53 protein-coding genes (2 of these 53 cut by a window edge) are annotated in these 55,272 nt (G+C 74.1%); 21 read left to right on the top strand and 32 right to left on the bottom strand.

From position 1 onward, the window contains the following. The 4 genes from efeU to J4557_RS02070 all read right to left on the bottom strand — a co-directional run. A protein-coding gene (gene efeU / locus J4557_RS02085) for an iron uptake transporter permease EfeU (protein WP_208264559.1) crosses the window boundary here: on the bottom strand, positions 1–800 show its 5' portion. It extends 70 nt beyond the left edge of the window; 800 of the gene's 870 nt are visible here — the first part of the coding sequence; the start codon lies at positions 798–800; its stop codon lies off the left edge, out of view. A gap of 173 nt (positions 801–973) precedes the next feature. After that, on the bottom strand, positions 974–2,221 hold the full coding sequence (locus tag J4557_RS02080; RefSeq protein WP_208264643.1) for a ribonuclease D: 1,248 nt from the start codon (positions 2,219–2,221) through the stop codon (positions 974–976). A gap of 389 nt (positions 2,222–2,610) precedes the next feature. After that, positions 2,611–3,177 carry a DUF3000 domain-containing protein gene (locus tag J4557_RS02075; protein WP_190857417.1) on the bottom strand — a complete coding sequence of 189 codons (567 nt, stop codon included), beginning with the start codon at positions 3,175–3,177 and terminating at the stop codon, positions 2,611–2,613. 133 nt (positions 3,178–3,310) lie between these two features. After that, on the bottom strand, positions 3,311–3,592 hold the full coding sequence (locus J4557_RS02070; protein ID WP_208264558.1) for a hypothetical protein: 282 nt from the start codon (positions 3,590–3,592) through the stop codon (positions 3,311–3,313). A gap of 236 nt (positions 3,593–3,828) precedes the next feature. Between J4557_RS02070 and hemE the strand changes: the two genes are divergently transcribed. After that, the gene (gene hemE, locus J4557_RS02065; RefSeq protein ID WP_279575948.1) at positions 3,829–4,839 is read left to right on the top strand and encodes a uroporphyrinogen decarboxylase; all 1,011 of its coding nucleotides are present in this window, start codon (positions 3,829–3,831) and stop codon (positions 4,837–4,839) included. A 56-nt stretch (positions 4,840–4,895) separates the two neighbouring features. On the opposite strand, the gene J4557_RS02060 is transcribed toward hemE, so the two are convergent. After that, positions 4,896–5,945, bottom strand: a complete 1,050-nt coding sequence (locus J4557_RS02060; RefSeq protein WP_208264556.1) for a DUF4349 domain-containing protein — start codon at positions 5,943–5,945, stop codon at positions 4,896–4,898. 129 nt (positions 5,946–6,074) lie between these two features. Beyond that, positions 6,075–7,205 (bottom strand): hypothetical protein, encoded by a 1,131-nt coding sequence (locus J4557_RS02055; protein ID WP_208264555.1) that lies wholly within the window; start codon positions 7,203–7,205, stop codon positions 6,075–6,077. 115 nt (positions 7,206–7,320) lie between these two features. On the opposite strand from J4557_RS02055, the gene hemG reads away from it, so the two are divergent. The 3 genes from hemG (at position 7,321) to J4557_RS02040 (ending at position 10,148) form a co-directional block, all read left to right on the top strand. Next, complete coding sequence (hemG, locus tag J4557_RS02050; protein ID WP_208264554.1) at positions 7,321–8,811, top strand: protoporphyrinogen oxidase; 1,491 nt, start codon at positions 7,321–7,323, stop codon at positions 8,809–8,811. Next, complete coding sequence (gene hemQ, locus J4557_RS02045) at positions 8,762–9,466, top strand: hydrogen peroxide-dependent heme synthase (protein ID WP_190857406.1); 705 nt, start codon at positions 8,762–8,764, stop codon at positions 9,464–9,466. Before hemG ends, hemQ begins: the two co-directional genes overlap by 50 nt. An 88-nt stretch (positions 9,467–9,554) precedes the next feature. Then, complete coding sequence (locus tag J4557_RS02040; protein WP_208264553.1) at positions 9,555–10,148, top strand: hypothetical protein; 594 nt, start codon at positions 9,555–9,557, stop codon at positions 10,146–10,148. A gap of 6 nt (positions 10,149–10,154) precedes the next feature. On the opposite strand, the gene J4557_RS02035 is transcribed toward J4557_RS02040, so the two are convergent. Together J4557_RS02035 and msrB are read right to left on the bottom strand one after the other, a co-directional pair. Continuing rightward, positions 10,155–10,697: a TIGR04222 domain-containing membrane protein gene (locus J4557_RS02035; protein WP_208264552.1), complete on the bottom strand. Its 543-nt coding sequence runs from the start codon at positions 10,695–10,697 to the stop codon at positions 10,155–10,157. A gap of 61 nt (positions 10,698–10,758) precedes the next feature. Continuing rightward, positions 10,759–11,160, bottom strand: coding sequence for a peptide-methionine (R)-S-oxide reductase MsrB (gene msrB, locus J4557_RS02030; protein WP_208264551.1), 402 nt, complete (start codon positions 11,158–11,160; stop codon positions 10,759–10,761). Between the two features lie 64 nt (positions 11,161–11,224). On the opposite strand from msrB, the gene J4557_RS02025 reads away from it, so the two are divergent. From J4557_RS02025 to J4557_RS02015, 3 genes are all read left to right on the top strand, one after another. Beyond that, entirely contained in the window at positions 11,225–12,310 is a 1,086-nt protein-coding gene (locus J4557_RS02025; protein WP_208264550.1) for a DNA polymerase domain-containing protein, read from the top strand. 73 nt (positions 12,311–12,383) lie between these two features. Continuing rightward, a complete protein-coding gene (locus tag J4557_RS02020; protein ID WP_208264549.1) occupies positions 12,384–13,148 on the top strand; it encodes an MBL fold metallo-hydrolase in 765 nt (254 codons plus the stop codon). Positions 13,149–13,191: 43 nt separating this feature from the next. Further along, positions 13,192–15,111 (top strand): sensor histidine kinase, encoded by a 1,920-nt coding sequence (locus tag J4557_RS02015; RefSeq protein WP_208264548.1) that lies wholly within the window; start codon positions 13,192–13,194, stop codon positions 15,109–15,111. An 80-nt stretch (positions 15,112–15,191) separates the two neighbouring features. Here the strand turns inward: J4557_RS02015 and J4557_RS02010 are convergent, their stop codons facing one another. Then, positions 15,192–17,165, bottom strand: coding sequence for a Xaa-Pro dipeptidyl-peptidase (locus J4557_RS02010; RefSeq protein ID WP_243775096.1), 1,974 nt, complete (start codon positions 17,163–17,165; stop codon positions 15,192–15,194). Positions 17,166–17,186: 21 nt separating this feature from the next. On the opposite strand from J4557_RS02010, the gene J4557_RS51480 reads away from it, so the two are divergent. Beyond that, entirely contained in the window at positions 17,187–17,579 is a 393-nt protein-coding gene (locus J4557_RS51480; RefSeq protein WP_307799299.1) for a DUF4236 domain-containing protein, read from the top strand. Here the strand turns inward: J4557_RS51480 and leuA are convergent. After that, the gene (leuA, locus tag J4557_RS02000) at positions 17,576–19,261 is read right to left on the bottom strand and encodes a 2-isopropylmalate synthase (protein WP_208264641.1); all 1,686 of its coding nucleotides are present in this window, start codon (positions 19,259–19,261) and stop codon (positions 17,576–17,578) included. The two genes, J4557_RS51480 and leuA, sit on opposite strands and share 4 nt — an antisense overlap. A gap of 322 nt (positions 19,262–19,583) precedes the next feature. On the opposite strand from leuA, the gene J4557_RS01995 reads away from it, so the two are divergent. Next, the gene (locus J4557_RS01995) at positions 19,584–20,279 is read left to right on the top strand and encodes a FadR/GntR family transcriptional regulator (protein WP_208264546.1); all 696 of its coding nucleotides are present in this window, start codon (positions 19,584–19,586) and stop codon (positions 20,277–20,279) included. On the opposite strand, the gene J4557_RS01990 is transcribed toward J4557_RS01995, so the two are convergent. Further along, positions 20,254–22,653, bottom strand: coding sequence for a HelD family protein (locus J4557_RS01990; protein ID WP_208264545.1), 2,400 nt, complete (start codon positions 22,651–22,653; stop codon positions 20,254–20,256). The genes J4557_RS01995 and J4557_RS01990 overlap by 26 nt on opposite strands. Before the next feature lie 304 nt (positions 22,654–22,957). Here J4557_RS01990 and J4557_RS01985 point away from each other — a divergent pair, with 304 nt between their 5' ends. Further along, a complete protein-coding gene (locus tag J4557_RS01985) occupies positions 22,958–24,319 on the top strand; it encodes an RNA-guided endonuclease InsQ/TnpB family protein (protein WP_279575929.1) in 1,362 nt (453 codons plus the stop codon). 24 nt (positions 24,320–24,343) lie between these two features. Here the strand turns inward: J4557_RS01985 and J4557_RS01980 are convergent, their stop codons facing one another. Next, the gene (locus J4557_RS01980; RefSeq protein ID WP_208264543.1) at positions 24,344–25,435 is read right to left on the bottom strand and encodes an ATP-dependent DNA ligase; all 1,092 of its coding nucleotides are present in this window, start codon (positions 25,433–25,435) and stop codon (positions 24,344–24,346) included. Between the two features lie 62 nt (positions 25,436–25,497). On the opposite strand from J4557_RS01980, the gene J4557_RS01975 reads away from it, so the two are divergent. Next, a complete protein-coding gene (locus J4557_RS01975; RefSeq protein WP_208264542.1) occupies positions 25,498–26,199 on the top strand; it encodes a dihydrofolate reductase family protein in 702 nt (233 codons plus the stop codon). On the opposite strand, the gene J4557_RS01970 is transcribed toward J4557_RS01975, so the two are convergent. Further along, positions 26,181–26,903: a pyrimidine reductase family protein gene (locus J4557_RS01970; RefSeq protein WP_208264541.1), complete on the bottom strand. Its 723-nt coding sequence runs from the start codon at positions 26,901–26,903 to the stop codon at positions 26,181–26,183. The two genes, J4557_RS01975 and J4557_RS01970, sit on opposite strands and share 19 nt — an antisense overlap. A 156-nt stretch (positions 26,904–27,059) precedes the next feature. On the opposite strand from J4557_RS01970, the gene J4557_RS01965 reads away from it, so the two are divergent. Continuing rightward, a complete protein-coding gene (locus J4557_RS01965; RefSeq protein ID WP_208264540.1) occupies positions 27,060–27,461 on the top strand; it encodes a hypothetical protein in 402 nt (133 codons plus the stop codon). A 53-nt stretch (positions 27,462–27,514) separates the two neighbouring features. Here the strand turns inward: J4557_RS01965 and glgX are convergent, their stop codons facing one another. From glgX to J4557_RS01945, 4 genes are all read right to left on the bottom strand, one after another. Then, a complete protein-coding gene (glgX, locus tag J4557_RS01960) occupies positions 27,515–29,605 on the bottom strand; it encodes a glycogen debranching protein GlgX (protein WP_208264539.1) in 2,091 nt (696 codons plus the stop codon). 107 nt (positions 29,606–29,712) lie between these two features. Beyond that, entirely contained in the window at positions 29,713–30,243 is a 531-nt protein-coding gene (locus J4557_RS01955) for a GNAT family N-acetyltransferase (RefSeq protein ID WP_208264538.1), read from the bottom strand. 94 nt (positions 30,244–30,337) lie between these two features. Next, positions 30,338–30,901: a DUF4262 domain-containing protein gene (locus J4557_RS01950; protein WP_208264537.1), complete on the bottom strand. Its 564-nt coding sequence runs from the start codon at positions 30,899–30,901 to the stop codon at positions 30,338–30,340. A gap of 75 nt (positions 30,902–30,976) precedes the next feature. Further along, positions 30,977–32,725 (bottom strand): CocE/NonD family hydrolase, encoded by a 1,749-nt coding sequence (locus tag J4557_RS01945; protein WP_208264536.1) that lies wholly within the window; start codon positions 32,723–32,725, stop codon positions 30,977–30,979. 324 nt (positions 32,726–33,049) lie between these two features. Between J4557_RS01945 and J4557_RS01940 the strand changes: the two genes are divergently transcribed. Beyond that, a complete protein-coding gene (locus tag J4557_RS01940) occupies positions 33,050–33,373 on the top strand; it encodes a histone-like nucleoid-structuring protein Lsr2 (protein WP_208264535.1) in 324 nt (107 codons plus the stop codon). Between the two features lie 348 nt (positions 33,374–33,721). Next, complete coding sequence (gene tatA / locus J4557_RS01935; RefSeq protein WP_208264534.1) at positions 33,722–34,042, top strand: Sec-independent protein translocase subunit TatA; 321 nt, start codon at positions 33,722–33,724, stop codon at positions 34,040–34,042. Positions 34,043–34,103: 61 nt separating this feature from the next. On the opposite strand, the gene J4557_RS51475 is transcribed toward tatA, so the two are convergent. After that, entirely contained in the window at positions 34,104–34,565 is a 462-nt protein-coding gene (locus J4557_RS51475) for a CBS domain-containing protein (protein WP_208264533.1), read from the bottom strand. A 181-nt stretch (positions 34,566–34,746) separates the two neighbouring features. On the opposite strand from J4557_RS51475, the gene J4557_RS01925 reads away from it, so the two are divergent. Further along, complete coding sequence (locus J4557_RS01925; RefSeq protein ID WP_208264532.1) at positions 34,747–36,027, top strand: ArsB/NhaD family transporter; 1,281 nt, start codon at positions 34,747–34,749, stop codon at positions 36,025–36,027. Here J4557_RS01925 and J4557_RS01920 read toward each other — a convergent pair. Next, positions 35,981–36,676: a phosphatase PAP2 family protein gene (locus J4557_RS01920; protein WP_208264531.1), complete on the bottom strand. Its 696-nt coding sequence runs from the start codon at positions 36,674–36,676 to the stop codon at positions 35,981–35,983. The genes J4557_RS01925 and J4557_RS01920 overlap by 47 nt on opposite strands. Positions 36,677–36,819: 143 nt before the next feature. On the opposite strand from J4557_RS01920, the gene J4557_RS01915 reads away from it, so the two are divergent. The 3 genes from J4557_RS01915 (at position 36,820) to J4557_RS01905 (ending at position 39,510) form a co-directional block, all read left to right on the top strand. After that, positions 36,820–37,536, top strand: a complete 717-nt coding sequence (locus tag J4557_RS01915) for an RNA polymerase sigma factor (RefSeq protein WP_208264530.1) — start codon at positions 36,820–36,822, stop codon at positions 37,534–37,536. After that, positions 37,529–38,503, top strand: a complete 975-nt coding sequence (locus J4557_RS01910; protein WP_208264529.1) for a CU044_5270 family protein — start codon at positions 37,529–37,531, stop codon at positions 38,501–38,503. The genes J4557_RS01915 and J4557_RS01910 overlap by 8 nt, the downstream gene beginning before the upstream one ends. Positions 38,504–38,628: 125 nt before the next feature. Further along, positions 38,629–39,510, top strand: a complete 882-nt coding sequence (locus J4557_RS01905) for an LURP-one-related/scramblase family protein (RefSeq protein WP_208264528.1) — start codon at positions 38,629–38,631, stop codon at positions 39,508–39,510. On the opposite strand, the gene J4557_RS01900 is transcribed toward J4557_RS01905, so the two are convergent. Then, positions 39,507–40,721, bottom strand: coding sequence for an MFS transporter (locus tag J4557_RS01900; RefSeq protein WP_208264527.1), 1,215 nt, complete (start codon positions 40,719–40,721; stop codon positions 39,507–39,509). The two genes, J4557_RS01905 and J4557_RS01900, sit on opposite strands and share 4 nt — an antisense overlap. A 73-nt stretch (positions 40,722–40,794) precedes the next feature. Between J4557_RS01900 and J4557_RS01895 the strand changes: the two genes are divergently transcribed. Together J4557_RS01895 and J4557_RS01890 are read left to right on the top strand one after the other, a co-directional pair. Continuing rightward, positions 40,795–41,553, top strand: a complete 759-nt coding sequence (locus J4557_RS01895) for a DeoR/GlpR family DNA-binding transcription regulator (protein WP_208264526.1) — start codon at positions 40,795–40,797, stop codon at positions 41,551–41,553. Between the two features lie 58 nt (positions 41,554–41,611). Continuing rightward, entirely contained in the window at positions 41,612–42,256 is a 645-nt protein-coding gene (locus J4557_RS01890) for a carbonic anhydrase (protein ID WP_208264525.1), read from the top strand. A 40-nt stretch (positions 42,257–42,296) separates the two neighbouring features. Here the strand turns inward: J4557_RS01890 and J4557_RS01885 are convergent, their stop codons facing one another. The 8 genes from J4557_RS01885 to J4557_RS01850 all read right to left on the bottom strand — a co-directional run bounded on the left by J4557_RS01885 (position 42,297) and on the right by J4557_RS01850 (position 51,821). Further along, entirely contained in the window at positions 42,297–43,829 is a 1,533-nt protein-coding gene (locus J4557_RS01885) for a hydrogenase large subunit (protein ID WP_208264524.1), read from the bottom strand. Then, positions 43,829–45,307 carry a proton-conducting transporter transmembrane domain-containing protein gene (locus J4557_RS01880; protein WP_208264523.1) on the bottom strand — a complete coding sequence of 493 codons (1,479 nt, stop codon included), beginning with the start codon at positions 45,305–45,307 and terminating at the stop codon, positions 43,829–43,831. Before J4557_RS01880 ends, J4557_RS01885 begins: the two co-directional genes overlap by 1 nt. Further along, positions 45,307–45,990 (bottom strand): hypothetical protein, encoded by a 684-nt coding sequence (locus tag J4557_RS01875; protein WP_208264522.1) that lies wholly within the window; start codon positions 45,988–45,990, stop codon positions 45,307–45,309. The genes J4557_RS01880 and J4557_RS01875 overlap by 1 nt, the downstream gene beginning before the upstream one ends. Further along, the gene (locus J4557_RS01870; RefSeq protein ID WP_208264521.1) at positions 45,987–46,943 is read right to left on the bottom strand and encodes a respiratory chain complex I subunit 1 family protein; all 957 of its coding nucleotides are present in this window, start codon (positions 46,941–46,943) and stop codon (positions 45,987–45,989) included. Before J4557_RS01870 ends, J4557_RS01875 begins: the two co-directional genes overlap by 4 nt. Beyond that, on the bottom strand, positions 46,940–49,009 hold the full coding sequence (locus J4557_RS01865; RefSeq protein ID WP_243775095.1) for a proton-conducting transporter transmembrane domain-containing protein: 2,070 nt from the start codon (positions 49,007–49,009) through the stop codon (positions 46,940–46,942). Before J4557_RS01865 ends, J4557_RS01870 begins: the two co-directional genes overlap by 4 nt. Next, positions 49,006–49,491, bottom strand: a complete 486-nt coding sequence (locus J4557_RS01860) for an NADH-quinone oxidoreductase subunit B family protein (protein ID WP_307799295.1) — start codon at positions 49,489–49,491, stop codon at positions 49,006–49,008. The genes J4557_RS01865 and J4557_RS01860 overlap by 4 nt, the downstream gene beginning before the upstream one ends. A 164-nt stretch (positions 49,492–49,655) precedes the next feature. Then, a complete protein-coding gene (locus J4557_RS01855; RefSeq protein WP_208264520.1) occupies positions 49,656–50,012 on the bottom strand; it encodes an ArsR/SmtB family transcription factor in 357 nt (118 codons plus the stop codon). A gap of 183 nt (positions 50,013–50,195) precedes the next feature. Beyond that, positions 50,196–51,821, bottom strand: coding sequence for an acyl-CoA dehydrogenase family protein (locus J4557_RS01850; RefSeq protein WP_307799294.1), 1,626 nt, complete (start codon positions 51,819–51,821; stop codon positions 50,196–50,198). Between the two features lie 188 nt (positions 51,822–52,009). Here J4557_RS01850 and J4557_RS01845 point away from each other — a divergent pair, with 188 nt between their 5' ends. Beyond that, a complete protein-coding gene (locus tag J4557_RS01845; RefSeq protein WP_208264518.1) occupies positions 52,010–52,732 on the top strand; it encodes a DUF1707 SHOCT-like domain-containing protein in 723 nt (240 codons plus the stop codon). Between the two features lie 34 nt (positions 52,733–52,766). On the opposite strand, the gene J4557_RS01840 is transcribed toward J4557_RS01845, so the two are convergent. The 4 genes in view from J4557_RS01840 to J4557_RS01825 are tightly spaced (at most 58 nt apart) and all read right to left on the bottom strand, a layout consistent with a single transcriptional unit that may run on beyond the window. Further along, positions 52,767–53,750 (bottom strand): ornithine cyclodeaminase family protein, encoded by a 984-nt coding sequence (locus tag J4557_RS01840; RefSeq protein ID WP_208264517.1) that lies wholly within the window; start codon positions 53,748–53,750, stop codon positions 52,767–52,769. Positions 53,751–53,796: 46 nt separating this feature from the next. Continuing rightward, the gene (locus J4557_RS01835; protein ID WP_208264516.1) at positions 53,797–54,072 is read right to left on the bottom strand and encodes a hypothetical protein; all 276 of its coding nucleotides are present in this window, start codon (positions 54,070–54,072) and stop codon (positions 53,797–53,799) included. A gap of 58 nt (positions 54,073–54,130) precedes the next feature. Then, positions 54,131–54,880 (bottom strand): sirohydrochlorin chelatase, encoded by a 750-nt coding sequence (locus J4557_RS01830; RefSeq protein WP_208264638.1) that lies wholly within the window; start codon positions 54,878–54,880, stop codon positions 54,131–54,133. An 8-nt stretch (positions 54,881–54,888) separates the two neighbouring features. Next, on the bottom strand, positions 54,889–55,272 hold the 3' portion of the coding sequence (locus J4557_RS01825; protein WP_208264515.1) for a phosphoadenylyl-sulfate reductase. It continues 327 nt past the right edge of the window; the window shows 384 of its 711 coding nt (coding positions 328–711); its start codon lies beyond the right edge, outside the window; the stop codon is at positions 54,889–54,891.

The raw sequence follows: 55,272 nt of genomic DNA, 5'->3' as shown, positions 1-55,272 counted from the left end.
AGGAACAGCGCCATCACCGGCACCAGGTAGACCGCCCACATGACCAGCTGGAGCCAGGTGATCTGGGGGGTGACGTTCAGCACGCCCTGCAGGACGGTCTGGAGCCAGTCGCCGGGGGTGCCGAGCTTGTCGAAGAACACGTGCGGTTCGAGCGCGACCGCGTTCAGGCCGGGCAGCACGTCGGCCTCCTGCAGGTCGTGGAAGCCGTAGCCGAACACTCCCGCCGCGACGACGATCAGCGCGCCGCCCGTCCACGTGAAGAACCGGCCCAGGTTGATCTTGAGGCCGCCGCGGTAGAGCAGGTAGCCGAGCACGATCGCGACGACCAGGCCGAGGGCCGCGCCGATGATCGGCTGGGTGGAGCCGCCGGACGAGCTCTGGATGTTCGTCCACAGGAACAGCACGGTCTCGATGCCCTCGCGGCCGACCGACAGCAGCGCGACGGCGGCGAGCGCCAGCGGCCCGACGTTCAGCGCCCCTTCGAGCCTGCCCTCCAGCTCCTTCTTCATGAACCGGGCGGTCTTGCGCATCCAGAAGACCATCCAGGTGACGAGGCACACCGCGACGATCGACAGCACGCCGCCGAACAGCTCCTGGGTCTTGAACTGCATCTCCGAGGACGCCGCGGTGAGCGCGATGCCGAACCCGGCGGCGAGGGCGACCGCGATCGCGATGCCCGTCCAGACGGGAACGAGGGCCCGGCGGTTGCCGGTCTTCACCAGATAGGCGATGAGGATGCTGACGACCAGGGCGGCCTCCAGTCCCTCGCGCATTCCGATGAGGAAGTTGCCCAGGAGCATCGCTGACCTCCTCCAGAGACACGGATGGTTTAGGCAAACCTAACCTAAGCCAGTGTGTGCCTCCGCGGCGCCCCCCGCAAGACCCGATCCCGTCACCTCACCCGACGAGACGCACGTCACATGCGGGTGCGGCGATCATCCGCCCGGTGACCCGGGCCGTGATCCGCGCGGGATCACGGCCCGGGGAAGTCGAGCCGGAGGAACGCGCGCGCGATCGGCTGCGCCGTCAGCTCGACCTGCCAGCGCCGCGCGCCGAGCGCGCGCAGCGCGGCGCCGATCGCCGACGCCGACGGCTCCTCCGGCGGCGTCCACGCCAGCCGCCGGACGAAGTCGGGCTGGATCAGGTTCTCCGACGGCATCGAGTGCTCGTCGGCGAGCGCGGCGACGACGGCGCGGGCGGCGGTCAGCCGCTTGGCGGCCTCGGGATCGCGGTCGGCCCAGCGGTGCGCGGGCGGCGGCCCGTCGCCGGGCAGGTTCGCCTCGGGCAGCTGCCGGTCGGGCACCGCGCGGGCCCGCGACACCGCGCGCAGCCACGCCGACTGGTGCCGGCGGGCGCCGCGCCCGCGCATGGTGGGCAGCGACTGCAGGTCGGCGGGCGTCTTCGGCGGGTTCAGCGCCAGCTCGACGATCGCCGCGTCCTGCAGCACCCGGCCGGGGGACAGGTCCCGCTCGCGGGCGATCTTGTCGCGGGCCTCCCACACCTCGCGGACGGTCGCCAGCGCGCGCCGGTTGCGCACGCGGTGGATCCCGGACGTGCGGCGCCACGGGTCGGGGCGCGGCGGCTTCGGCGGCGTGGCGAGGATCGCCTCGAACTCCTCCAGCGCCCACTCGAGCTTCCCGGCGTCGCGCAGCTCGGCCTCCAGCGCGTCGCGCAGCTCCACCAGCAGCTCGACGTCGAGCGCCGCGTAGCGCAGCCAGTCCTCGGGGAGGGGGCGGGTGGACCAGTCGGCGGCGGAGTGGCCCTTCTCCAGCAGGAAGCCCAGCACGTTCTCGACCATGGAGCCGAGGCCGACGCGCGGGTAGCCGAGCAGCCGGCCCGCCAGCTCGGTGTCGAACAGCCGCTTCGGGACGAGACCGACCTCCGCCAGGCACGGCAGGTCCTGGTTGGCGGCGTGCAGCACCATCTCGGCGTCGGTGAGCGCCGCGTCCAGGCCGGTCAGGTCGGGGCAGGCGATCGGGTCGATCAGCGCGGTGCCGGCGCCCGCGCGGCGCAGCTGGATCAGGTAGGCGCGCTGCCCGTACCGGTAGCCGGACGCCCGCTCGGCGTCGACGGCGACCGGGCCGGTGCCCGCGGCGAACGCGGCGATGACGCGTTCCAGTTCGGCGGCGTCGACCACGACCGGGGGGACGCCCTCGCGCGGCTCCAGCAGCAGCACGGCCGGGGGCCGCTCGTCGCCGGCCGTGTTCTCGCCCGCGGCCATCTCACCGGAGCCGTCGCCCGCCGCGGTGACCACGCCGGCCGCCGGGGCGCCGGCCGCTCCGCCGCCGGGCGCCGTCGCGCCGGGCGCGGGACCCGGCACCACCGCGCCGGCCGCTCCGCCGCCGGCTCCGGCCTGCTCCTCAGCCGTGCCGGACTCCGCGGGCACCGCCTTGCCCGCCTTCTTCGCGCCCGCCGGCCGTGCGGCGGGCTCCTCGCCACCGGAGTCCCGGTCGGGACCGGTGGCACGCGTTTCGGACACTCCCACTTTTCCCGTGTTCTCCCCCGCCGCCTCGGTTCCGGACGCTGTGCTCACGTCCCCTACCGTACGTCGCTCTCAGGACCTCCCGAGGAGGGACGACCCCCGCTTCCGCCGGGCCGGCCCCGCGTGGCTCAGGGGCCCGCGCCGCCCGGCCGGTCCGGAAGCGCGGAGACGCCCGCCGGGGGCAGGCCCGCGGTGGTGCACATCACCTCGCACCAGGCCGCGACGTGCCCGGCCAGATCGTCGCCGGTCGGGGACCAGGAGGCGCGCAGCTCCAGCTCGGTCGTGGACGGCTCGTCGCGCTTGTCGCCGAAGCTCTCCGACACCGCGCGGGTGATCGTCCCGGAGACGCCCGCGTAGCCGGCCGGCTCCAGCGCCTCGAGCAGCCAGTCCCAGGCGACGGAGCCGATCAGCTCGTCGGCGGCGATGTCGGGTTCGAGGTCGGCGCGGATGTAGGCGACGATCCGGAAGCCGTTCGTCCAGCCCTTGGCGCCGTCGGGGTCGTACAGGACGATCAGCCGGCCCATCGCGACCTCGGTGTCGTCGTCGCGGTAGACCGACCCGGACAGGGCCGCGGCGTACGGGGCCAGGCTCTGCGGGGCGGGCATGTCCTCCAGGTCGAGCTCGGGCCGCGGGCCCGGCCCGTCGAGGATCTCGCGCAGGGTGTCGAGGGCCCGCTGGAAGGCGGGAGGGTTCATGGGCGGACCGGCCTGGGTGCGGGGGCGGGACTCGTGTCGGTGGTGCCGGGACGGGACGCCGCCGCGCGCGACCGGAGGGAACGGAGGGGATGCAGGCACAGCACAGTGGGTTTCGTCTCGGGGGCCGCGGCGTTCAGGCCACGGCCCGCGCGGATGCGGCCGGCGAGGAGCCGGCGCGTCTGGGGCCCGTCCCGCCGGGGGACGCCTGGACCGCCTGGACCGCCGGGTCCGCGGGGGACGCGGCGGCGGGCCGGCCGGGAGGCGCGTACGCGGGGTCGGGGGACGTCAGCGGCGGGTCGACCAGGACGGCCGCTCCGCACTCGACGCACACCCGCTCGGGGCACTCCGCGCCGTGCCCGTCGGGACACGGCGGCTGCTCGAACTCACGCTCATCACCGCAGGTGGAGCAGTGCAAGGGGGAACCTCCCTCGGCTATGACACGCATCACGTTCGCATGCGCCGGTGACAGAATGCGGGACTTCGCTCGGCGTGTCCGGAACTTCGTGGGTCACGGCCGTCGCTTCGTTGTCACCCCGGTGCGTCCGGTACGCGCTCTCGTGGGACCATCGCAACGTGACCGCTGACGCCGCCCGCCCCAACGACGCCGCGAACCCGTCCGACGATCCGGGTCCGCTCGCGGAGAGCCCGTTCCTGCTCGCGTGCCGCCGCCGGCCCGTGCCGCACACCCCCGTGTGGTTCATGCGCCAGGCGGGCCGCGCACTGCCAGAGTATCTGCGGCTCCGCGAGGGCGTGCCGATGCTGGAGTCGTGCGCCCGCCCGGACATGATCGTGGAGATCACGATGCAGCCGATGCGCCGGTACGGCGTGGACGCGGCGATCTTCTTCAGCGACATCGTGGTGCCGCTGAAGGCGATCGGGATCGACCTCGACATCAAGCCCGGCGTCGGCCCGGTGATCGCCGACCCGATCCGGGACGCCGCGGGCCTGGAGGCGCTGCGCCCGCTGGAGCCCGGCGACGTGCCCTACGTCACCGAGGCCGTTCAGGGGCTGGTCGGGGAGCTCGGGGCCACGCCGCTGATCGGCTTCGCGGGCGGCCCGTTCACGCTCGCGTCCTACCTGATCGAGGGCGGGCCGTCGAAGAACCAGGAGCGCACCAAGGCCATGATGTACGGCGAGCCCGAGCTGTGGGACCGGCTCATGGGCCGGCTCGCCGACATCACGATCGCGTTCCTGAAGGTGCAGATCGCGGCGGGCGCGAGCGCGATCCAGGTGTTCGACTCCTGGGTCGGCTCGGTCGCGCCGGAGGACTACCGCGCCTCGGTGCTGCCGCACACCGGCCGGATCTTCGCCGAGATCGAGCAATTCGGCGTGCCGCGCATCCACTTCGGCGTCGGCACCGGCGAGCTGCTCGGCCTGATGGGCGAGGCGGGCGCGGACGTGGTCGGGGTCGACTGGCGCGTCCCGCTGGACGAGGCGGTCCGCCGCGTCGAGCCGGGCAAGGCGCTGCAGGGCAACCTCGACCCGGCGGTGCTGTTCGCGCCGTGGGAGACGGTCGAGCGGCGGGCGCTGGACGTGCTGGCCCGGGGCCGCACGGCCGAGGGCCACGTCTTCAACCTCGGCCACGGGGTGCTGCCGTCGACGAACCCGGACGTGCTGGCCCGCCTCGTCGACCTGGTCCACGAGGCGAGCACCGCCCGCTGAGCCGCGCGGGCCCGTGCGGGCCCGTGCGGGCCCGCGCCTCCGGCGGGCGGCTCCGGCTACTCGGCGGGCGGCGTCTCCGGACGGACCGGCTCGGCGGCGGGATCGCCCGTGCCGGCGCCGCTCGCGCCGCCCGTCCCGACCGCGACGGGCTGCTCCTCGCGGCCTTCCCCGGTGTCCGGCTCCGCCGGCCCGCGGCCCCGGCGCCGGTTCCGGTAGGCGACGACCGGCGCGACGATGATCGCGGCCGTGACCAGGAACGGCAGCAGCCAGCCGAACACGACGGCGACGCCGCCGAGGAACCCGGTGAACGCGTGCCAGCCGTCGCCCAGGGCCCCGACGAACCCGCCTCGGTCGCCGTGGTGCCGCGCGGGCGTGGCCGCCGCCTCCAGCGTGACGGTCACCGTGGCGTACTGCGTGCTCTGGCCCAGCGCCTTCTGGCGGGCCTGCAGCGACTCGAGGTCCGCCTCCCGCGAGGCGATCTCCTGCTCGACGTCGATGATCTCGCCGACCGTCGTGGCCTTGTCCAGCAGCTTGCGGAACGACGCGAGCGCGGCCTTCGCGGACCGCACGCGGCTGTCGACGTCGGCGACCTCACCGGTCACGTCGTCGGCCTGCTGGGACACCGACAGCTTGGTGCCGAGCTGCCGGGACAGCTGGTCCAGCACGCCGGGGTACCGGTCGGACGGGATCTTCAGCGTGATCGTCGAGCCGGGCGGGTCGCTCGACCCGGACTCGTGCTCGACGTACCCGCCCGCCGCGCTCACCAGCTGCTTGGCCCTGGTCGCGGACGCGTCCACGTCCTTGGCCCGGATCCGCATCGTCGCGGTGTAGACGACGGCGCGGCCGGCCGGCGGCAGCGGCTGCGCCGCCGCGCCCCCGCTCCCGTTCCGGCCGGAGCCGGACGTGCCGGGCGCCCCCTTCCGCTGGGCCTCGGCACCGCCCTGCGTGGCCGCCGGGGCGGCGGCGCTCCGCGCCATGCCCCGCTCCGTCGAATCGGACGATGATCCGCCGCCGCCGCACGCCGCGAGCGTCCCGCCCAGCACCCCGGCCAGCAGAAGGACGATCAGTGCGTACGGGACCTGCCTGACGCTTCTGACGTTCAGCATGAGGCTTGGACGGAGTGGTGCAGATCACCGTTCCGGCGGGCGCGTCGCGATCCGGCCACGGCCGGGGCACGCCGGGGTCACGGCCGCCCCCGTGCGGCCGTGACCCCGGCGCCCCGTCCTGAGGGCGCGTCAGCCGTCGGAGAGGACCATCACGCCGGTGTTGACGGTGCCGACGGTGGTGGTGCCGAGCGTCCACAGGGCGCCGGTGCCGGGGACGACCGCCAGCCGCGTCGCGTAGATGTTGGTCCGGTTCGGGACGGCGCTGGTCGGCACCCGCGACCACGTCCCGCCGCTGTAGTGGAGCAGGCCGGGCTTGGCGGGCTCGTCGAGCGTGTGCCCGAGGGCCCACAGGTCCCCGTCCACGCCCTTGGTGATCCTGGTCAGCCCGTTGAGCCCGGCGGGGACCGCGGCCCTCGACCAGGCCGTCCCGTCCCAGTGCATCAGGACGGACGTGGCGGGCGAGGTGTGGTTGTCGGTTCCGGCGGCCCAGGCGTCGGTGGGGGAGAGGGCGACCATGTCGGAGAAGCCGAAACCGACGCCGAGGCCGTCCGTGTCCATGGGGAAGCTCTTCCAGGACTGCCCGTCCCAGTGCTGCGCCACGAACGTCGTGCTCCACTCGGAGGTCGTGCCGAGACGCCAGATGTCATCGTCCGCCCGGGTGTAGCTCGTGTCGAGGGTGATCTCCGGGAAGGTGGTGACGTGCGTCCACTTGGACGTCCATATGTCGCCGGTCCAGCGGTACACGTCGGTGGGGGTGCTGTACCAGACGCCGGACGGGCCGGCCTCCAGCGTCCCGGCACTGCCGGCCCCCGGAGGCGGCGGCACCTCGTTGAACGCCGAGCCGGCGAAGTGCGCCAGGTAGGGGGACGTCGACTTGTCGTCGCCGTACCTGACGCCCTTGATCCACACGTCCTCGGGGGAGACCGCGTCGACGTCCTGGATCGCGGCGTGGTTGGGCAGGTTCAGCAGGTCGTACTCCACCCAGTCGCCGTTCTGCCAGCGGCGCACGACCGGGTTGCCGGGGATCTGCGTGCCCGTCCCGGGGATCGGCCCGGGAAGGGTGATCGCCCCCTGGTATCCGGCGATCCAGACGCTGTTGGGCGAGGCGGCGTCGACGTCGATGATGCTGTTCTCCGGCCAGAAGAAGGGCAGCGGCACGGGCTTGAAGTCGCCGCGGGTCGCGGCGGACGCGGGGGCGGTCAGGCCGGCGGCCAGGACCACCGCCGCGGCGGCGGCGAGCGGGACTCTCCAGATCTTCATGCTCGCCAGTATTCACTGGCAAGGTTCGAAGATCTTGTCACTCCGGGATAGAAACCGCCTCGCGCTGCGGGCGCCCCGGTGCGCGGTTCCGCGAGGCGTCTGGAAGGCTGGACGCATGACCCCGTCTCGACCCGCCTCCCACGCCGTCGTGGTCGGCGGCGGCATCGCGGGCCTCACCGCCGCGCGCGCGCTCGCCCACGCCGGCGTCCGCGTGACCGTGCTGGAGGGCTCCCCGCGGATCGGCGGAAAGCTCCGGGTCAGCGACATCGCCGGGATCCCGGTGGACGAGGGCGCCGAGTCGATGCTGGCCCGCCGCCCCGAGGGCCTCGCGCTCGTCCGCGCCCTCGGCCGCGGCGACGAGCTGGTGAACCCCGGCACGACCTCCTCGGCGATCCTCAGCCGCGGCGCGCTCCGCCCCATCCCGTCCGGGCAGGTGATGGGCGTCCCGTCCGACATGAAGGCGCTCGCCGCCTCGCAGGTGCTGTCCCCGGCCGGGCTGGCCCGCGTCCCGCTCGACCTGGTGATGCCCGAGACCCAGCGCGGCGACGACGTCTCGGTGGCCGACTACATCGGCGCCCGGATGGGCCGCGAGGTCGTCGACCGGCTCGTCGAGCCGCTGCTCGGCGGCGTCTACGCCGGGCGCGCCGAGTTGCTGTCGTTCGACTCCACGCTGCCCGCGGTGGCCGCCGCCGCGCGCGCCCACCGCTCGCTGATCAACGCCGTCCAGGGCATCAGGGAGACCGCGCCGAAGGACGCCGGCCCGGTGTTCGCCACCGTGCCCGGCGGGCTCGGCTCGCTGCCGCCGCTGATCGCCGCCGACGTCGAGGCGGCCGGCGGGACGGTCCGCGTGAACGCCACCGTCCGCGAGCTGCGGCGCCGCCCCGGCGGCTGGCGGCTCACGGTCGGTTCGGCCCGCGACCCCGAGCACCTCGACGCCGACGCCGTCGTGATCGCGGTGCCCGCGGTGCCCGCGTCCCGGCTGCTGGCCGACGAGGTGCCGGACGCCGGACGCGCGCTCGCCGGCATCGAGTACGCGAGCATGGCGATCGTCACCCTCGCCTACCAGGCCACCGCCTTCCCCAGGCTCCCGGACGGCAGCGGGTACCTCGTCCCCGGTGTGGAGAGCGACACCGAGGCGGGCGGCCGGGGCGTCAAGGCCGTCACTTTCAGCTCGGTAAAATGGCCCCATCTGCGCGACCGCGACCCCGGCGTCATCGCCGTCCGGTGCTCCATCGGCCGGTTCGGCGAGGAGCACGTGCTCCAGAGGGCCGACGAGGAGCTGAAGGCCGCCGCGATGGCGGAACTGGCCGCCACCTCCGGCGTCACCGAGCTGCCCGTCGACAGCCGGGTGACCCGCTGGGGCGGTGGCCTGCCGCAGTACAACGTGGGCCACGCCGACCGCGTGGCCGGGGTCCGCGCCGCGGTCGCCCGCGAGCCGGGGCTCGCCGTCGCGGGCGCCGCCTACGACGGCCTGGGGATCCCCGCCTGCATCGCCTCGGCGAACGCGGCGGCCGACCGGGTGCTGGACCATCTGCGCAGTCGAGGAGGAACGAACGATGTCAGGGACGGAGCCGGCGGCCAGGCCGAAGGCACGCGAACTCAATAACGTCATCCGCTACACCATGTGGTCGGTGTTCCGGGTGCGCGACACCGGCACGCTCGGCGAGCAGGACGCCGCCGAGGTGCGGGACCTGCTCGACCAGATGGCCGAGAAGGACGTCACCACCCGCGGCTCCTACGACGTGGCGGGCCTGCGCGCGGACGCCGACTACATGTTCTGGTGGCACGCGCCCAGCTCCGACGACCTCCAGGAGGTCTACACGCGGTTCCGCCGCACCGCCGTCGGCCGCGCCAGCGAGCCGGTCTGGTCGCAGATGGCGCTGCACCGCCCGGCGGAGTTCAACAAGAGCCACATCCCGGCGTTCCTGGCCGACGAGGAGCCGCGCGCGTACGTGTGCGTGTACCCGTTCGTCCGGTCCTACGAGTGGTACCTCCTGCCGGACGAGGAGCGCCGCGCCATGCTCGCCGAGCACGGCAAGATGGCGCGAGACTACCCCGACGTCCGCGCCAACACGGTCTCCGCGTTCGCGCTCGGCGACTACGAGTGGATGCTCGCGTTCGAGGCCGACGAGCTGCACCGCATCGTCGACCTGATGCGGCACCTGCGCGGCGCCCGCGCCCGGCTGCACACCCGGGAGGAGATCCCGTTCTACACCGGCCGCCGCAAGCCCCTCGCCGAACTCATTGCCAACCTCCCCTAACGGAGCATTGGGGATCTTGTCCGGCGAGAACGTATAGATCCCTAGGATCCGCCCAGAACCTGGACGCAACGGCAGTAAAGTGCCGCCCGTGAACGAGACTCCCGCCGGTGCCCCACGCGGGCGGCACGCCAAGCCGCCGTCCGAGCTGTCCGTCCGCTGGAACCGGATGCTCGCGGCGGCGTCCGGGCGGCGCCGGCTCGTCGCGGCCGGCGCGGGCGCCGCGTCGCTGGCGGCCGTCGCCTCGCTCGCCGCGGCGGCGCTGGCCGGCGGCGGCTCCGGGACCGCGCCGAGGGCGGCCGCCGCCGCGCACACCGCCCGGTCCGCGCCGTCCTCCGCCGGAGCGACCCTCGCCGCGGCCGGCGACTCCGGCGACCCCGACGAACTCTCCTCCGAGGCCCTGCCGTACCTGCGGTCGAAGGACCCGGGCGGCGAGATCGTCAAGCACGTCAAGGACGTCCGGCGCAGCGGGACGTTCGTCCGGGTCTACACCGACCTCGGCGAGGACGACGAGAACTCCGCGTCCGCCGTGTCCCTCTGCGAGTGGACGGTCGGCTACCTCAAGGACGGCGGCGACGACGAGCCGCGCGTCTTCGTCCACGGCAAGAGCAGCGACAACGGCAGCGTCGTCCTCGCCAACAAGCAGAGCGACTCCGACGACTGCAAGGTCCCCGACACGCCCTGAACGGGGCTACCCCGGTCCGGGCCCGTACTGGGTGTCCGAGAGGTTGCTGGACTCCAGGTCATGGTGACCGCGCCTCCGGCCGTGGTCGAGTTTCAGCGGCTTCGGGTCCCGGGTCAGCAGGATCTCCCGGAGCCTGGCGTCCTCGACGCCGTCCGGTCCCAGCGCGGCGCAGCGCCCCGGGCCGCCCGGCGGGGCGTCCTCGACGGCCCGGCGCCGCGCCGCCCGGCCGGCGCGGGTGGGACGGAGCGCGCCGCGCAGGCCGCCACGGACCAGCCCCGCCTCCTTGAGCGCGTCGGCGACCGCGCGGACCTCGTCCGACGCGGCGGTCTCCCGGAGGAGGTCTCCCAGCAGGATGCCCGTGCCGGGGACGCGGGCCAGCAGCGCGGCCTGCACCGGGTCGTCCGCCTCCCGGTCCACGGCCTGCACCCGGTGCGTCCCCCGGGACACGCGGACGTGACGCCCTTCGTGAAGGGCGACCAGCGCCGTCTGGGCGACCCGGACGGCGCCTCCGGTCAGGAACGCGATCTCGTAGGGACCCTGCTCGCCCATGATGGCCTCCCGCGGGCGCGTCGTCGTCCATAGGACGCGCGGAGCGTGCCCGCGGTTGCGGTCATTCGGCGGGTTCGAGGGTGAGCGACACCGAGTTGATGCAGTACCGGTCGTCGGTCGGGGTGGCGTAGCCCTCCCCGTGGAACACGTGGCCGAGGTGGGAGTCGCAGACGGCGCAGCGCACCTCGGTCCGCACCATGCCGAGCGAGCGGTCCTCGATCAGCGTGACCGCGTCGGAGTCGGACGGCGCGTAGAACGACGGCCAGCCGCAGTGGCTCTCGAACTTGGTCTCCGACCGGAACAGCTCCGTCCCGCAGGCGCGGCAACGGTAGACGCCGACGGTCTTGGTGTCGGTGTACTCGCCGGTGAAGGGCTTCTCGGTGCCCGCCTCGCGGAGCACGCGGAACTCCTCGGGGCTGAGCCGGGCCCGCCACTCTTCCTCGCTCTTGCGGATCTTCTCCATGCTTCGAAGGTACCCGGCGAGGCCCCTCCCAGAGACTGTCGTATCCCTGGGTTAACGTGCAGTCATGGCCTCGCCCTTCATCGAGATCCCGGTAGGGGATCGGCTCGTCAAGGTGACCAATCCCGACAAGGTCTACTTCCCCGAGCACGGCTACACCAAGCGGCAGCTCGTGGAGTACTACATCGCCGTGGGGGAGGGCATCCTGCGGGCCACCCGCGACCGGCCCACCACGCTGGAGCGCTGGCCGGCCGGCGTCTTCGAGGGCGCGAAGATGGCCACCCGGGAGGACTACGCGCGCGGGCAGGCGGGCTTCGGCGCGGGCAAGTCCGACGCGTTCTACCAGAAGCGCGTCCCCAAGGGCGCGCCCGACTGGGTGCGGACGTCGCGGATCGCCTTCCCCAGCGGCCGGTTCGCCGACGAGGTCCGCCCGACGGAGGTCGCGGTGATCGCCTGGGCGGCGAACCTCGGCACGCTGACGTTCCACCCGTGGCCCGTCCGCGACGGCGACGTCGACCATCCGGACGAGCTGCGCATCGATCTCGACCCCCAGCCCGGCACGGACTTCTCCGACGCGGTGCGGGTGGCGCTCGGCCCGGCCCGCGACCTGCTGGCGGAGCTCGGCATGACGGGGTTCGTGAAGACCTCCGGCAAGGGCGGCGTGCACATCTACGTGCGGATCGAGCCGCGCTGGACGTTCACCGAGGTGCGCAGGGCCGCGCTGGCGTTCGGCCGCGAGGTGGAGCGCCGCGTCCCCGCCGAGGTCACCACGCGGTGGTGGAAGGAGGAGCGGGGCGAGCAGGTCTTCATCGACTTCAACCAGAACGCCCGCGACCGGACGATCGCGTCGGCCTACAGCGTCCGGCCGGCCCCGCACGCGCCCGTCTCGGCGCCGGTGACCTGGGACGAGCTGGCCGACGTCGACCCCCGCGACTTCACGATCGCCACCATGCCGGAGCGGTTCGCGAAGGTCGGCGACCTGCACGCGCCGATCGACGACGAGGCGTTCTCCCTGGACGGGCTGCTGGAGCTGGCCGACCGCGACGAGCGCGACCACGGCCTCGGCGACATGCCGTACCCGCCCAACTACCCCAAGATGCCGGGCGAGCCGAAGCGGGTGCAGCCGAGCAAGGACACCGGGAACCGGTCCTGACCCGGGAATTCCCGCCGCGCCCGCCGGCTTTCATGATCGGACGCGTGCTGATGACGATCATGAGGTGAGAGCGATGACCGAGTCCCTGACGGTCCGGTATCTCGGCGGGCCGACGGCGGTCCTGGAGACCGGCGGCCTGCGGCTGCTGGTCGACCCGACGTTCGACGCGGCCGGCGGGCATCCCGTCGGCGACCGGGTGCTGACCAAGACGATGGACGCGGTCGCCGGGCCGGACGAGGTCGGCCCGGTCGACGCGGTGCTGCTGTCGCACGACCAGCACCCCGACAACCTGGACGACGGAGGCCGCGCCTACGTGGCGCGGGCGCCCCTGACGCTGTCCACCCGGGCCGCCGCGGACCGGCTCGGCGGCACCGTCCGCGCGCTGCCCGCGTGGGAGCACGCCGAGCTGGCGCGTCCCGGCGGGGGAGTCCTGCGGATCACCGGGGTGCCCGCGCGGCACGGCCCGGACGGCACCGAGCACCTGACGGGCCCGGTCACCGGGTTCGTGCTGACCGGCGACGGGCTGCCCACCACCTACGTGAGCGGCGACAACGCGTCCCTGGACGTGGTGCGGGAGATCGCGGAGCGGTTCGCGCCGTTCGACGTGGCGCTGCTGTTCGCCGGGGCCGCCCGCACGCCGCTCGTGGACGGCGAGCTGACGCTCGGCAGCGCCGGGGCGGCCGAGGCCGCCGCGATCCTCGGCGCCCGCCAGGTCGTCCCGCTGCACTTCGAGGGCTGGGCGCACTTCTCGCAGGGCCGCGACACCCTGGCGGGGGCCTTCGCCGGGTTCTCCGGCGGGTTCCACCTGCTCGACCCCGGGCAGCGGGTCACCGTGTAGCGATCAACCCGGACATCGCCCGAGGTAACGGTAGATTTCCGCCATGCAGCGTGCGGCGTCCGTCGTTCCGCGGGTGGCGCAGGCCGTCATCGCGATCGTGACGGTCGGGTTCTTCTTCGGCGGGTTCGTCGGGATCATGACGTCCGACCTGCCGCCGTCCCGGCGCGTGGCGCCGCTGGTGCTGCTCGCCGCGCTGCTCGCGCTGCACCTGCGCAACTGCGTGCGGCGGCTGGACGGCGGCCGTCCCGCCGGGTGGCGGTGGACGCTGGCCGCGCAGGCCGTCCTGACGTTCGTCCCGATGATCTGGTACTCGTCGACCTGGTACGGCAACGTCGGGTTCCTGTGCGGGGCGGTCCTGCTGCTCGTCCGTCCCGGGCGGCTCGCGTGGGCCGGGTTCGGCGCGGTGCTCGCCGCGGACCTGCCGCTGTCGCTGGCCGAGCGCCCCACGGTCGCCGAGGCGCTGTACTTCCTCGTCGGGCAGGCCGCGTTCGTCGGCGTCGCCGTCTACGGCATGGCGCGGCTGGCCGACCTGGTGGCCGCGCTGGAGGAGACCCTCCGGGTGCTGCCCGCGGCGCGGGTCGCCCGGGAGCGGCTGGCGTTCACGCGGCGGCTGCAGGAGAACATCGGCGTCGCGCTGGCCGGGACGGTCGAGCGGGGCGAGCACGCGCTCACGCTGATCGGGGAGCGTCCGGACGAGGCGCGCGACCTGCTGGAGGACGGGGTGCGCGGGGCGCGCACGGCCCTTGCCACGACCCGCCGGGTCGCCCACGAGTACCTCGCCCGGCTGGACGACCCGGCCGAGCCGGCGCGGACCGTCGCCGGGGACCTCACCGCCCGGACGGTCGCGGGGCTGGGCGCCGCGACGCTCGGGCTGATGATCGTCCCGTATCCGCTGCGCTTCCTGGCGCGCGGCGGGCACCCCGCATGGTCGGCGGCGCCGTTCGTGCTGCTGCTCGCCGCGTACGCCGTGCTGTACGTGTACGGGTGCCTGCGGGCGTACGGGCGCCCGCTGGGCGCCGTGCGGCGGTACGGGGTCCTGGGCGGGCTGGTCGTCCTGACGTTCGCGCCGATGCCGTTCTACGGGCCGACGACCTGGGCCGTCCTGCCGTTCCTGCCGGGCGCGGCGGCGGTGCTGCTGGGGCGCCGGCTGCGGTGGCCGGTCGCCGCCCTGCTGGTCTGCCAGGACGTCCCGTTCGGCATCTGGGGCTCCGCGCACTGGGGCACCGCCTACTTCGTGGTCTGGACGGCCGAACGCGCGGCCGTGGTGTACGGCCTGGCGCGGATGGCCGGGTTCACCGCGACGCTGCAGGACGCGCGCGAGGAGATGGCCGCCGCGGCGGTCGCGCGGGAGCGGCTGCGGTTCTCCCGGGACCTGCACGACCTGCTCGGATACAGCCTGTCCGCGGTCGTGGTGAAGAACGAGGTGGCCGCCCGCCTCGCGTCCGCCAGACCGGACGAGGCCCGCCGCCAGCTCGCGGAGGCTCTCGGCATGTCCCGCCAGGCGCTCGCCGACATGACCGGCGTGACCAGCGGCTACCGGGACATGTCGGTCGCGGCCGAGGCGGGGGCGGCGCGGGCGACGCTCGCCGCGGTGGGCATCGAGGTCGCGGACGCGGTGGACGTCGCGGACCTGCCGGCCGACCTGGACACCGTCCTCGCGACCGTCCTGCGCGAGGGGGTCACCAACATCCTGCGGCACAGCCGCGCCACCCGCTGCTCGATCGAGGTGGCCGTCGTCGACGGCGTCGTGCGGCTGCGGCTCGCCAACGACGGGGTGGACGGACCGCCCGCCGTCCCCCCGGCGGAACGGGCGGAGCCGGGCGGCATCGGCCTGCCCAGCCTCGGCGAGCGCGTCGCGGCGCGGGGCGGCGTGCTGACGGCGGAGCGGACCGGCGGCGGCTTCGTCCTCAGCGTGGAGGCGCCCCTGCCCGTGGAACGCCCGGCCCAGGCCGCGCCCCGCTGAACCCGCCGCAGGTGGGACGCGACGAGGCCGCCGCGCCCTCGTGCGGGTGCGGCGGCCTCGCCGGTTCGGAGACGGGGGGATCAGTACAGCGTGCGGTCCTGGCGCGGAAGGGTCACGTGGGACGGCCCGTGCCAGGCGGCCTTCGGCTCGGGGACGTCCAGCGCGCTCGCCCCGTCCTGCCCGGCGACGACCGGGAAGCGGATCGAACTGGCCGACAGGTCGACCGTGACCGTGGCGCCGGTGGGCGTCTCGGTGTTGTTGTCGGCGTCGGTCCCGGCCAGCACCAGCGCGAGCCGGTGGCCCTTCTTGAGCATGTACTCCTGGCTGAGCGTCTGCCAGCGGATGCCGTAGTACCTGCCGGGCGTGACCGGCTTCGGGTCGCTCAGCGACGGGGCGTTCTGCACGTCCAGCCAGCCGCGCCCGACCACGTTCACGTCCGAGGTGACCGTGGAGACCTGCGTCTTCTTGTAGCAGGCGTCGTCGGCCGGGGTGCTCTCGCCGTGGCAGTCCTCGGTGTCGAGGGTCGTGATGCCCGAGCCGTCGCCGAGGTAGTCGACGCGGGTGTCGGTGCCGTAGTCGACGAGCAGCGCGGTCACGTTCGAGGTCGGCTTGTCCAGCTTGACCGACAGCCGCACGTCCGGGGTGCCGGACAGCCGCCCCGTCCGCTGCAGCGGGCCCGACGTGAACGCGAGCCGGAACGGCTTCGCGGTGGTCGGGTCCGACACCATGTCGCCCTCGGTGTAGCCGGCGTTCTGCGGGCCTGCGGCGTCGGTGAACGACGCGGTCGTGCCCTCCGCGGCGCGCCGGTCACCGAGCGAGCCGTCCGCGCCGGGCCGCAGGACGGTCGTCCGCGCGCCCTTCGCCGGCCAGTCCGACTGGGTGATCCACTGGTCCGGGCCCACCTCGATGTCGGCGCGCGGCTGCTTCAGCACGTCGTTGGGGACCTTCATCAGCTCGTGGTCGAACCACTTGTGCAGCGTGTTCACCCAGTCGTCGCGGCGGATGTCGAACGGGTCGACGTGGCCGCGCTGGTGCAGCCACACCTTCCGGGTGACGCCGCGCTGCGCGAGCGCCTGCCACCACTGCGCGAACTGGTTGTCCTTGACGTTCAGGTCGTTGACGCCCTGGACGGCGAAGACGCTCGCGTGGACCGCGCCGACGTGCGTGACGGTCCCGCGCAGGTAGTTCGTCGTCTTCCAGTAGGCGTTGTAGTTCCCGGTCGCGTCGTCCTCGCCCTGGTCGAGACCGGCGTTGACCGCGGCGCACTTGGCGGGCGGGTCGGTGTCGACGACGTCGGCGAGGCCGGGCTGCTCGTCCGTCCAGTACTTCACGCCGTTCATGCGGCTGTAGTCGTACCAGCTGCTGATCGCGGAGATCGGGACGATCGTGTCGAGCCCCTGCACGCCCGTCGCGGCGACGCCGTTGGCGAGCGTCCCGTCGTACGACTTGCCGATCATGCCGGTGCGGCCGGTCGTCCAGGTCGCCTTGACCGGCGTGCCGTCCGCCTTGAACGCCTTGGCGCGGCCGTTGAGCCAGTCGACGACGGCCTTGCCGCCGAGGACGTCGGACGGGCCGCCGCTGACCGGGCAGCCGTCCGACCGGGTCGTCCCGTCCATGTCGACCGCGAGGAACGCGTAGCCGCGCGGGGCGAAGTAGTTGTCGTAGAACAGCGGGAACTTCACCGGGTTCCCGGCGGCGTCGTAGGTCTTGCGCTCGCCCTCGTTGCCGCGCCCGAGGTTGTCGTAGTACGGGCTCTCGTCCATGATGACCGGCACCTTGAGGCCCTGCTCGGTCTCCTTGGGCCGGATGATGTCGACGTTGATGCGGTCCGGCCTGCCGTCCCGGTCGCTGTCGACGCTCGACTGCACGTACACGTGCTCGCGGATCGCGTCCTTGTAGGAGAAGACCGGCTGCGTGACGCCGTCCTTCACCACGATCTTGGGGACGGTCCGGGCCATGGCCGTCGCGCCGCCGCCCGCGACGGCGACCGCCGCGCCGGTGAGCACGGCGAGCGCCGCCGTCCGCCGGGTCCGTCTCAGGGATCGCCTGGCCAACCCGCACCTCCGTATGAGCAGATGATCTCTACGGGGGCACAGGCTCCTCGCGGAGCGGCGCCGCGTAAAGGGCGCCGCTCCGGCGAACTCCGCCCGGATTTGGGCACGAGTTGCTCTTGCGTCCCGGGAGCCGGTCGAGAGGGACCGTCCCTAATACGGATCCCGGGCCGTCCGGAGGGCGCCCGGACGTTTCCGCCCCGCCGGCCGGGCATTCTGCCGATCATGGGTTGGAGTTACCGCAAATCGCTACGCAAGGGGCCTTTCCGCCTCAACTTCTCGAAGAGGGGCGTCGGGCACAGTGTCGGCGTTCGCGGCGCCCGGTACAGCCGGTCGGCCGACGGGCGCCGCGAGATGATGTTCCGCATCCCCGGGACGGGCCTGTCCTGGCGGCGCCCGCTCCGGCGCCGCGACTAGCCGGCCTTGGCGCGGTTCACGGCCGACAGCACGGCCTGCACGGACGCGGTGAGGACGGACGTGTCGCGCCCGGCGCCCCAGCTCGTCGCGCCGTCGACGCGGCACTCGGCGTAGGCGACCGCGGGTGAGTCGTGGCCCGACTCGGTCGCGTGCTCGACGTACTGCAGCACGTCCACCTTCACGCCGGCGGCCGCGAGCGCGTCGGCGAGCGCGGCCAGGGGACCGTTGCCGGAACCGGTGTACTCCCTCTCGCGGCCGTCCACGCGCAGCACGCCGGTGAAGTCGTGCCGGCCGGGGCCGGTGTGGGACGTCCGCCATCCGGTGAGCGCGACCGGGCCCGCCCGGTCGACGTACTCGGCGCGGAACAGCTCCCACAGCTCGGCGGCCGTGATCTCCTCGCCGCTGCCGTCCGTCGCCTGCTGGACGACCCGCGAGAACTCGATCTGCAGCCTGCGCGGCAGGTCCAGGCCGTACTCGGTGCGCAGCAGGTACGCGATACCGCCCTTGCCCGACTGGCTGTTGACGCGGATGACCGCCTCGTAACCGCGCCCCACGTCCGCCGGGTCGATCGGCAGGTACGGCACCTCCCACGGCGCCTCCTCCGCCGGGACGCCCAGCTCCGCGGCCCGCGCGGCGTGGTGCGCCATCCCCTTGGAGATCGCGTCCTGGTGGGTGCCGGAGAACGCGGTGTACACCAGGTCGCCCCCGTACGGGTGCCGCTCGTGGACGGGCAGCCGGTTGCAGTGCTCCACCGTGCGCCGGATCTCGTCGATGTCGGCGAAGTCGACGCGGGGGTCGACGCCCTGCGCGTGCAGGTTCAGCGCGAGCGTGACCAGGTCGACGTTCCCGGTCCGCTCGCCGTTGCCGAACAGGCAGCCCTCGACCCGCTGCGCGCCGGCCAGCACCGCCAGCTCGGCGCACGCCACGCCCGTCCCGCGGTCGTTGTGCGGGTGCACCGACAGGATCACCGCGTCCCGCCGGGCCACGTTCCGGTGCATGAACTCGATCTGGTCGGCGTACACGTTCGGCGTCGCGATCTCCACGGTCGCGGGCAGGTTCAGGACGACCGGGCGGTCGGGGGAGGCGTCCCACAGCTCCGTGACCGCGTCGCACACCTCCAGCGCGTACTCCGGCTCGGTGAAGTTGAACGTCTCGGGCGAGAACTCGAACCGCACGCCCGGCCGGTCCCCGGCGAGCCGCGCGACGTCCGCCGCCCCGTCCAGGATCAGCCCGCGGACCCCGTCGCGGTCCTGCCGCAGCACCACGTCCCGCCACGCCGGCCCGGTGGCGGTGTACAGGTGGACGACCGCGCGCGGCATGCCCTCGATGGACGCGAACGTCCGCTCGATCAGGTCGCGGCGCGCGGGCGTGAACACCACGGGCGTCACGTCGTCCGGGACGGCGCCCGACGTCGCCAGGTGCCGGACGAAGTCGAAGTCCGTCCGGCTCGCCGACGGGTAGCCGACCTCGATCTCCTTGAACCCCATGGTCGTGAAGAGGTCGAACATGCGGCGCTTGCGCGCCGGGTCCATCGGCTCGGCCAGCGCCTGGTTGCCGTCGCGCAGGTCGACCGGCACCCACAGCGGCGCCTGCTCGATCCGCCGCGACGGCCAGGTCCGCTCGACCTCGGGCACGGGCGACGGCACCCGGTCGTGGACGGACCGGTAGCGGTGCGACGGCATGGCGCTGCCGCGCTGCGGGTTCCAGAAGGGCGCGCCGTCGGCCGGGCGGCCGGACGGGGTGCGCAGCGTGGGGAAGGGGGTTCGGGTGGGCTCGTTCATGGCGGTCTCCTCGCCGTTGCCGGACGACCGGCAGCGCCGGACCCCGCGGCGGGGTGCCGGTCGGATCAGGCCCCGCCGCGGCGGCCGAGAAGGAGGGCCTGCCACGCCATGCCGGTTACTCTAACCACACCTCAGCTCCTCAGACAAGCTGAGCGGTGCGCGGGAGGCGCTAGCGTAGGACGTCCGCCCGGAAAGGAAGACCCCCGGAAAGGAAGGCCGTCGCATGCCGCTCGGCCCGCTCCGCCGCAGCCCGCTCGTCGAGCAGGCCGCCCAGCGGCTCCGCGACCAGATCACCGACGGCTCCTGGCCGGTCGGCACCCGGCTTCCCGGCGAGACCACGCTCGCCAGGGAGCTCGGCGTCGGCCGCTCCACCGTCCGGGAGGCGCTGCGCGCCCTCGCCGGCGCCGGCCTCGTCCAGGCCCGACAGGGCGCCGGCGTCTTCGTCACCGCCACCGAACCCGACGAGGACTTCACCACCCGGCTCCGCCGCGCCTCCGTCACCGACGTCTACGAGATCCGGATGATGATCGAGGTCCGCGCCACCGAGCTGGCCGCCGAGCGCCGCACCGACGCCGACCTCGCCGCGCTCGACACCGCCCTCGCCGCACGCGACGAGGCGTTCGCCGGCCCGTCCCTGGAGGACTTCCTGGACGCCGACATCGCCCTGCACGCCGCCGTGATCGCCGCCGCGCACAACCCCGTGCTGGTCGACCTGCACGCCGAGTTCGTCCCGGTGCTGCGCGCCGGCCTGCTCGACCTGGTCTCCCTGGTCGACGTCCGGGCGTCCGACGAGTCGCACGGCCGCGCCGCGCACGCCGCCCTCGTCGAGGCGATCCGCGCCGGCGACCCCGCCACCGCCGGCCGCATCATCACCACCGAGCTGACCCAGACCCTCACCCGCCTGCGAGGCTCCCGCTGAGCAGCGGCGGCAGGTCGCCGTCGTGGACGATCGTCAGGCGGCGGGTCGGGCGGGTGAGGGCCACGTAGAGGTCCTGGCCCCCCTTCGGGGACTCGGTGAGGACGCCCGCCGGGTCGACGACGATGACCGAGTCGAACTCCAGGCCCTTGGCCTCCTCGGCGGTCAGCACCACCGAGGGGGAGTCGAGGGCCTCGGGCGTCGCGCCGACCGCGGCGCCCGGCAGGACGGCGCGGACCCGCGCGTGCCGGGCCGCCGACGTGATGACCGCGAGGCGGCCCTCGGCGCCGTCGCCGAACCCGGCCAGCTCCTCGGCGACGAGGCCCGGGAGGCCGTCGACGGGCAGCTCGACCGCACGGGGCGGCGGGCCGTCGTCGCGGACGGACACGGGCGGCGTCTGGTCCGGGGCGACGGCCGCCAGGACCTCGGACGCGACCCGCATGATGGCGGCGGGCGTGCGGTAGTTCACCATCAGGCGCTGCTCGCGCCAGCGGCCCGGGACGTACCGGTCGAGCATCTGCCCCCAGGACGCGGCGCCCGCCGCGCTGCCGGTCTGCGCGATGTCGCCCACGACGGTCAGGGACCGGGTCGGGACGCGGCGCATCACCGCCCGCCAGGCCATCTCCGACAGCTCCTGCGCCTCGTCCACGATGACGTGGCCGTAGGCCCACTGGCGGTCGGCCATGGCGCGCTGCGCGGTGGTGAGGGGCGGGCCTCCGTCGCCGTGGCGTTCGGCCAGCTCGCTGGCGGAGATCAGGTCGCCGATGGGGATCATGTCGGTGCCGCCGGTCGTCTCCATGACCTCCGCGGCGTAGCGGACCTCCTCGGCGCGGGCCGCGTCGGCGGCGCGCCGGCGGGCGCGCTCGGCGGAGTCGTCCTCGCCGAGCAGCTCGGCGGCCTCGTCGATGAGCGGGACGTCCGAGACCGTCCAGGGCGCGCCGGCGGGGCGGCGCAGGAGGGCCGCCTCGGCGGGGTCGAGCCCGGCCCCGGCGGCGGCGCGGTCGAGCCGCTCCGGGTCGGCGTACAGGTCGGAGAGGAGCCGCTCGGGGGTCAGCTCGGGCCACAGCGCGTCGACCGCCCGGCGGACGGCCGGGTCCTGCCAGAGCGCCTCCTTCGCCAGCCGCAGGTCCGTCTCGTCCAGCAGCGGCTCGTCGGCGGACTCGTCGATCAGCTCCTGGAGCCAGCGGGGCATCTGGCCGGACCTGGTCAGCTCGTCGAGCGGCTCGTCCATGATCCGGTCGTACTGCTCGGCCCGGTCGTGCGCGAGGGCCTCCAGGAGGTCGTGGACGAACCGGCGCCGCTGCACGTTGTGCGGCACCCGCAGCCCGCGGGCGCCGTCGCGGATCGCCGCGCACCTCTCCGCGTCCACGCGCAGGGTCAGGCCGTCGTACTCGACGCGCAGCCCGTCCGGCGGGGCGCACTGCCGGTCGGCGACGGCGGCCTCGATGAGCCCCGCCATCCGCGCGGAGCCCTTCACGACGGCGACGGCGGGCTCGTCCGCCGCGGTCGCCTTCAGCCCCGGGTGCAGCTCGCCGACCGTGGCGAGGACGACGTCGGTCTCGCCGAGACCGGGGAGGACCTGCTCGATGTAGCGCAGGAACGTCGCGTTCGGGCCGACGATGAGCACGCCGCGCCGTTCCAGCACGTCGCGGTGGGTGTAGAGGAGGTAGGCGGCGCGGTGCAGCGCGGCGACGGTCTTGCCGGTGCCGGGCCCGCCCTGCACGACGAGGACGCCCTGCAGAGCCGACCGGATGACCTGGTCCTGCTCCTCCTGGATGGTCGCGACGACGTCGCTCATCCGGCCCGTCCGGCCGCGGCGCAGGGTGGCCAGCAGCGCCGCCTCGCCGACGAGGCCGCTGCGCTCGGCCTCGTCGAGCCCTTCCAGGTCGAACACCTCGTCGTCCAGCCGCACGACCTCCCGGTGCCGCAGGTGCAGGTGGCGGCGGCGCGCGACCGTCCCGGGCGCGCCCGGGGACGCGGTGTAGAACGGGCGGGCCGCCGCCGCGCGCCAGTCGATCAGCATTGGCTCGTGGTCGGCGTCGCGCAGCCCGATCCGGCCGATGTAGAAGGTGTCGCCGGGGCCGTCGGCGCCGGCGACGTGGTCGACCCGGCCGAAGCAGAGCCCTTCCTCGACCCCGTTCAGCCGGGCCAGCCGCCGCGCGGCCTCCTCGGTCACGACGGCGCTCTCCACCCGGGCCTGCAGCACGCTCCCGCCGCCCGCCGCCGGCCCCTGCCGCAGCGCCGCCTCGGCGCTGCTCCGCTCCTCGTCGAGCCGCCCGTACAGGCGGGTCATGTACTCCTGCTCGGCGCGCACGGCGGCCTGCCGGGCCGCTTCCGCGCCGGCGGGCTTGACAGATCGGGCTTGACGGAGTCCCATGCCTCGGCTACACTCCTATTCATAGGGTGCGGTTTGTTGTGCGCAGTTCGTAAGTCGCCAGCTTAGCACCGCCTCCCCGCCCTCGCCTGCGGGACGCAAAAGATCATCTTTGTTGCGGTGGACGTCATCCCCGCGGTGCCTCGCGGTCACCGGCCGCGATGAGGCTCTCCGGTGATCACCCGGAAAACCTCCGAAAGGTCACCGCCCGGGGGGCCTGGGCGATGCCGGGGACGGCAAGGGCGCCGGTCGTCAGGCCGCCGGCGACGAGGAAGAATCTCCTGCTCAGGGGCGTGCGAGTTCGGCCATGGGGGCTGCGCTCGCAGTTTTGTCAGTGCCCCTCCGTAGCCTTCCGTGCGTGTCCCGTTACCGCTTGCGGCCCACCTCCGCTCAAGTGAACGTCATGCTGGAGCATTGTCGCCATGCCCGGTTCGTGTGGAACCTGGCGGTCGAGCAGCACGGGCACTGGAGGCCTGGCCGACGCGCCGCGCCGGCGTTCATTGAGCAATGCCGCCAGCTTTCCGAGGCGCGCGCAGAATCTCCATGGCTGCGCACCGGCTCGGCAGTGGTTCAACAACAGGCGCTGAGGGATTTTTCGCGGTCGCTGGCGAATTTTTTCAACGGCACTCACGGTCGCCCCACTTGGCGCAAGGCTGGGCGGCATGAGGGTTTTCGCATCGTCGGAGTCAAGCCCGACGATGTGCGGCGCCTGTCTCGGCGTACTGGTGAGGTGAAGATTCCGAAGGTCGGGTGGGTTCGCTTCTGCTGGTCGCGAGCGGTGCCTGAGGGAGCCAGATCGTTTCGTGTGACCTGCGACCGAGCGGGACGTTGGCACCTTGCCTTCGCGCACATTCCTCATCCGGTCCGCGGACCGGCGGACGGTTCGAGCGTGGGTGTCGACCGCGGCGTTACCGTATCGGCAGCTCTCTGCACTGCTGAGTTGCTCTGCGCTCCACGTCTCTCTCGCAAAGAGGCGGAGAGGCTGTCACGACTCCAACGACGACTCACTCGGTCGAGGTCCGGCTCGAGGCGTCGTACCAAGTTGAAAGCTCACATCGCCCGCCTTGAGGCGCGGGCGGCTGATCGCCGTCGGGACTGGGTGGAGCAGGTGACCACCGATCTGGCGCGACGGTTCGACCGGATCGCCTTGGAAGACCTCAATGTGATGGCTATGACGCGCTCGGCGCGTGGCACCCGCGCAGCCCCGGGGCGCAACGTGAGTCAGAAGTCAGGCCTTAACAAGGCCATCCGAAACAGTATGTGGGGTGCCTTCGCTCGGCGGCTGGAACAGAAGGCGGCCGGGCGTATCGTACGAGTCGATCCCGGGTTCACCAGTCAGCGTTGTTCGGAGTGCGGGATCGTGGACCGAAAATCGCGCGAGAGCCAAGCGCGCTTCCGGTGCCAATCCTGTGGGTACACCGACAACGCCGACGTGAACGCGGCGCGCAACATATGCGTCATCGCCGCAGGGCATGCGGTGGCAGTGCGGGGAGCCCTCCAGCCGTTGGGCGGGGCGATGAACCGTGAACCTCAGCCAGACCCGCCGGGTCAGCCTGAAATCCCCGCCGATGTTGACGGGGAGGATGCCAAAACAACCAGCGCGGATATACGTGCTCACGAAGTTCGGTCCCTCATCGACCAGACCATCCGCAACGAGACCCAGCCCTGACCCGGGACCCGCACCGCCCCCGCGTCACCGATCGGCGCGGGGGCTGGTGGCGGGGCCGTTGAGAATGTCGTCGAGGTCATAGGCCACCGGAACCTCCAGCTGCTCGTAGGTGCAGGAGCGGGGCGTGCGGTCGGGGCGCCAGTTGCGGAACCGGGCGGTGTGCCGGAACCGGTTCCCCTCCATCGCCTCGTACGCCACCTCGACCACCAGCTCCGGACGCAGCGCCACCCAGCTCAGGTCCTTCTTGCCGGTCCAGCGGGAGACGGCGCCGGGCATGCGGTCGGCGGTCGCCTCGTCCTGCCGCGCCCACTCCGCCCACGGGTGGCCGGAGAGGTCCTCCATCCGGTAGGGCTGGAGCTCCTCGACCAGCTCGGCGCGGCGCTTCATGGTGAACGAGGCCGCCACGCCGACGTGCTGCAGGCCGCCCTCGGAGTTGTACAGGCCGAGCAGCAGCGACCCGACGATCGGCCCGGACTTGTGCCAGCGGAAGCCGGCCACCACGCAGTCGCACGTGCGCTCGTGCTTGACCTTGAACAGCACCCGCTTGTCCGGCTGGTACCCGGCGTCGCGCGGCTTGGCGACCACGCCGTCGAGCCCGGCGCCCTCGAACTCCTCGAACCAGCGCAGCGCCAGCTCGTAGGAGTCGGACGCGGGCGTCACGTGGATCGGCGCCTTCGCCCCGGACAGGGTCTCGACCAGCCGCCGGCGGCGCTCGCCGAGCGGCGTCTCCATCAGCGACTCGTCGCCGACCGCCAGCAGGTCGAACGCGATGAACGAGGCGGGCGTCCGCTCCGACAGCAGCTTGATCCGCGACGCGGCCGGGTGGATGCGCTGCTGGAGCGTGTCGAAGTCGAGGCGGGTGCCGCGCGGCACGACGATCTCGCCGTCCACCACGCACCGCTCGGGCAGCTCCCGCTTCACCGCCTCGACCACCTCGGGGAAGTACCGGGTCAGCGGCTTCTCGCCGCGGCTCGACAGCTCCACCTCGTCGCCGTCGCGGAAGACGATGCAGCGGAAGCCGTCCCATTTCGGCTCGTAGAGCAGGTCGCCCTGGGGCATGGTCTTGACGGCCTTGGCCAGCATCGGCGGCAGCGGCGGGCTGATCGGCAGGTCCATGCCCCCATCTTGCGCCCCGGCACCGACAGAACGGCGCATCGGGGCTCGGTAACCTGCAGGTCATGCGCCGTCTGCTGCCCGGACCCACCGCCGAGGACGTCGACCCGTACGAGGCGTACGGCGACGCGCCCGCGCTGCGGCTCGGCATGGTGATGAGCGCCGACGGGTCGGTCACCGACGCCGAGGGCTGGACCGACGGCCTCGGCGGCGCCGCCGACTTCCGGGTCTTCCGGACGCTCCGCGCGCTCGCCGGCGCGATCCTCGTGGGCGCCGCCACCGCCCGCACCGGGCGGCTCGGCCCCGCCCGCCTACGGCCGGACCTGCGCGCGCGCCGGGGCGGCCCGCCCGCACCCATCGCCGTGGTGAGCCGCTCCCTCGACCTCGACTGGACGCTCCCGCTGTTCACCGAAGCGGAGACACCGACGATCGTGGTGACGACGGAGCGCGCGCGGGGCGCCGTCCCGACCGGAATCCCGGTGGTCGCGGCGGGCGACGACGACGTCGACCTCCCCGAAGCCCTGCGCGTCCTGCGCGAGGATCTCGGCCACGAGCACCTGCTCTGCGAGGGCGGTCCGGCACTGGCCACGGCGCTCATCCGGGCGTCGCTGGTGGACGAGCTGTGCCTCAACATCGCGCCCGCGCTCCTCGGGAGCCCGCGCCACACGCGCCTGCTCGGCGTCCTCGACGCCGAGGTCCCCGTCGAGCCCGTGGCCGTCCACCTGGACGACGGCGTCCTGTTCGTCCGCTACCGGCTGCGCGCGTAGCGCAGGAACAGGAAGTCGTCCTCCTCTAGCACGTGCCCGAGCCGGAACTCCGGGGGGACGGGGAACGGCGGGCCGTTCAGGATCCGCGCCGGCTGCCCGGCGAGCAGCATCGGGCTCAGCGTCAGGCACAGCTCGTCCAGCAGCCCGGCCGCCACGACCTGCGCCAGCACCCAGGGGCCGCCCTCGCACAGCAGCCGGTGGAACCCGCGCGACGCCAATTCGCGGACGGCGACCGCGAAGTCCAGCGAGTCCTCGCCGGCGATGATGACGTCCGCGCGCTCCCGCGCCGCCCGCAGCCGGGCCGGATCGGCGGTCGCGGTGGTGAGCACGATCGTCGGGACGGCCGCCTCGGTGAACAGGGGCGCGTCGAAGTCCAGGCCGAGGGTGCGGGAGACGACCGCGAGCGGCGGCACCGGCGGGCGGCCGTCGCGCACCGCGCCCCAGCTCTCGCGCGGCCTGACCGGCCCGTACCCCTCGGCGCGGACCGTCCCGGCGCCCACGATCACGACGTCGGCGAGCCCGCGCAGCAGCAGGAACAGCTCCTGGTCGGCGGCGTTGCCGAGGCCGCCGCTGCGCTCGTCGCGCTGCGCCGCCCCGTCCAGGCTGGCGACCATGTTGGCGCGCAGCCACGTCCCGCCGCCCGGCGGGTAGGCGTAGCGCTCGGCGAGGTCGACGGGGTCGGAGGACGACGTCAGGGTGCGCATAGAAGTCACAAGTTACTGCACCCGGAGGGAAGGCCGATCTGACCGTCCTGCTCACTCAGCGTGCGGCAATATGCACGAATCCGTCATGGTGCGGCGATCGGCACGCGACACTTGGTGCGGGGACGGACCGTAGAACTGCACCGAAAGGAGCGGGGGGTGGAGTTCGCCGCACTCGTCGCGTGGGTCCTCGCCGCCACGGCCGGCGGCTACCTGCTGATCAAATGGCTGACGAGCGGGGGCCGGGGCACGAAGGTGACCCGGTTCCCGGTCCTGGTGGTGATCGGGCATCCGCTGGCCGCCGTCGTCGGCCTCTGCGTCTGGCTCGGCTACCTGGCGACCGGGCGCGCCGGGTTCGCCTGGGTCGCGTTCGCCGCGCTGCTGGTCGTGATCCTGCAGGGGTTCATGCTGCTGACGCGCTGGCTCGTCGGGGGCGGCGGCCGGCACGCCCGCGGCCGCGACCAGACGTTCCCGGCCGCCGCCGTCGTCTTCCACGGCCTGATCGCGGTCACCACGTTCGTCCTGGTCTTCCTCACCGCCATGGAGGTGAGTCGGACCTGAGACAGCGGAACCGGACCTGAGACGCGGAACCGGCCCGAACCCGGGCTCGGGGGTCAGCCCCTGCGCAGCACCGTGAGGGAGCGGGCGGGGACGGAGACCTCGTCGCGGGCCTTGACGCGGGGCCGCTCGCCGGCGCCGGCCGGATCGGCGGTGTCGAGGACGAACTCCCAGCGCTCGCCGTACTCCGCGCCGGGGAGGGTGAACCCGACGGCGTCGGACCCGGCGTTGACCAGCAGCAGGAACGAGTCGTCGCGGACGCGGCGGCCCCGCTGGTCGGGCTCGGTGATGGCGTCGCCGTTGAGGAACACGCCCAGCGACTTGGCGAAGCCGACGTTCCAGTCCTCGTCGGTCATGCTCTCGCCGGCGGGCGTCAGCCAGGCGATGTCGGCGGCGGCGCCCGTCCCGGTTCCGGTGAAGAAGCGGCGGCGCCGGAACACCGGATGGTCGTGGCGGAGCCGCGACACGATCCGGATGAACTCCATGTCGCCGGGATCGTCCCAGTGCACCCACGCCAGCTCGTTGTCCTGGCAGTAGGCGTTGTTGTTGCCCCGCTGGGTGCGGCACAGCTCGTCGCCGTGCAGCAGCATCGGGACGCCCTGCGACAGGAACAGCGTGGCGAGGAAGTTGCGGCGCTGGCGGGCCCGCAGGTCCAGCACGCCGGGGTCGCTGGCCGGGCCCTCGTGCCCGCAGTTCCAGGACCGGTTGTCGTCGGTGCCGTCGCGGTTGGACTCGCCGTTGGCCTCGTTGTGCTTGTGGTCGTAGGAGACGAGGTCGCTCAGCGTGAACCCGTCGTGGCACGTCACGAAGTTGATGGACGCGAACGGCCGCCGCGCGCTGTGCTCGTACAGGTCCGACGACCCGGTCAGCCGGGACGCGAACTCCGGCATCGTCGCGTACGAGCCGCGCCAGAAGTCGCGGACGGTGTCGCGGTACTTGCCGTTCCACTCCGTCCACAGCGGCGGGAAGTTGCCGACCTGGTAGCCGCCCTCGCCGACGTCCCACGGCTCGGCGATCAGCTTGACCTGGGAGACGACGGGGTCCTGCTGGACGAGGTCGAAGAACGCGGCGAGCCGGTCGACGTCGTGCAGCTCGCGGGCGAGCGCGGAGGCGAGGTCGAAGCGGAACCCGTCGACGTGCATCTCCAGGATCCAGTAGCGCAGCGAGTCCATGATGAGCTGCAGCGCGTGCGGGTTGCGGACGTTGAGGGAGTTGCCGCAGCCGGTGTAGTCGAGGTGGTAGCGCTTGTCGTCGTCGCGGAGCCGGTAGTAGGACGCGTTGTCGATGCCGCGGAACGACAGCGTCGGGCCGAGGTGGTCGCCCTCCGCGGTGTGGTTGTAGACGACGTCCAGGATGACCTCGATGCCCGCCTCGTGCAGGGCGCGGACCATCGCCTTGAACTCCAGCACCTGCTCGCCGGCCTGCCCGGACGCGCTGTAGGAGTTGTGCGGGGCGAAGAAGCCGATCGTGTTGTAGCCCCAGTAGTTGTCCAGGCCGCGCGCCACGAGCGCGTGCTCGGGGATCGACTGGTGCACCGGCATCAGCTCGACGGCCGTCACGCCCAGGTCGACCAGGTGGTCGATCATCACCGGGTGCCCGAGGCCCGCGTAGGTGCCGCGCTGCTCCTCCGGGATGCCAGGGTGCAGCTTCGTCAGCCCCTTGACGTGCGCCTCGTAGATCACGCTCTCGTGGTACGGGACGCGCGGCGGCCGGTCGTCCCCCCAGTCGAAGAACGGGTTCACGACGACGTTCTTCGGCATGTACGGGGCGCTGTCGTCCTCGTTCAGCGCGTCGGGGTCGTCGAACCGGTAGGAGAACAGCGACTCGTGCCAGCGGACGCCGCCCTCGACGGCCTTGCCGTACGGGTCGAGCAGCAGCTTCGCGGGGTTGCAGCGGTCCCCGTCGCGGGGGCTGAACGGCCCGTGCACCCGGTAGCCGTAGCGCTGCCCGGGGCCGACGCCGGGCAGGTACCCGTGCCAGACGAACCCGTCCACCTCGGGCAGGTCGCGCCGGGTCTCGGTCCCGTCGGCGTCGAACAGGCACAGCTCGACCCGCCGGGCCACCTCCGAGAACAGCGCGAAGTTCGTGCCGGTACCGTCCCAGGTGGCGCCCAGCGGGTACGGATCCCCGGGCCAGACCTCCCGCATGTGCTCCCTCTCGTCGACCGACCGATGCCGCCTGCCCCGCAGCGCGTTCCCCGTCGATTCTGGACTACTCCCGCCTTGCCCGCCCGCCACGGCGCGATATCAGAGTGTCACGGGGGCGGGTCCGCGCGGGGAAGGCGCCAGATCGTCTCGCCGTCGGCGGTCTCGTCGGTGGGGCGCAGCCCGAGGCGGGACGCGACGGACGCCGAGGCCCGGTTGCCCGGGTGGATCGCGGCGGTGAGCACCGCGATGCCGTGCCCGGTGAGCCAGCCGGCGAGCGCGCGGGCGGCCTCGGTGGCGAAGCCGAACCCCTGGTAGGGCATGGCGATCACCCAGGCGAGCGCGGCCTGCGGCCCGCCTGGCGCGGGCGTGACGGTCGCCTGGACGTAGCCGATGGCCTGCCCGTCGCGGGCGCGGCGGACGATCCAGTTGAGCCAGTACTCCTGGTGGAAGGGGGCGGGCCCGGCGACGAGGTGCTCGTAGCGGGCGCGGAGCTCGTCGAGGGTGAGGGGCTCGCCGCCGATGTAGGCGTGCAGGCGCGGGTCGTCGAGGACGGGGGCCATCTCGTCGGCGTGGTGGACCGCCAGCGGCTCCAGGACGAGGCGCTGGGTCCGGATGGTCTCGGCGATCGGCCCGTACACCCGCCGATCGTATGCCCTGCCCGGCGCGCCGTGCCCGATCCGGCGTGCGCGATCACCGGCGGCTGATCATCCGTGCTCGGGCGGGCGCGGCGGGTCAGCCGTGGCCGGCGGTGTGGCGGCGCGTCCAGGCTCCGGCGGGATGCTGGGTGGGGGCGAGCCACAGCCATGGCTGGGAGTGCCGGAACTGCAGGTCGGTGCCGGGCTGCCAGGGGAACAGGCCCTCGGCGTTGGGCCAGACGACCTGCAGGAACGGCAGCGGCGGCCGGCGGTAGAAGGCGACCGCGCCGCGGAACAGGCCCTCGTACCAGCGCGGGTCGACGGCGCGGAACGCGGCGGTCTGGCCGCGGACGGCGCCCTCGCGGCGCTCGCCGTCGGCGGGCGCCCGGCCCTCCGCCGCCTCCCGGCCGAGGGCGTTGAGCACCTCCTCGGTCTCGTACACGTCGCCGCCGAACATCGCCAGCTCGGGCGCGCCGTGGCTGTGCCAGAGGCCGATGGTGTACGCCCAGCCGGGTCCGTCGGCGTCGGGATGGACGAGGACGACGCTCCACCCGTACTGGGTGATGTGCACGATGGTGCGGAGCTGGAAGTTGTCGAGGCGGTCGCGGTCCCCGTAGTCGCGGCAGATCACGCAGGTGCATGAGGGGCGACCGTCCGGCATGCCGCCAGCTTACGATCATTTCGCCCGCCGGTCCGCCCCCGCGGGGACGAACCGGCGGCGGTCCCCGCTACGCGCTCACCGCAGGGCGGGCAGGGTGAGCACGCCGGGCTCGGCGGGCCCGGTGCGGACGGTGACCGGCAGGACGCTCCGGTTGCCCAGGTAGGACAGGTCGCTGGAGGCGATGGCGACGCGCAGCCGGTGGCCCTTGGCGAACCGGTGCACGATCGACGGCAGCGCGACCGTCAGCGGCTTGCGGACGTCGTCGACCCGCACGGGGGAGACGAGCCGGTGGACGAGCGAGACGGAGCCGTCCGGGGCGACGTCGTACAGCTTGGCGAACAGGATGAGGCGCCCGTTGACGCCGGACTCCTGCGACCGCACGGCGGCGGGGGAGTCCAGCCGGACCGTGAGGGTGGGGGAGCCGACGACGTCGGTGTCGGCGGCGAGCGGGGCGCCGGTCCAGGCGACGGAGGTGCCGGGGGCGTCGGCGGGCGCGACGCCGTCCAGGCCGAGCGCGCCCTGCACGGCGGAGACCTCGGAGAACGACGTCGGGATCCACGGCAGGTTGGCGTAGCTCGCGGCGCCCTTGGCGACGGCCTTGCGGTCGGCGACGAGCCGGTCCTTGCCGGAGAGGTACAGCGTGCGGTTCCGCGCGGCCGCGGTGCCGTAGGCGGGCGCGGCGTTGCCCTGGTACTTCACCCAGGGGCGGAAGTAGGTGAACGCCGGGCCGGTTCCGGTGGAGCGGCCCATGAGGTAGTGGTCGAACCAGGCGGCGACGCGCTGCCCGGTGTAGCTGCCGGTGACGTCGGCGAGGTCGCCGTCACCGGGGACCTGGCCGCCGCTGTGCCCCGGCGACTGCCAGATCATCTTGACCAAGGTGCCCTGCGCGGTGAGCTGCTTGTAGGTGGCCGTGGCCTCCTGGAGGTCGAAGAGGCTGTCCGTCTCGCCCTGGACGATCAGGGTCGGCACCGTGATCTTCGGCATGTAGGACGCGACGGACGCGGCCTTCATGTACGCCATGCTGGCCTGCTGCGGCACGCCGAAGACGAGGCTCTCGCCCACGGCCTGGCACAGGATCGTCGGGAAGTTCGGGCAGCCGAGCAGCCGTCCCGGGTCGACCTTGCCGTTGGTGAGCCCGGCGGACACGCCCTCGCCGAAGAACCCGAGCGCCCAGACCAGCTTGGTGACGCCGGGGTCGGCGCTCGGCCTCCCGCCGACGACCTGGTTGTTCGGGGCGAGCGAGTAGCGCAGGTCGCGCCAGGTGATCATCGGGACGATCGTGTCGATCCGGCGGTCGACGCCGGCGGCGGCGAACTGGATCTGGCCGCCGTAGGAGCCGCCGACCATGCCGACGCGCGGGTCGCCGGCCCGGTCCAGCCTGACGGCGTCCAGCCGCGTCCCGTCCTTGGCGGCCTTCTTGCCGGCCAGGTAGTCGACGAGCTGGCTCGCCGCGGCGCCGTCCCAGTCGGGGTGGTCGAGGGTGATGCGGCAGCCGCTGCCGCCGAACCCGAGCCCGGAGTACGACAGCACGGCGTACCCGCGCTGCGCGTACGTCCTGCCGAGCCCCGCCTGGTCGTCCTTGGACCCGCCGAACCCGTTGGTGGTGAGGACGGCGGGCACCCGGTGCGCGGCGGACGCGGCGGACGGCAGGTAGAGGTCGCCGACCACGTCGCAGTGCTGGTCGTGCTTCGGGCCGACCGCGACGTCGAAATGCAGCGTCCGGACCGTGTAGGCGTCGGCCGCGTGGGCCGGGAGGGCGCTCACACCGCCCGCCGCGATGAGCGCGGCGGCGGAGGTGGACAGGACGGCGCGACGGCGCGGCATGGGGCGGCTCCGGGACCGGGGGACAGGGGCTGATCTTTACTACCGTCTGGTAAGGCGGCTGTCCAGATGCGAACGTGAACTTTCTTCGGACGCGCCCCCCGGGGGCGGCGTCGCGCGGCGCGGCGGCCCTCGAGCGCCTCCCGCGGGTCAGGCGCGCTTGGTGTCCCGCTGACCCGGACGACGGATTCGGCGCCGCGGCCATGCGTGCGCATGACGAAATCCTCACCCGTTGGGGAAATACATTAATCGAGGTTCCGCCAATACCGCGGCCGCCGAGCATCTACTATTCTTCGAACTGAGCAATAAACGGAACGGAGATGGCTCATGGCGCAGAAGGTCCAGGTCTCACTGGTGGACGACCTCGATGGCGGCGCGGCGGTGGAAACGGTGTCGTTCGCCCTTGACGGCAGGGCGTACGAGATCGACCTGAACAAGAAGAACGCGGCGAAGTTGCGCAAGGTCATCGCGCCCTACCGGGACAGTGCCCGCAAGGTGCGCCCGGCCGGCCGCAAGACCGCGACGCGCACCGCGAGCACCCGCGAGCGCAGCGCGGAGATCCGCGAATGGGCGAGGTCGGCGGGTATCCCGGTCAACGACCGCGGCCGTATCCCGGCGAACGTCGTCCAGCAGTACGAGGCCGCTCACTGAGCACCCTTCCCGGCCGCCGAACACCCGGCCGGAGACGGCCCGGACGCCTTTCCGGCGACCCGTCGCGGAACGGTTTCCCTCGATGGCCGCCGGCCTTAGGAAGTGCCGCCGCGCACGACCCTCGGCCCGGGAAGTGACGGCCGCCGCATTGCCCGCCGAAGGGCCCGTCTTCCGGCCGGCGGGGCGAACAATACGGCGGCGGCGAGGAGGGGCGGCCCGTCCGCCCGGCACGGTGCCCGCACCGCGCCGGCCGGTGCGTCCGCGCCCGAGCACGGCCGTCCGATGATCACGCGGTCGCGCGAACGGGTGAGAGTACGCTGGACGCGCACCGGGCAAGGGGAGGCGCTGATGGGCGAGTTCTCGCCGTCGCACTGGCTGATCGTCGGCATCGTGGTGGTGCTGCTCTTCGGTTCCAAGAGGCTGCCGGACGCGGCCAGGGCGCTCGGCAGGTCGATGCGCATCCTCAAGTCGGAGACGCAGGGCCTGCGCGACGACACGGACCCCGCCCCGGCAACGGCCCCGGACACCGCCACGGGCACGGCCTCCGCGCCCGACGCGATCCAGCGCGCCGAGCCGGACACCGCCCAGGACAAGCGCGACCTCGCCGCCCGCCTCCGCGAGGAGGCCGCCCGCATCGAGAGCGCCGCCCCGGGCGCCAAGAGCGCCTGACCGCCGCCGCCGCTCCGCCCCGCCTGCGCCCCGTCCCGGGCGCTGCCGTCGCGGGCGCCGCTCAGGCGGGCGGCAGGACGCGGGTGAGCAGGTCGGCGACCGTGATGGCGCCGATCATGGGCGCGTCGGTGCTGCGCGGGTCGCCGGTGACCGCGACGACCGGGCTGCGCGCCGCGGCCATCACGCTAGCGATCTCCATGACGGTCGCGTCGGCGTCGACCACGGGCGGCGGCGTCCGGTTCGCGGGCAGCAGGTCGGCGACGCGCTTGCCGGCGAGCCGCTCGCACAGCCGGTCGGCGTGCCCCTCGTCGTAGGCCCGGGCCAGCGCCGGGTCGTCGCGCACGTACTGCGGGATGAGCGCGCCGAGCAGCTGGGAGCCGGGGAGCACGGCCTTCGGGCGGCGCCGCTCGTCCACCACGATCAGCCCGAGCAGCCGGTGCTCGGCCAGCAGCCGGGCCGCGTCCGTCGCGCTGGTGTCAGCGGTGACGGTGGGGTGGTCAACGGCGAGTTCTCCGGCGCGCACAACCTCGACCGTAGCAGGGGCGCGGCCGGCCGACACCGGCGGCGTCACGGCCGGTCGGAGGGGCGGTCACGGCGTTCCCGCGTGGAAAACGCCCCGGAATCCCGTTAGGGTCGGTGAACGGTGTGCCGGGAAGTCTGGTCGGCGTCCTACAGCCGATCCCGGAAGACTCCCAGGAGCCGCCTTGGCCGCCGTAGCCGCAGTCACGATCTTCGTCGTCGCGTACGTGATGATCGCGTCGGAGCGGATCCCCCGGACGGCGGTGGCGCTCGGCGGCGCGGCCGTGATGCTGCTGCTGCACGTCACCGACGCCCGCGCGGCGTTCTTCTCCGAGCAGACCGGGATCGACTGGAACGTCGTCTTCCTGCTGCTCGGCATGATGGTGATCGTCTCGGTGCTGCGGCAGACCGGGGTGTTCGAGTACGTGGCGATCTGGGCGGCGAAGCGGGCGCGCGGGAGGCCGTACCGGCTGATGGTGATGCTGGTGCTGATCACCGCGGGCGCGTCGGCCCTGCTGGACAACGTCACCACCGTGCTGCTGGTCGTGCCGGTCACCTTCCTGGTGTGCGAGCGGCTCGGCCTGGACGTCGTCCCGTACCTGATCGCCGAGGTGATGGCGTCCAACATCGGCGGCACCGCGACGCTCGTCGGCGACCCGCCCAACATCATCATCGCCAGCCGGGGCGGGCTGTCGTTCAACGACTTCCTGGTCAACCTGGCGCCGCTGGTGGTCGGACTGGTCGCGGTGTTCTGCCTGCTGTGCCGCTGGCTGTTCCGGTCGGCGTTCGTCTACGACGCCGGCCGGGCGGCGGAGGTGATGGAGCTGCGCGAGCGGGAGGCCATCACCGACCGGCGGCTGCTGTGGCAGGGGCTGGCGGTGCTCGCCGCGGTGATCCTCGCGTTCGTCCTGCACCCCGTCCTGGACTACGAGCCGTCGGTGGTGGCGCTGCTGGGGGCGGGGCTGCTGGTCGCCGCGACGAAGGTCACCACCGAGCAGGCGCTGGCGGAGGTGGAGTGGCCGACCCTGGTGTTCTTCGCGGGGCTGTTCGTGATGGTCGGCGGGCTGGTCGAGACGGGCGTCATCGCGCACGTCGCGCGGGCGGCGGCCGACGTGACCGGCGGGGACCTCGGCGCCGCGTCGATGCTGCTGCTGTGGGCGTCGGGCCTGCTGTCGGCGATCGTGGACAACATCCCCTACGTCGCGACGATGAGCCCGATCGTCTCCGACCTCGTCCAGCAGCACCCCGGGACCGGCGGGCACGTGCTGTGGTGGGCGCTGGCGCTCGGCTCCGACCTCGGCGGCAACGCGACCGCGATCGGCGCGAGCGCCAACGTCGTCGTGCTCGGCATCGCCGCCCGCAACGGCACCCCGATCGGCTTCTGGCGGTTCACCCGCTACGGCCTGATCGTCACCGCCGTCACCGTGGCCCTGTGCGTCCCCTACCTGTGGCTGCGCTACCTGTGAGCGGCCGCGCGCCGGCGGGTCCGGCGGCCGGCCGGGCGGCCAGCAGCGGGGACAGCGGGCCGTGCCGCAGCTGGCCGACGAGCGGCGTCGCGACGCGGCGCAGCAGCACCGCGGCGAGGCAGGCGACCGGCACCGCGAGGACCACCGAGCCGGCGACGTCGTGGGGGTAGTGGCCGCCGACGTAGACGCGGGTGAACGCCTCGAAGGCCGCGAAGACGGCGGCGACGGCGCCGAGCCGCCGGTCGAGCAGGTACAGGGCGGCGGCGGCCGCGGCGGCGGCCGTGGTGTGCCCGCTGGGGAAGGCGTAGTCGGACGGCGCCGGGCACGCCTCGACGATGAACGCGTGCGGCAGCGCCCGGCACGGGCGCGGCTCCTCGACGATCTTCTTGACGACCTCGGCGGCGGCGAACGCGACGCCGACGGCGACGGGGGCGGCCAGCGCGAGGGCCATCGCCGCCGCGTCCCGGTGCCGCGCCCGCCACCAGGCGGCCAGCATCAGCACGGCGAAGACGGCGAGGCCGGCGTTGGTCCACCACTCCAGGGGGCCGTTGAGCCACCGGGTGTCGCGGGCCAGCCGCGTGACGGCGGTGAAGAGCGGGCCGTCGACGCGGGAGCCGTCGAAGGCCAGGGGTGCCGGGGCGGCGGTCATCCGGAGCCATCCTGTTCGGTCGCACATGAACGTCTACAGCACTGTAGACGCTCTGTGGGGCGGAAATGTTCGGACCCGGGGGACCCACGGACGCGCGGCCGGGCAACAAAGGATGATCAGTCCTCGACCCGAGAGGCCCGCCCATGCCCACGACAAGCCGGTCGTCACCGGTCCGCCCCCTTCCAGCGCCGCCCGGAGAGCCCGCCGGGACGCCCGCCGGAGAGCACGCCCGAGCCGTGCCGGACGCCGCCGGAGAACCGTCCCGGGACGCCGCCGGGGAGCCGTCCGGGGAGCCGACCGACGCCGCGCTGATCGCCGCGTCCCGCTCCGACCCCGAGCGGTTCGCCGCGCTGTTCCGCCGGCACGCCCCGGCGATCATGCGGTACACGGTGCGGCGCCTCGGGCAGGACCCCGCCGAGGACATCGTCGCCGAGACCTTCCTGGTCGCCTTCCGCCGCCGGGCCGCCTACGACGCGGAGCGGCCGGACGCGCGCCCGTGGCTCTACGGGATCGCCACCAACCTGATCCGGCGGCACCGCCGCGCCGAGGTGCGGGCGCTGCGGGCGCTCGCCCGCGGCGGCACGGACCCGGTCACCGAGCCCTTCACCGACGCCGTCGAGGACCGGGTGCACGCCGGCGCCCGCTCCCAGGCCCTCGCCGGCGCGATCGCCGCGCTGCCCGCCGCGCAGCGCGAGGTCCTGCTGCTGGTGACGTGGGCCGGGCTGACCTACGACGAGGTCGCCGAGGCGCTCGGCGTCCCGTCCGGGACCGTCCGGTCCCGGATGAACCGGATCCGCCGCAAGCTCCGCGGCGCGCTCGGCGACGCCGCCGACCCCCACCGGGAGGCCAACGATGGATGAACTGACGCTGGTGGAGCGCCTGCGCTCCGAGATCCCCGCGGACCTGGACGTGGCCGCCGCCGAGCGCCGCTGGCGCGACCGGGCCCTGGCCGCCGGCGCGCCCGCCGACTCGCCCGCCGGCACGGCGGCTCCCGCGCGGAGGCGCCGGCCCCGCAGGCCGCTGCTGCTGTCCGGGGTCGCCGCGGCGGCCTGCGCCACCGTGGGGGCGACCGTCGTGGCGACGCACCAGCCGGCGGAGCCGCCCCCGCCGCCCGCCGCCGTGGGGGCCCTGCTCGACCAGGTCGCCGACCGCGCCGGCACCGACCCGGTCCCGCGGCCGGACCAGTTCGTCTACCAGGACACGATCGAACTGCGCCGGGTCATGAACACGAGGCGCTGGTACAAGGACCGCAACCAGTCGTGGATCTCGGTCGACGGGTCCCGGACCGGTCTCGTCCGCCTGAAGAACTGGATCCGGCTCGGGCCGGACGAGGGCGTCCCGCCGGACGGCGACAGCGTCCTCAAGCCCTGCGGGCAGGTGCCGCCGATCGACCGGCCGTACCTCGGCGACGTCCCCGCCGACCCGGACGCCCTGCTCCGCCTGCTCGCGACCGACGGCGACGGCACGCGGGCCGAGCGGCAGTGGGAGGCCGTCATCGACCTGATCGACCGGCCCGCGCCGCCCGCCGTGCGCGCGGCGCTGTTCCGCGCCATCGCCCGCATCTCCGGGGTGCGGCTGGCGAGCGACTCGGTGGACGCGGTAGGGCGGCACGGCGTCGCGGTCACCCGCACGCGGGACGGGGTGCGGGAGGAGCTCGTCTTCGACCCCGTGACCCACCGGTACCTGGGGACCCGGAACGTCGTCACCCGCTCCAGCGACCAGCTTGGGAAGCGCGGGTCGACCCTGTTCGCCAGCGCGCTGGTGCGGACCTCGATCGTCGACAAGGTCCCGAAGGCCGCTCCGGGGGCCGATGTCTCCACCTGCTGAGCGGGCGCGGGGCCGGGTCGTCCGGACGTGGGCCGGTTCGTCCGGGAAAGGCGCGAAGAATGCGAGATGGCGGCGCTATCGTGTCGCCTGACCATCGCGCTGCCACGCCTCGCACAGGAGCCTTCATGGGCTACCCCCCGCCTCCCGCTCAGCCCGGCCCCGGCCCGTACCACCCCGGTTACGGGCCGGGGGGCTACGGCGCCCCGGCTCCCGGCGGGCCGCCCGCTCCGCCGTACGCGCCGCAGCAGCCCGCCTACCCGCCGAACGGGTACGCGCCCGCCGGCCACCCGCCGCGGCAGCCCGCGTACCCGGCGCCGCAGCAGGGCGGCTACCCGCAGCAGGGTGGATATCCGCAGCAGGGTGGATATCCGCAGCAGCATCCTCCTGCGCAGTACGGCACGGCCCCCGCCGACCTGTACGGCTCGCCGATCCTCGTCTACGACCAGCCGGCGCAGTTCTTCTCGACGGAGGCCAACTACACGATCTGGAGCCCGCAGGGGCAGCCCGCGGCGCACGTCCGGGAGCAGGGCGTCAGCGGGGCGAAGAAGGCCCTGCGCGTCGTCAACCAGGGGAGCCAGACGAAGGCCGAGCGGAAGCTGACGATCTTCCGCCCGGACGGCATGCCGTACTTCCACTTCTACAAGCCCTACGGGTTCATGGGCACGCCCAAGATGCAGGTGCTCACCGCGCAGGGCGGCCTCATCGGGCATCTGCGCAAGCGCGCGATGCGGGGCTGGGAGATCCTCGGCGCGCAGGAGCAGCAGTTCGGCTACTACGAGCTGCTCAGCGGCCGGATCACCGACTGGCAGCAGCAGGAGATCGCCCGCATCCAGCGCGGGTTCGAGGGCATGGGCGAGCTGCTGTCGCAGATGTTCACCGGCGCGGACCGCTACGTGCTCCGGATGCACGCGCCCTTGCAGGAGCCGATGCGGACGCTCGTCCTCGCCTGCCCGCTCGCGTTCGACACCGCCGTGTCCCAGAACCGCAGCATCGGCGGCTGGCTCTAGCGGCACCGCCCCTCGGCGCGTCCGGCCGCCGCGTCGACGGCCGGTTCCGGGACGGAGCCGGCGGCGTCCGCGCGCGGACGCAGGACCCCGGCCGCCGCGGCGGCGGCGACGCAGCACGCCACGGGCAGGAAGAACGTGAGGTTGAGCGGCATGACGCCGGTCAGCGCCCCGATGGCGGCGGGCCCGGCGAGCATGCCGAGGTAGCCGATGCCGGCGACCCGGGAGACGTTGACGCCGGCGGCGTCGCGGTCGGCGTGCCCGGCGGCGCTGAACAGCTGGGGCACGCAGCCGGACAGCCCCGCCCCGAACACCGCCCATCCGGCCAGCGCCAGCGGGATCCACGGGGACAGGGCGGCGGCGGCCATCCCGAGCGCGGCGGCGGACGCCCCGTAGCGCAGGACGGCGACCGCGCCCAGCCGTGCCGCCGCCCGGTCGGCGAGCAGCCGCCCGATCGTCATGGTGGTGGCGAAGGCGCCGTAGGCGAGGGCGGCGGTGGCGGCGGGCGCGTCCAGGACGCGGCGCAGGTGCAGCGCGCTCCAGTCGTTGGCCACGCCCTCGCACAGCATGGTCATCAGGGCGAGCGCCGCCAGCGCCCAGATCCGCCAGGGCGTCCGCCGCCGTGCCGCGCCGCCGGCCGTCTCGCGGGCGGGTTCCGGCCGCAGCAGCGCGGGCGCCGCCGCCACGGCGACGGCCACGCAGAGGACCGCGACGGCGCCGAGCGTGACGGCCGGGCGCACGCCCGCGGCGAGCGTGGCGGCCCCCACCAGCGAAGCGAGCACGCCGCCGATGGAGTAGGTCGCGTGGAACGCCGACATGACGGGCCGCCCGTACGCCCGTTCCACCTGGACCGCGTGCGCGTTCATGCCCACGTTCAGGCCGCCGCCGTTGCAGGCGCCGAGCACCACCAGCGCCGCCCCGAGCGTCCAGGCGTTCGCGGCCAGGCCGGGCCCGACCAGCGCGGCACCGCTCAGGGCGGCGCCGACCGGGACGACCCTGCGCGCGCCGAAGCGGTCGGTGAGCGGCCCGATGGCCTGCATGCCCGCGAAGGAGCCCGCGCCGAGCAGCAGCAGGAGCCGGCCCAGCTCGGCGTGGTCGATTGCCGTCCGGTGCTCGATGCTGGGGATGTGCACGACCCACATGCCGAGGACGAACCCGGACAGGCCGAAGTAGACGAAGGTGGCCATCCGGCCCGCCCGTAGCGTTCGCTCCATGATGTGAACATAACGAACATTTCTCCGCACCGAAACCTTGTATTGCGAACAACCATGGTGTTCGATCGCGGGTATGGCGGACACGGAACGGCTGCGGCGGATCACCGAGGCGGTGCGCGACGCCGGCAGCATCGGCGTCGCGGAGCTGGCCGGCCTCACCGGCGCGTCGGAGATGACCATCCGGCGCGACCTCGACCACCTCGCCGCCCAGGGCGTCCTCGAACGCTACCGGGGCGGCGCGAGGACCCTGCTGCTGCGCGGCGAGGAACCGCCGTTCGCGGTGCGCGTCCACGAGGAGGTCGAGGCCAAGCGCCGCATCGCCGCCGACGCCGCCGCGCTCATCGCCGACGGCGAGTCCGTCGTGCTGGACAGCGGCACCACCTGCCTGGAGGTGGCCCGCGCGCTGGAGCCCCGGCGGCTGACCGTCATGCCGCTGTCCCTGCACGCGATCAACGCGCTCGCGGGCGCGCCGCGGCTGACGCTGCTGGTGCCCGGCGGCCGGCCGCGCCCCGGCGAGCTGGCGCTCACCGGCCCGCTCGCCGAGGCGTCGCTGGCCGCGCTGCGCTTCGACACCGCGATCATCGGCTGCTGCGGGCTGACCGCGGCCGACGGCCTGACCGCCCACGACCTGGAGGACGCCGCCGTCAAGCGCGCCGCGATCGCCTCCGCGCGCCGCGTCGTCGCCGTCACCGAGGCCGCCAAGCTCTCCCGCACCGCGCTGGCGTTCGTCGGCCCCGCCTCCGACCTGGACGCGGTCGTCACCGACGACTCCGCCCCCGGTGACCGGGTCGCGGAGCTGGCCGCCGCGGGCGTGACCGTCCGCACCGTCTGAGCCCCGGACGGGAGGCCGCCGCATCGGGGGTCCCGGGCCGGCCCGTACCATCCCCACCATGAACGATGCGTCGCCGTTGAGCCCGTCCGAAGCCTTCGACCTGCTGCTGGCCGGTAACCGGCGGTTCGTGGCGGGCGCGCCGCGGCATCCGAACCAGGATGCCGCGCGCCGGGCCGAGACCGCGCCCGCCCAGCGCCCGTTCGCCGTCCTGTTCGGGTGCTCGGACTCCCGGCTGGCCGCCGAGATCATCTTCGACCGGGGCCTGGGGGACCTGTTCGTGGTCCGCACCGCGGGCCACGTGGCGGGGCCGGAGGTGCTGGGCAGCATCGAGTACCCGGTGAGCGTGCTCGACACCCCTCTGGTGGTGGTCCTGGGCCACGACTCGTGCGGTGCGGTGGCGGCGGCGCGCGCCGCGGTGGCCGACGGCGCCGCCGCCCCCGGATACGTGAGCGACGTCATCCAGCGCGTCACTCCCAGCGTGCTGGCCGCCCGCACCGCGGGACTGACCGCGGACGACGAGATCATCGCCGAGCACGTGCGGCACACGGTCGACCTTCTCCTGGAGCGCTCGCGGCTGCTCGCCGACCGGGTCAGTGGCGGGCGTGCGGCCGTGGTGGGCCTGTCCTACCGGCTGGCCGACGGAAGCGCCCGGCTCGTCACGGCCCGGGGACTGCCGGCCGGAGCGGCGGCCCCGGACGCCTGAAGGTCCGCGGACGGCGACGGCCCGGCGCGCTACGCGCCGCCTACAGGTCGTTGCCGGCGTAGGACAGGTTGAAGCTCTTGTTGACCAGGGGGAAGTCCGGGACGATCGCGCCGGTCAGGGCGACCGGCAACGCGGGCCAGTTGAGGAACGACGGGTCGACGATCTTGGCGCGGGTGAGGGTGCCGCCGGGGGCGAGCTCGACGCGGTGGACGATGGTGCCGCGCCATCCTTCGACGATGCCGACGCCGGACACGGGCCCGGCCGGCGGCGCGAGCGGCGGCCAGGAGGACACCGCCCCGGTGTCCATGCCGCAGGACAGGTCGTTGATGATCGCGATCGAGCCGGTGATCTCGCGGGCGCGGATCCGGAAGCGGGCCAGCACGTCGCCGGTCGTGGCGGTCGGGACGGTCAACGCCGGCCCGAGGTCGGTGAAGGGATGGTCGCGGCGGGCGTCGGCGTCGACGCCGCTGGCGCGCGCGACGTAGCCGAGGGCGCCCAGATCGCGGGCGGCCTCGGCGGTCAGCGGGGCGGTGCCGGTGAAGCGGTCGGCGACCACGGTGTGGCCGAGCGCCAGGTCGACCAGTCCGGCGACGTCGGCCTCGAGGGCTCCGAGCGCCCCCGGGTCGGGGACGGTGCGCAGGACGGCGCCGCCGAGGACGACGCCGCCGCGCAGCAGCCGGTGGCCGGTGGCCAGGGCATTGAAGCGCAGGAGCCGTTCCCGGACGCGGCCGAACTGGGCGTTGAGGACCGAGTGGCCGACGTCGTTGCACAGGGCGCCCAGGTCCGTGACGTGGTTGTAGAGGCGTTCGAGTTCCAGCAGGATCGCCCGCATGCGCTGCGCGCCGGGGGAGACCTGGAGGCCGAGGGCGTCCTCGACGGCCAGGCAGAAGGCAAGGGTGTGCCCCACCGTGGTGTCGCCGCTGACGCGTTCGGCGATCGGCACGGCGGCGTCGGGAAGCCTTCCCTGGAAGAGCTTCTCCAGGCCCTTATGCACGAACCAGAGGCGGGCCTTGAGCTTGAGGATGGTCTCGCCGACGACCGAGAACCGGAAGTGGCCGGGTTCGATCAGTCCGGCGTGCACCGGCCCGACCGGGATCTCGTAGACCCCCGGGCCTTCGACCTGCACGAAGGGGTAGGGGCCCTCCGGGTCGCCGAACCGGGGCGGCGCTCCGGCGTCGTCGCGCATCGGGTACCAGCCGCGGGGCCAGTGGTGGTGGCGTACCAGGCGGCGCGGAAGCGGATGGTCCCGCGGGACGATGCCGTACAGGTCGTGCATCTCGCGTTCGAAGCGGCCCGCGGGGAAGCTGAGGCGGGCCAGGCTCGGCAGCGCCGGGTCGGCCGCATCGAGCCGGACGTGCAACTCGGTGCGGCGCTCGGGCTCGTCCCCCGCGCCCTTGCCCTTGGTGAACAGGTAGACGACGCGGAGGGCGCCGGGGTCCTGGTGCGCCGCGGTCAGGGCCAGGCGGAACCCCTCGCCCAGCACCGCGGCCGCCCGGCCGGGCAGCGCACCGGCGTCGAGGTCGGCCTTCACGCGCTCGGGCCGGCCGGGCGGGGTGTCGTCAGGCGGGTTCATCAGTGCGCCTCCAGGACGGCGGCCGCGTTGTCCAGCAGGGTGTGCAGCGGCCAGAGGGTGATGCCGATCGCGGCGCAGGCCACCAGCCCCGAGACCAGGACCACCGCGGTGACCGCGGCAGGAGGGAGGGGGACGGTGGCGGCACCGGGTCCGGTCTCGGGGGCGCCGAGCAGCATCCGGCCGGTCCGGGCGGCGAGGGACGCGGTGATGAGCAGCACCAGCGCCAGGGCGATGGCGACGGCCCAGCCGAGCCCCGCCGCGAAGCCGGCGCGGAAGATGCCGATCTCGCTGGCGAACAGGCTGAACGGGGGGAAGCCGAGCAGTGCCAGGACGGCCGCGCCGAACCCGCCGGCCACCAGCGGGGTACGGGCGGCCAGGCCGCGGACGGCGTCGATCCGGCTGCCGCCGACGGCCTGCTGGATCCGGCCGGAGGCCAGGAACGCGACGGACTTGGCCAGCCCGTGCCCGAGGATGTGCAGCAGGACGGCGGCGACGGCGAGCCGCGACCCGATCGCGGCGCCGAGCGCCAGCAGGCCCATGTGCTCCATGCTGGAGTAGGCGAGCATCCGCTTGTAGTCGCGCTGGGCGAGCAGCAGCGCCGCGGCCAGCGCGATCGAGGCCAGCGCGGTGATCAGCAGCAGCACGCGGACGGTCCCGGCGCCGAGCGCGACGTCGGCGATCACCTTCACCCGCAGCACCGCGTAGAACGCCACCGACAGCAGCACGCCCGACATCAGCGCGGACACGGGTGCGGGCGCCTGGCTGTGCGCGTCGGGCAGCCAGGCGTGCAAGGGGGCCAGGCCCGCCTTGGCGCCGAACCCCAGGACCAGCAGCGCGACGGCGATGCGCGTGACGCCGGGGTCCAGCCGCCCGGCGTGCGCGGTGAGCTGCGTCCAGTCCAGCGATCCCGACGCGGGCACCTGGGCGTGCTGGGCGGCGAAGTGCAGCAGCGCGATGCCCAGGAACGCCAGCGCGATACCGGTGGAGCAGATCACGACGTACTTCCAGGCGGCCTCGGTGGCGTTGCGGGTGCGGCGGTGGCCGACCAGGAACGCCGTCAGGATCGTCGTGGCCTCCACCGCGACCCACAGCACGCCGAGGCTCGCGGCCAGCACGCCGAGCGCCATCGCCGCGACGAATCCCTGGGTGAGGACGCCGTAGCGGCGCATGTCGCGGCCCGTGGCATGCCCGGCGGCCTTCTCGGCGGCCAGGTATCCGGGACTGGCCAGCATCGCCAGCAACGCCACCGCGCCGATCACGATCAGCATGAACGCGCTCAACGCGTCGGCCCGCAGCAGCCCGCCGAGGGCGGTGCGCGGACGGTCGGTGGTCCAGGCGGCCAGCGCGGTCCCCGAGGCCAGCAGCACGGCGGCGGCGACGGCGCCCAGCCAGGCCGTGGCACGCCGCCATCCCAGCGCCGCGTAGCCGCCCGCGGCGAGGACCGGCGCCCCGATCGGGACGATCAGCATGACGGTCATCAGTCCCGCAACTCCCGCAGGTCGTCCAGATCGGTGTCGCCGAACGCCGCCCGGATCCGGGCCGTCAGCAACTGCAGCACCAGCACCGCCATCAGCACGTCCAGCGAGACGCCGCCCTCCACGATCAGCGGCACGCCCGAGGTGGTCAGGAACGCCACCGCGGTGATGCCGTTGTCCATCAGCAGGAACCCCACCACCTGCGACAGCGCGCGCCGCCTGGTCACCAGGGCGAAGAACCCGATCAGCACCACCGTCAGCGCGACCGGCACCGCGTGCGCCGCCGGGGAGGGATCGAGGGCCACCACCGGGCGGGTCACCGCGTAGGCCAGCAGCGCCAGCAGCGCCGCGACCACCAGCGAGGCGGCCACGTTCACCAGCGGCTCGGTCTCCCGGTTCGCGCCGCCCGCGGCACCGGGCGAGGCGCCGCCCGCGGCCAGGGCGCGCCGCAGCAGCCACGGCAGCAGGACCGCGCGCAGCAGCCCGATGCCCGCCGCCAGGCCGATCACCTGCGGGTCGCCCTCGTGAAACCCGAGAACGGCGACCAGCGCGCCCAGCGCGGCGCCCTGGAGGGCGAACAGGCGCACGATCGCGGCGAGGTCGCGGCGCCACAGCACCAGCACGCCCGCGAGCAGGAACGCACCGCACGCCAGATCCAGAAGCTGCACGTAAAGCGTGTGGTTCATGTGCCCACCAGGAAGAAGGAGGCGGCGACGGCCAGCAGGGCCAGGACGAAGGAGCCGGCGAGCAGTTCGGGCACCCGGAACATGCGCAGTTTGGCCATGAACACCTCACCGGCGGCCAGCGCGCCGCCCAGGACCGCGACCTTCGCCGCGTAGGCCGCCACCGCGATCGGCAGCATCGCCGCCGACGCGCCGGCGATGCCCCAGGGGGCGAACAGGTTGGCGACCAGGCCGAGCAGGAGCGTCAGCCGCATCGCCGACGCCCATTCCACCAGCGCCAGGTCCGGGCCCGCGTACTCCAGCACCATCGCCTCGTGGATCATCGTCAGTTCCAGATGCGTCGCGGGGTTGTCGACCGGGATCCGCCCGGTCTCGGCGATGGTCACCACCGCCAGCGCGATGACGGCGAGCAGGCTCACGGGGGAGACCACCCGCTGCGGTTCGTGCAGCGTGGAGGTGACGATCGCACCCAGGTTGGTGGAGCCGACCCGCACCGACAGCGCGAACACCGCCATCAGGATGGTGGGCTCCACCAGCGCCATCACCGTCATCTCGCGGCTGGCGCCCATCCCGCCGAAGGCGGTTCCGGTGTCGAGGCCGGCCAGCGCGAGCGCGACCGTGCCGAGCGCCAGCAGCGCCGTCACCGCGAACAGGTCCGCGGCGCCGTCCAGCGGCGACGCCGTCGTGACGATCGGGATCACCGCGGCGATCACCAGCGACGTCCCGGCCGGCAGCAGCGGCGCGACCCGGAAGACCGGGCCCGTCCCGTCCGGCGTGATCGGCTGCTTGCGCATCAGCTTGCGCAGATCCCGCCACGGCTGGAGCACACCGGCTCCGGCGCGTCCCTCCGACCGGGCCCGCACCTGCCGCATCAGCCCCACCAGCAGCGGCGCCCCGGCCCCCACCAGCAGTACCTGCACGGCCGCGCCGACCGTACCGGCCACCGTCACGCTCATCGCAGCACCGCCAGAGCGATCAGGACGCCGGTGAAGGCGGCGAAGCCGTATCCGGCATAGCGGTGCACACTGCCGTTGGCCAGCGGCCGGGCCGCCCGTCCCGCCCAGGCCACCGCGGCCAGCACCGGCCGGTACAGCCGATGCTCGATCCGGTCGCCCACCCGGGCCCGGTAGGTCACGCTGTCCACCAGGTACGCCGACTCGGCCAGCGGTGTGACGTCCACATCGGTCTCGGGGGCCAGGACGTCGTCGAACACCCGCTGCAACGGCTCGGCGAAGGAGGTCGCGGTGTACTCCATCCGTGCCGACAGCGGCCCGGCCCCGCAGTCCCACAGCCGGGCCCGCCGCCGCGCGAGCCGTCCGGCGCGCCGCGAGGCGGCACCGCGGAGCACGGCGACCAGCGCGATCACCGCCGCCAGCAGCGCGCCGGTGATCACCAGCGGGGACATCGTGCTCGGCAACCCCGCCGGATGCAGCGTCCCCGCGCCCGCCAGCGGGCCGGTCACCGCCTGGGGCGCCGGCACGGCCACCGCGACCGCACGCGACAACCCGCCCGCCACCGGGCCGGGGACCAGCGCCAGCACGGCACAGGAGACGGCGGCCGCCACCATGCCCGCCACCATCGTCGGGGGGCTCTCGTGGGCCCGCTGGGCCGCGGGCGTGCGCGGACGCGCCAGGAAGCCCACCCCGAACGCCTTGACGAACGTCGCGATCGCCAGCCCCGCCGACAGCGCCACCACCGCCACCGCCAGCGGCATCGTGACCGCGGCGAGCGTCCCGCCGGACGGCAGGGCGTGGATCAGGCTCTGCAGCAGCAGCCATTCGGAGACGAACCCGTTGCCGGGCGGCAGCGCCGACGCCATCAGCGCCCCCACCCCGAACAGCGCGGTCGTCGCCGGCATCGGCGACCGCAACCCGCCGAGGGCGTCCAGATCCCGCGTGCCGGTGGCGTGCAGCACCGATCCCGCCGCCAAGAACAGCAACGTCTTGAAGCCCGCGTGGTTGACCACGTGCAGCAGCGCGGCGGTCAACGCCAGGGCCGCCAGCGCGCGCGCACCCGAGGACGCCAGGAACCCGCATGCGCCGACGCCGATCAGTACCAGGCCCATGTTCTCGGAGGTCGAGTACGCCAGCAGCCGCTTGATGTCGGTGGACACCGCCGCCTGCAGGATGCCGGACAGTGCCGAGACCGCGCCCGCCGCCAGCACCAGCAGCCACCACCAGGCCGGTCCGCCGCCCATCAGGTCCAACCCCACCCGCACGATCCCGTACACACCGAGGTTCACCATCGCCGCGCTCATCAACGCCGACACGTGGCTCGGCGCCTCCGGATGGGCGCGCGCCAGCCAGACGTGCAACGGCACCGTTCCCGCTTTGGAGGCGAACCCGGCGAAGGTCGCCACGAACACCGCCCCGCGGACCGCCGGCGACAGGCCGGCGGACGCCGCGCGCAGGTCCGCGAACGCCTCACCGTGGGCCTCGGCGGCGAACGCGGCCAGGCCGGCGAGGACGACCACCAGGCCCAGATGTGTCATCACCGCGTACCACAACCCGGCCTCGGCCACCGCCGGCCGCCGCCGGTGCTCGGCCAGCACCAGCAGCAGCGAGGTCAGCGCCATCGACTCCCACGCCACCAGGAACGTGCTCACGCTCGCCGCCGCGGGCACCAGCAGCATCGCCGCCACGAACAGCGGCACCGTCGCCTGAGCGACCCGGCCGTCCACCCCGAGACCGTCCGCGCCGCGATCGGCGGAGCCGGGGCGGGCGTACCCGACTCCGTACACCGCCGCGCACACCGCGACCGCGCCCGTGACCGCCAGGAACACCCCGCTCAGCGGATCGACCGCCAGCCGCACTCCCGCCAGGGGCAGCACGTCCGGAAGCCACATCCGCCACGAGTGGCCCGCCATCGCGGTCACCCCCGCCACGACCGCGGCCGCACCGGCGGCGCCGGTCCCCACGCCGGTGGCGACGCGGCGCGCTCGCCGCGGCAGCGCCGCCCCCGCCGCCGCGGCGAGCGCGCTGGACCCCATCGCCGCCGCGAACGCGGCACCCGTCGGGCTCATCGGCCGGTGAGTCCCCGGAGCGCCGCCACGATCGCCTCCGGCCGCGGCGGGCAGCCGCGCACCTCGACGTCCACCGGGACCACGTCGCCCACCGCGCCGGCCACCCCGTACGCCTCGGCGAACACCCCGCAGTCGCGGGCGCAGTCACCGACCGCCACCACGAGCTTCGGCTCCGGAACGGCCTCATAGGTGCGGCGCAGCGCCGTCTCCATGTTGCGGGTCACCGGGCCGGTGACCATCAGCACGTCGGCGTGCCGGGGCGACGCCACCTGCCGGGCGCCGTACCGCTCGGCGTCGTACACCGGCCCGAACGCCGAGGCGATCTCCACCTCGCACCCGTTGCACGACCCCGCGTCGACGTGCCGGACCTGCACCGAACCGCGCAGGGCACGGGGGCGCCCGGAAGAGGGGGCCTCGGGGCGGTCGGGCGCGTCCTCGGCCACCCGGCCGGTCTTGAGGATCGTGTGCAGCAGACCTTTCACGAACTTCCTCTGTGTGAGAGCCCGAACGGGCGCCGAGCGCAGGGCGACTACTGGCCTGCGCAATTGCCAATATTAGCAACTCAACAACATGCGTCCGCACGGGCCGGCCTCCATCGGCCGGGGACGTCATCGGCCAGCGGCCCCATCGGCGTCGCGCCGTGACCCTAGGTGTGCTCGGAGCCCTTGGTGCCGGCGCCCGCGGCCCGCAGGTCGTCGAGCAGCTCGGCCTGCCCCGACAGCACCCCGGTCAAGATCGCCCGAGCGACCGCGAGCAGCTCCGCCACCCGGGGACTGGTCAGCGAGTAGATCACCGTCGTCCCCTCCTTGCGCGACACCACCAGGCCGGCCCGCCGCAGCACCGCCAGCTGCTGGGAGAGGTGCGCCGGCTCGATCCCCACCTCGGGGAGCATCTCCGACACCGCGTGGTCGCGCTCGCTGAGCAGCTCCAGCACCCGGATCCGGGCCGGATGCCCCAGCGTCTTGAAGAACTCCGCCTTCAACTGGTACAGCGGCGCGCTCACAGTGCCCCATCTCCCCTCGCCGGCCCCAGGCCGGCGTCGTCGTCGGACGGCCCGGTCCGGCATGTGGGCCCGTCCGCCGCCATCGAGCTACTACATAATAAATTGCCAACATTGGCAACCATGCAGGGGTGCCGGAGCGGCGGGGCGCCTCGGGCAACCCGGGCGCTGATCCCGAGCGCGGGCTCAGCCGAGTTTCGGGGTGGCGCGGTCGATGATCGGGGCCAGGTCGATGCCGGGCGGGAGGGTGCCGAAGGCGGCGCCCCAGTCGCCGGCGAGGCGGGTGGCGCAGAAGGCGTCGGCGACGGCCGGGTGACCGTGCCTGACCAGCAGCGACGCCTGAAGGACGAGAGCGAGGCGCTCGGCGACGCGGCGGGCGCGGTACTCGATCGTGGCGGTGTCGGCGAAGGCGTCCTTGGTCTCCTTGACGGCGGCGTCGAGGCGCGGGTCGGCGCCGCGGGCCAGCTCGACCTCCTCGAAGAACGCCTCCAGCGTCTGCGGCTCCCGTAGGGTTGCACGGAGGAGATCGAGTGCGGCCACATTGCCTGACCCCTCCCAGATCGAGTTCAGCGGCGACTCGCGGAACAGCTGCGGCATCCCCGACTCCTCGACGTAGCCGTTGCCGCCGAGGCATTCGAGGGACTCGGCGGCGTGCGCCGGCCACCGCTTGCAGACCCAGTACTTGCTGACCGCCAGGCCGAGCCGCTTGAACGCCGCCTCGGACGCGTCGCCGCGCACCGAGCGGTCCGTCGCGCCGGCGAGCCGCGTCATCAGGACCGTGGCGGCCTCCGACTCGACCGCGAGATCGGCGAGGACGTTGCGCATCAGCGGCTGGTCGACGAGGTACGCGCCGAACGCCTTGCGGTGCGCCGCGTGGTGCGCCGCGGTCGTGACGCCCTGCCGCATGCCGGCGGCCGCGCCGATCACGCAGTCCAGCCGGGTCATGTTGACCATCTCGATGATGGTCCGGACGCCGCGCCCCTCGTCGCCGACCCGCCACGCGACCGCGTTCTCGTACTCGACCTCGGACGAGGCGTTGGACTTGTTGCCGAGCTTGTCCTTCAGCCGCATCAGCCGCAGCGGGTTGAGCGCGCCGTCGGGCAGGACGCGGGGGACGAGGAAGCAGGTCAGCCCCTCCGGCGCCTGGGCCAGCGTGAGGAACACGTCGCACATCGGGGCGCTGGTGAACCACTTGTGGCCGACGAGCCGGTACGTCCCGTCCGGCTGGGGCGTCGCCTGCGTGGTGTTGGCGCGGACGTCCGAGCCGCCCTGCTTCTCCGTCATCGACATGCCCGCCAGCAGCGCGTTCTTGGTGAGCGGGGCGCGCAGGCCGAAGTCGTACTCGGGCTCGGCGAGCAGCGGCTCGTACCGCGCGGCCAGTTCCGGGGCCTGGCGCAGGGCGGGGACGGCGGCGTACGTCATCGAGATCGGGCAGCCGTGCCCGGCGTCCACCCGCCAGGTGTAGAACTTGGCGGCGCGGGCGACGTGCGCGCCCTCGCGGGGGTCCGCCCAGGCGGAGCCGTGCAGGCCGTGGGTCACCGCGACGGTCATCAGCTCGTGCCACGCCGGGTGGAACTCCACCTCGTCGATGCGGTGCCCGTAGCGGTCGTGGGTGCGCAGGACGGGCGGGTTCTCGTTCGCGAGGCGCCCCCACTCCTGGGCGCGCTCGGTGCCCGCCAGGACGCCCAGCTCGTGCACCTCCGGGACGGCCCAGCCGGCGCCCTCGCGCTCCAGCCCGCCCAGCAGGGCGGGGTCGTCGGCCAGGTCGTGGCCGGCGAGCGGGGGAACCTGGTTGAACACGTCGTGGGTCACTGCGCTGCTCCTGTGCTGCGGAGGCCGGTTCGCGGGGGACGTCCCCCGTCGCAGGATACAGAACCGCGTTCGGGGCGGCGGATGATCATCCCTCCACCCCGCCGCCCAGGGCATCCTCCTGAAGTGGTGGGGCGATCTCGTCCGCGCGGCGGATTGTCCATGCGGCGCGGGGGCATAACTTCGGAACCATGAGTCAGTCCAGTCCGCAGCAGGGGCGGCCGCCGTGCCCGAGCCGCCCGCGGCGGCGGCGGGAGGACCTCCACCCCGCGCGGCCCGGGGCCGATCCCGCCGGGACGGTGCCCGTTCCCGGGGCGGTCCGGGCCTCGGACGCCGAGCGCGAGGCCGTGGTCGAGCGGCTGCGGGTCGCCTCGGTGGAGGGGCGGCTGACCTTCGAGGAGCTGACCGAGCGGACCGAGGCCGCCTACGCGGCCGTGACCCGCGCCGAGCTGGAGCACATCACCGCCGACCTGCCCGGCATGGGCGCGCCCGGCGCGAACCCGGCGCCGCCGCAGGTGAAGCGGCGGTTCAGCGCCGTCATGGGGGACTGCAAGGAGCGCATCGTCGGGCGCATCGACGGCCCGCTGGAGGCGGTGTCGGTGATGGGCGACGTCGAGCTGGACCTGCGCGGCGCGCAGGTCCCGACCGGCGAGGTGCACATCTCGGCCACCGCCGTGATGGGCGACGTGAAGATCATCGTGCCGGACGGGGTGGCGGTCGTGCTGATGGGCCACGCCTTCCTCGGCGACCGCCGCGTCCAGGTGCGCGAGCCCTGCCCCGGGGAGCGCATCCCCGTCGTCCGGGTCACCGCGAACGCCTTCATGGGCGACGTGAAGATCGTGGACGACGAGCACCACGCGCCGATCCGCCGGGCCGTCGCGTCGTGGTGGCGCGACCGCCGCCCCGACTCCTGACCGGGGCGGCCCGCGCCCGCCGTGCGGCGCGCGGTCAGAGGCCCACCTCCGTCCCGGCGCCCCGCCGCCGCGCCTCGCGCAGCACCAGCGCGGTCGCGGCGAGGTCCTGGACGACGACGCCCACCGACTTGTAGAGCGTGATCTCCTCCGCGGACGTGCGGCCGGGGCGGGTGCCCTCGATCACCTCGCCCAGTTCGGCCCGGACGTGCTCGGGCGTGATGACGCCGCGCTCCAGCGGCTCGGCCAGGTCGAGGTTCGGCGGGACGGCCGACAGGGCCGCCGCGCGGGACTCCACGAACAGGGCGGCGTCCGCGACCGTCGCGTCGTCGACCTCCCGGCCGCGCGGGTTGTAGCCGATCGAGGTGACGTGCGTCCCCGGCGCCAGCCACTCCCGCCGGACGACGGGCTCCACCGCGTAGGTCGCCGCGCTCACGATCGCGGCGCCCGCGACGGCCTCCTCGTAGCCCGCGACGGCGCGCACGTCGGCGTCCACGGCGTCCGACAGCTCCTCGGCGAGTTTCACCGCCCTGGCGTGGTCGCGTCCGGCGATGCGGACCTCCCGGACGTCCCGGACGCGCGGGACCGCGATCGCGTGCGCCCGCGCCTGCACGCCGGTGCCGAGGACCGCGACGACCGAGGCGTCGTCGCGGGCGAGCAGCCGCGCGGACAGCGCCGCGCACGCCGCGGTCCTGACCGCGGTGATGTGGGTGCCGTCGAGCAGCGCCGCGGGCTCCCCGGTGGCGGGGTCGAACGCGACGATGACCGCCTGCCGCACGGGCAGCGCCGACCCGGCGTTCCCGGGGAACACCGACACGAGCTTGCTCACCAGGGCGTCGGCCGACGGCGCGTGGCCCGGCATGTCGAGCAGGAGCGCGTCCCGGCCGGGGACGGCCGCGGCGGTCCGCTCGGGGACGTGGGCCCGGCCGGCGCTGAGGTCGGCCATCGCGGGGGCGAGGGAGTCGATGAGGGCGTCGACGTCGAGCAGTTCCTCGACGTCCCGCCTGGAGAGAACGAGCACGGCGGGACCCTAGCGGGCCCCTCCGACAGAACGGGGCCGCCGGAGGTCAGCGGGAGTCGTCGGTGCGCTCCGCCTCGCGCACGCCCGCGTCGTCCGGCGGCAGCGCGTCGGGGTGGCCGTGGCGGACGCCGGGCGTGCCGGTTCCGCTGATCTCGTCCTCCCGGAGGGCGTCCCGCTCCGCCGGCTCCTCGCCCGGCACGCTCGCCGGGGACGCGGCGCCGGGGACGGTGCGGCCGCGGGCGTCCGAGCCCTGGTTCACCGGCGCGAAGTCGCGGTCGTGCGTCGTCTCGGGCTCGTGTCCGGAATCTTCACGCTCGTCCATGCGTGGCCGCATACCCCGAGCCGGACCCGCCGAACGTGAGAAGCCGTACGACGGGGACTCAGACCGCCGTGGCGGTCCGGCCGCCGGCCGCGCGGGCCGCGGCCAGGGCCTCGTCGTAGCGGTGGACGACCAGCTCGGCGACCTCCGGCGCCGCGCCGAGGACGGGGGAGACCGCGCAGGCGCCCGCCTCCAGCGCCTCGGCGCGCACCTTGTCCGCGAAGTGGCCCGGCGCCAGGAAGTACGATGCGACCGCCACGCGGGGCGCGCCCGCGTCGCGGAGCGCCGCGACCGCCTCGGCGGGCGTCGGCCGGGACGCCGACGCGAACGCCGGGACGACGCCGCGCCACCCGCGCGAGCGCCACTCCCGGGCCAGCCGCCAGATCGTGGCGTTCGCGGACGCGTCGGACGACCCGGCCGCCACCAGCACCACGGCGGTGTCGGGGTCGCCCGGCTCCACGCCCGCCTCCGACAGCCGGCGTTCCAGCGCGTCCGTGAGCAGCGGATGCGGGCCGAGCGTCCGCGCGGTCCGCAGCGCCAGCCGGGGCCACCGGGCCCGCACCCGGTTCAGCACGCCCGGGAGGTCGGTCTTGCTGTGGTAGGCGGCCGTCAGCAGCAGCGGCAGCACGACCGCCTCGGCGGCGCCGTCCCCGGCCAGCGCGGCCAGCGCCCGGTCGGGCGCCGGCGGCGCGTGGTCGAGGAACGCGGCCTGCACGGGCAGGCCGGGGCGCAGCGCCCGGACGGCGCGGGCCAGCTCGGTGACGGTCGCGGCGGCGCGGGGGTCCCTGCTCCCGTGCGCCACCGCGACCATGGGGACGCTCACAGGTGGATGCCGCACTCGGTCTTGCCCATGCCGGCCCAGCGGCCGCTGCGCGGGTCCTCGCCGGGCGCGACGGGACGGGTGCACGGCTCGCAGCCGATCGAGGGGTAGTCGTCGTAGTGCAGCGGGTTGATGATGACCCCGTTGTCCTCGATGTAGTTGTCCATCTCCTCCTGCGACCAGTCGAGGATCGGGTTCACCTTGACCATGCCGCGCTTGCGGTCCCACTCGACGACGCGGCGGTTGCGGCGGCTGGCGGTCTCGTCCCGGCGGATCCCGCTGAACCAGGCCATGTAGCCCTCCAGCGCCCGGCCGAGCGGCTCCACCTTGCGCAGGTGGCAGCACAGGTCGGGGTTGCGGCCGTAGAGGCGGGGGCCGAGCGC

It is taken from the genome of Actinomadura nitritigenes, assembly GCF_017573545.1.
In the GTDB taxonomy this organism is placed as follows: domain Bacteria; phylum Actinomycetota; class Actinomycetes; order Streptosporangiales; family Streptosporangiaceae; genus Spirillospora; species Spirillospora nitritigenes.
This window is presented reverse-complemented; position numbering and strand designations above follow the sequence as displayed.

What these genes read in the sequence shown, in the direction of transcription:
- J4557_RS02080 (WP_208264643.1), bottom strand. Translation starts at nt 2,221, where the DNA reads ATGGCCGCGGGCGAGAACACGGCCGGCGACGAGCGGCCCCCGGCCGTG.
- J4557_RS01945 (WP_208264536.1), bottom strand. Translation starts at nt 32,725, where the DNA reads ATGCCGCGCCGTCGCGCCGTCCTGTCCACCTCCGCCGCCGCGCTCATC.
- J4557_RS01985 (WP_279575929.1), top strand. Translation starts at nt 22,958, where the DNA reads ATGGGGGCTGCGCTCGCAGTTTTGTCAGTGCCCCTCCGTAGCCTTCCG.
- J4557_RS01890 (WP_208264525.1), top strand. Translation starts at nt 41,612, where the DNA reads ATGAACGATGCGTCGCCGTTGAGCCCGTCCGAAGCCTTCGACCTGCTG.
- J4557_RS02020 (WP_208264549.1), top strand. Translation starts at nt 12,384, where the DNA reads ATGACCGAGTCCCTGACGGTCCGGTATCTCGGCGGGCCGACGGCGGTC.
- J4557_RS01880 (WP_208264523.1), bottom strand. Translation starts at nt 45,307, where the DNA reads ATGACCGTCATGCTGATCGTCCCGATCGGGGCGCCGGTCCTCGCCGCG.
- J4557_RS02015 (WP_208264548.1), top strand. Translation starts at nt 13,192, where the DNA reads ATGCAGCGTGCGGCGTCCGTCGTTCCGCGGGTGGCGCAGGCCGTCATC.
- J4557_RS01975 (WP_208264542.1), top strand. Translation starts at nt 25,498, where the DNA reads ATGCGCCGTCTGCTGCCCGGACCCACCGCCGAGGACGTCGACCCGTAC.
- J4557_RS01940 (WP_208264535.1), top strand. Translation starts at nt 33,050, where the DNA reads ATGGCGCAGAAGGTCCAGGTCTCACTGGTGGACGACCTCGATGGCGGC.
- J4557_RS01995 (WP_208264546.1), top strand. Translation starts at nt 19,584, where the DNA reads ATGCCGCTCGGCCCGCTCCGCCGCAGCCCGCTCGTCGAGCAGGCCGCC.
- J4557_RS02075 (WP_190857417.1), bottom strand. Translation starts at nt 3,177, where the DNA reads ATGAACCCTCCCGCCTTCCAGCGGGCCCTCGACACCCTGCGCGAGATC.
- leuA (WP_208264641.1), bottom strand. Translation starts at nt 19,261, where the DNA reads ATGCCGTCGCACCGCTACCGGTCCGTCCACGACCGGGTGCCGTCGCCC.
- J4557_RS01970 (WP_208264541.1), bottom strand. Translation starts at nt 26,903, where the DNA reads ATGCGCACCCTGACGTCGTCCTCCGACCCCGTCGACCTCGCCGAGCGC.
- J4557_RS02060 (WP_208264556.1), bottom strand. Translation starts at nt 5,945, where the DNA reads ATGCTGAACGTCAGAAGCGTCAGGCAGGTCCCGTACGCACTGATCGTC.
- msrB (WP_208264551.1), bottom strand. Translation starts at nt 11,160, where the DNA reads ATGGAGAAGATCCGCAAGAGCGAGGAAGAGTGGCGGGCCCGGCTCAGC.
- hemG (WP_208264554.1), top strand. Translation starts at nt 7,321, where the DNA reads ATGACCCCGTCTCGACCCGCCTCCCACGCCGTCGTGGTCGGCGGCGGC.
- J4557_RS01950 (WP_208264537.1), bottom strand. Translation starts at nt 30,901, where the DNA reads ATGCCGGACGGTCGCCCCTCATGCACCTGCGTGATCTGCCGCGACTAC.
- J4557_RS01895 (WP_208264526.1), top strand. Translation starts at nt 40,795, where the DNA reads ATGGCGGACACGGAACGGCTGCGGCGGATCACCGAGGCGGTGCGCGAC.
- J4557_RS01905 (WP_208264528.1), top strand. Translation starts at nt 38,629, where the DNA reads ATGGGCTACCCCCCGCCTCCCGCTCAGCCCGGCCCCGGCCCGTACCAC.
- J4557_RS01875 (WP_208264522.1), bottom strand. Translation starts at nt 45,990, where the DNA reads ATGAACCACACGCTTTACGTGCAGCTTCTGGATCTGGCGTGCGGTGCG.
- tatA (WP_208264534.1), top strand. Translation starts at nt 33,722, where the DNA reads ATGGGCGAGTTCTCGCCGTCGCACTGGCTGATCGTCGGCATCGTGGTG.
- hemQ (WP_190857406.1), top strand. Translation starts at nt 8,762, where the DNA reads ATGTCAGGGACGGAGCCGGCGGCCAGGCCGAAGGCACGCGAACTCAAT.
- J4557_RS01900 (WP_208264527.1), bottom strand. Translation starts at nt 40,721, where the DNA reads ATGGAGCGAACGCTACGGGCGGGCCGGATGGCCACCTTCGTCTACTTC.
- J4557_RS01885 (WP_208264524.1), bottom strand. Translation starts at nt 43,829, where the DNA reads ATGAACCCGCCTGACGACACCCCGCCCGGCCGGCCCGAGCGCGTGAAG.
- J4557_RS01835 (WP_208264516.1), bottom strand. Translation starts at nt 54,072, where the DNA reads ATGGACGAGCGTGAAGATTCCGGACACGAGCCCGAGACGACGCACGAC.
- glgX (WP_208264539.1), bottom strand. Translation starts at nt 29,605, where the DNA reads ATGCGGGAGGTCTGGCCCGGGGATCCGTACCCGCTGGGCGCCACCTGG.
- J4557_RS01910 (WP_208264529.1), top strand. Translation starts at nt 37,529, where the DNA reads ATGGATGAACTGACGCTGGTGGAGCGCCTGCGCTCCGAGATCCCCGCG.
- J4557_RS02025 (WP_208264550.1), top strand. Translation starts at nt 11,225, where the DNA reads ATGGCCTCGCCCTTCATCGAGATCCCGGTAGGGGATCGGCTCGTCAAG.
- J4557_RS01870 (WP_208264521.1), bottom strand. Translation starts at nt 46,943, where the DNA reads ATGAGCGTGACGGTGGCCGGTACGGTCGGCGCGGCCGTGCAGGTACTG.
- J4557_RS02035 (WP_208264552.1), bottom strand. Translation starts at nt 10,697, where the DNA reads ATGGGCGAGCAGGGTCCCTACGAGATCGCGTTCCTGACCGGAGGCGCC.
- J4557_RS01830 (WP_208264638.1), bottom strand. Translation starts at nt 54,880, where the DNA reads ATGGTCGCGGTGGCGCACGGGAGCAGGGACCCCCGCGCCGCCGCGACC.
- J4557_RS51480 (WP_307799299.1), top strand. Translation starts at nt 17,187, where the DNA reads ATGATCTCTACGGGGGCACAGGCTCCTCGCGGAGCGGCGCCGCGTAAA.
- J4557_RS01865 (WP_243775095.1), bottom strand. Translation starts at nt 49,009, where the DNA reads ATGAGCCCGACGGGTGCCGCGTTCGCGGCGGCGATGGGGTCCAGCGCG.
- J4557_RS01915 (WP_208264530.1), top strand. Translation starts at nt 36,820, where the DNA reads ATGCCCACGACAAGCCGGTCGTCACCGGTCCGCCCCCTTCCAGCGCCG.
- J4557_RS01920 (WP_208264531.1), bottom strand. Translation starts at nt 36,676, where the DNA reads ATGACCGCCGCCCCGGCACCCCTGGCCTTCGACGGCTCCCGCGTCGAC.
- J4557_RS02055 (WP_208264555.1), bottom strand. Translation starts at nt 7,205, where the DNA reads ATGAAGATCTGGAGAGTCCCGCTCGCCGCCGCCGCGGCGGTGGTCCTG.
- J4557_RS01845 (WP_208264518.1), top strand. Translation starts at nt 52,010, where the DNA reads ATGAGTCAGTCCAGTCCGCAGCAGGGGCGGCCGCCGTGCCCGAGCCGC.
- J4557_RS01980 (WP_208264543.1), bottom strand. Translation starts at nt 25,435, where the DNA reads ATGGACCTGCCGATCAGCCCGCCGCTGCCGCCGATGCTGGCCAAGGCC.
- J4557_RS01990 (WP_208264545.1), bottom strand. Translation starts at nt 22,653, where the DNA reads ATGGGACTCCGTCAAGCCCGATCTGTCAAGCCCGCCGGCGCGGAAGCG.